This window comes from Mucilaginibacter ginkgonis (genome assembly GCF_009754905.2).
GTDB classification, from domain to species: domain Bacteria; phylum Bacteroidota; class Bacteroidia; order Sphingobacteriales; family Sphingobacteriaceae; genus Mucilaginibacter; species Mucilaginibacter ginkgonis.
Genome location: NZ_CP066775.1, coordinates 749,730 through 807,400, shown reverse-complemented (window position 1 = coordinate 807,400; position 57,671 = coordinate 749,730). Strand labels below are relative to the sequence as shown.

General features: G+C 45.5%; 57 protein-coding genes (1 of these 57 only partly in view). 32 read left to right on the top strand and 25 right to left on the bottom strand.

Going from position 1 to position 57,671, the window contains the following annotated elements:
- The first annotated feature begins 25 nt into the window (after window positions 1-25).
- The 4 genes from GO620_RS03655 to GO620_RS03640 are packed head-to-tail and all read left to right on the top strand — an operon-like array spanning window position 26 to window position 8,233.
- Window positions 26-4,456, top strand: coding sequence for a CusA/CzcA family heavy metal efflux RND transporter (locus GO620_RS03655; RefSeq protein ID WP_317198313.1), 4,431 nt, complete (start codon window positions 26-28; stop codon window positions 4,454-4,456).
- Complete coding sequence (locus GO620_RS03650) at window positions 4,453-5,703, top strand: efflux RND transporter periplasmic adaptor subunit (protein WP_157526436.1); 1,251 nt, start codon at window positions 4,453-4,455, stop codon at window positions 5,701-5,703. The genes GO620_RS03655 and GO620_RS03650 overlap by 4 nt, the downstream gene beginning before the upstream one ends.
- A gap of 48 nt (window positions 5,704-5,751) precedes the next feature.
- The gene (locus GO620_RS03645) at window positions 5,752-6,186 is read left to right on the top strand and encodes an RNA polymerase sigma factor (protein WP_157526434.1); all 435 of its coding nucleotides are present in this window, start codon (window positions 5,752-5,754) and stop codon (window positions 6,184-6,186) included.
- Between the two features lie 10 nt (window positions 6,187-6,196).
- Window positions 6,197-8,233 (top strand): heavy metal translocating P-type ATPase, encoded by a 2,037-nt coding sequence (locus GO620_RS03640; RefSeq protein ID WP_183549007.1) that lies wholly within the window; start codon window positions 6,197-6,199, stop codon window positions 8,231-8,233.
- A 59-nt stretch (window positions 8,234-8,292) separates the two neighbouring features.
- On the opposite strand, the gene GO620_RS03635 is transcribed toward GO620_RS03640, so the two are convergent.
- Window positions 8,293-9,012, bottom strand: a complete 720-nt coding sequence (locus tag GO620_RS03635; RefSeq protein WP_157526432.1) for a TylF/MycF/NovP-related O-methyltransferase — start codon at window positions 9,010-9,012, stop codon at window positions 8,293-8,295.
- Window positions 9,013-9,186: 174 nt separating this feature from the next.
- On the opposite strand from GO620_RS03635, the gene GO620_RS03630 reads away from it, so the two are divergent.
- From GO620_RS03630 to GO620_RS03520, 23 genes are all read left to right on the top strand, one after another.
- Entirely contained in the window at window positions 9,187-11,421 is a 2,235-nt protein-coding gene (locus GO620_RS03630) for a heavy metal translocating P-type ATPase (RefSeq protein WP_157526430.1), read from the top strand.
- A 10-nt stretch (window positions 11,422-11,431) separates the two neighbouring features.
- The gene (locus GO620_RS03625) at window positions 11,432-11,647 is read left to right on the top strand and encodes a heavy-metal-associated domain-containing protein (RefSeq protein WP_157526428.1); all 216 of its coding nucleotides are present in this window, start codon (window positions 11,432-11,434) and stop codon (window positions 11,645-11,647) included.
- 105 nt (window positions 11,648-11,752) lie between these two features.
- Window positions 11,753-12,226, top strand: a complete 474-nt coding sequence (locus GO620_RS03620; RefSeq protein ID WP_157526426.1) for a hypothetical protein — start codon at window positions 11,753-11,755, stop codon at window positions 12,224-12,226.
- 69 nt (window positions 12,227-12,295) lie between these two features.
- Entirely contained in the window at window positions 12,296-12,859 is a 564-nt protein-coding gene (locus GO620_RS03615; RefSeq protein WP_157526424.1) for a helix-turn-helix domain-containing protein, read from the top strand.
- 10 nt (window positions 12,860-12,869) lie between these two features.
- A complete protein-coding gene (locus tag GO620_RS03610; RefSeq protein WP_157526422.1) occupies window positions 12,870-15,617 on the top strand; it encodes a multicopper oxidase domain-containing protein in 2,748 nt (915 codons plus the stop codon).
- A 36-nt stretch (window positions 15,618-15,653) separates the two neighbouring features.
- Window positions 15,654-16,319, top strand: a complete 666-nt coding sequence (locus tag GO620_RS03605) for a DUF305 domain-containing protein (protein ID WP_157526420.1) — start codon at window positions 15,654-15,656, stop codon at window positions 16,317-16,319.
- Between the two features lie 27 nt (window positions 16,320-16,346).
- Window positions 16,347-16,964 (top strand): DUF305 domain-containing protein, encoded by a 618-nt coding sequence (locus GO620_RS03600; RefSeq protein ID WP_157526418.1) that lies wholly within the window; start codon window positions 16,347-16,349, stop codon window positions 16,962-16,964.
- Between the two features lie 32 nt (window positions 16,965-16,996).
- On the top strand, window positions 16,997-17,338 hold the full coding sequence (locus GO620_RS17355; protein ID WP_317198312.1) for a four-helix bundle copper-binding protein: 342 nt from the start codon (window positions 16,997-16,999) through the stop codon (window positions 17,336-17,338).
- A gap of 71 nt (window positions 17,339-17,409) precedes the next feature.
- Window positions 17,410-17,862 (top strand): DUF305 domain-containing protein, encoded by a 453-nt coding sequence (locus tag GO620_RS03590; RefSeq protein ID WP_157526414.1) that lies wholly within the window; start codon window positions 17,410-17,412, stop codon window positions 17,860-17,862.
- Window positions 17,863-18,001: 139 nt separating this feature from the next.
- A complete protein-coding gene (locus tag GO620_RS03585) occupies window positions 18,002-19,252 on the top strand; it encodes a hypothetical protein (protein WP_157526412.1) in 1,251 nt (416 codons plus the stop codon).
- A 72-nt stretch (window positions 19,253-19,324) separates the two neighbouring features.
- Window positions 19,325-19,738, top strand: a complete 414-nt coding sequence (locus GO620_RS03580; RefSeq protein WP_157526410.1) for a hypothetical protein — start codon at window positions 19,325-19,327, stop codon at window positions 19,736-19,738.
- A gap of 72 nt (window positions 19,739-19,810) precedes the next feature.
- Complete coding sequence (locus GO620_RS03575; protein ID WP_157526409.1) at window positions 19,811-20,311, top strand: DUF3347 domain-containing protein; 501 nt, start codon at window positions 19,811-19,813, stop codon at window positions 20,309-20,311.
- Between the two features lie 72 nt (window positions 20,312-20,383).
- Complete coding sequence (locus GO620_RS03570; protein WP_157526407.1) at window positions 20,384-20,965, top strand: DUF3347 domain-containing protein; 582 nt, start codon at window positions 20,384-20,386, stop codon at window positions 20,963-20,965.
- Window positions 20,966-20,971: 6 nt separating this feature from the next.
- Window positions 20,972-21,427 (top strand): heme-binding domain-containing protein, encoded by a 456-nt coding sequence (locus tag GO620_RS03565; RefSeq protein ID WP_166584878.1) that lies wholly within the window; start codon window positions 20,972-20,974, stop codon window positions 21,425-21,427.
- Between the two features lie 10 nt (window positions 21,428-21,437).
- Window positions 21,438-24,191 carry a multicopper oxidase domain-containing protein gene (locus GO620_RS03560; protein WP_157526403.1) on the top strand — a complete coding sequence of 918 codons (2,754 nt, stop codon included), beginning with the start codon at window positions 21,438-21,440 and terminating at the stop codon, window positions 24,189-24,191.
- Window positions 24,192-24,203: 12 nt separating this feature from the next.
- Window positions 24,204-26,303: a heavy metal translocating P-type ATPase gene (locus GO620_RS03555; RefSeq protein ID WP_243749165.1), complete on the top strand. Its 2,100-nt coding sequence runs from the start codon at window positions 24,204-24,206 to the stop codon at window positions 26,301-26,303.
- Between the two features lie 799 nt (window positions 26,304-27,102).
- Window positions 27,103-27,471, top strand: coding sequence for a hypothetical protein (locus tag GO620_RS03550; protein WP_157526399.1), 369 nt, complete (start codon window positions 27,103-27,105; stop codon window positions 27,469-27,471).
- Window positions 27,472-27,592: 121 nt separating this feature from the next.
- On the top strand, window positions 27,593-27,841 hold the full coding sequence (locus tag GO620_RS03545) for a heavy metal-binding domain-containing protein (RefSeq protein ID WP_157526397.1): 249 nt from the start codon (window positions 27,593-27,595) through the stop codon (window positions 27,839-27,841).
- Window positions 27,842-27,890: 49 nt separating this feature from the next.
- The gene (locus tag GO620_RS03540; protein ID WP_157526395.1) at window positions 27,891-29,165 is read left to right on the top strand and encodes an efflux RND transporter permease subunit; all 1,275 of its coding nucleotides are present in this window, start codon (window positions 27,891-27,893) and stop codon (window positions 29,163-29,165) included.
- Window positions 29,162-31,054 carry an efflux RND transporter permease subunit gene (locus tag GO620_RS03535; RefSeq protein WP_157526393.1) on the top strand — a complete coding sequence of 631 codons (1,893 nt, stop codon included), beginning with the start codon at window positions 29,162-29,164 and terminating at the stop codon, window positions 31,052-31,054. Before GO620_RS03540 ends, GO620_RS03535 begins: the two co-directional genes overlap by 4 nt.
- Window positions 31,054-32,277 (top strand): TolC family protein, encoded by a 1,224-nt coding sequence (locus GO620_RS03530; protein ID WP_157526391.1) that lies wholly within the window; start codon window positions 31,054-31,056, stop codon window positions 32,275-32,277. Before GO620_RS03535 ends, GO620_RS03530 begins: the two co-directional genes overlap by 1 nt.
- Window positions 32,264-33,511, top strand: coding sequence for an HlyD family efflux transporter periplasmic adaptor subunit (locus GO620_RS03525; RefSeq protein ID WP_183549011.1), 1,248 nt, complete (start codon window positions 32,264-32,266; stop codon window positions 33,509-33,511). Before GO620_RS03530 ends, GO620_RS03525 begins: the two co-directional genes overlap by 14 nt.
- A complete protein-coding gene (locus GO620_RS03520) occupies window positions 33,504-34,712 on the top strand; it encodes an efflux RND transporter periplasmic adaptor subunit (RefSeq protein WP_157526387.1) in 1,209 nt (402 codons plus the stop codon). The genes GO620_RS03525 and GO620_RS03520 overlap by 8 nt, the downstream gene beginning before the upstream one ends.
- An 8-nt stretch (window positions 34,713-34,720) precedes the next feature.
- Here the strand turns inward: GO620_RS03520 and GO620_RS03515 are convergent, their stop codons facing one another.
- The 8 genes from GO620_RS03515 to GO620_RS03480 form a co-directional block, all read right to left on the bottom strand.
- On the bottom strand, window positions 34,721-35,365 hold the full coding sequence (locus tag GO620_RS03515; RefSeq protein ID WP_157526385.1) for a metallophosphoesterase family protein: 645 nt from the start codon (window positions 35,363-35,365) through the stop codon (window positions 34,721-34,723).
- A 1-nt stretch (window position 35,366) separates the two neighbouring features.
- A complete protein-coding gene (locus GO620_RS03510) occupies window positions 35,367-36,125 on the bottom strand; it encodes a metallophosphoesterase family protein (RefSeq protein WP_157526383.1) in 759 nt (252 codons plus the stop codon).
- A complete protein-coding gene (gene arsB, locus GO620_RS03505) occupies window positions 36,122-37,204 on the bottom strand; it encodes an ACR3 family arsenite efflux transporter (RefSeq protein WP_157526381.1) in 1,083 nt (360 codons plus the stop codon). The genes GO620_RS03510 and arsB overlap by 4 nt, the downstream gene beginning before the upstream one ends.
- Window positions 37,205-37,247: 43 nt before the next feature.
- A complete protein-coding gene (locus GO620_RS03500) occupies window positions 37,248-37,874 on the bottom strand; it encodes a hypothetical protein (protein WP_157526379.1) in 627 nt (208 codons plus the stop codon).
- A gap of 63 nt (window positions 37,875-37,937) precedes the next feature.
- Window positions 37,938-38,360: an arsenate reductase ArsC gene (locus GO620_RS03495; protein ID WP_157526377.1), complete on the bottom strand. Its 423-nt coding sequence runs from the start codon at window positions 38,358-38,360 to the stop codon at window positions 37,938-37,940.
- On the bottom strand, window positions 38,357-38,782 hold the full coding sequence (gene arsN2, locus GO620_RS03490) for an arsenic resistance N-acetyltransferase ArsN2 (protein WP_157526375.1): 426 nt from the start codon (window positions 38,780-38,782) through the stop codon (window positions 38,357-38,359). Before arsN2 ends, GO620_RS03495 begins: the two co-directional genes overlap by 4 nt.
- 10 nt (window positions 38,783-38,792) lie before the next feature.
- Window positions 38,793-39,365 carry a DUF6428 family protein gene (locus GO620_RS03485; protein WP_157526373.1) on the bottom strand — a complete coding sequence of 191 codons (573 nt, stop codon included), beginning with the start codon at window positions 39,363-39,365 and terminating at the stop codon, window positions 38,793-38,795.
- Between the two features lie 53 nt (window positions 39,366-39,418).
- Window positions 39,419-39,748, bottom strand: a complete 330-nt coding sequence (locus tag GO620_RS03480) for an ArsR/SmtB family transcription factor (protein ID WP_157526371.1) — start codon at window positions 39,746-39,748, stop codon at window positions 39,419-39,421.
- An 85-nt stretch (window positions 39,749-39,833) separates the two neighbouring features.
- Here GO620_RS03480 and GO620_RS03475 point away from each other — a divergent pair, with 85 nt between their 5' ends.
- Together GO620_RS03475 and GO620_RS03470 are read left to right on the top strand one after the other, a co-directional pair.
- A complete protein-coding gene (locus GO620_RS03475; RefSeq protein ID WP_157526369.1) occupies window positions 39,834-40,457 on the top strand; it encodes an ankyrin repeat domain-containing protein in 624 nt (207 codons plus the stop codon).
- Between the two features lie 3 nt (window positions 40,458-40,460).
- Window positions 40,461-40,874, top strand: a complete 414-nt coding sequence (locus tag GO620_RS03470; protein ID WP_157526367.1) for a bleomycin resistance protein — start codon at window positions 40,461-40,463, stop codon at window positions 40,872-40,874.
- A gap of 1 nt (window position 40,875) precedes the next feature.
- On the opposite strand, the gene GO620_RS17350 is transcribed toward GO620_RS03470, so the two are convergent.
- From GO620_RS17350 to GO620_RS03460, 3 genes are read right to left on the bottom strand one after another with little or no spacing between them, the layout of a single operon-like run.
- Window positions 40,876-41,091 carry a GDCCVxC domain-containing (seleno)protein gene (locus GO620_RS17350; RefSeq protein ID WP_166584882.1) on the bottom strand — a complete coding sequence of 72 codons (216 nt, stop codon included), beginning with the start codon at window positions 41,089-41,091 and terminating at the stop codon, window positions 40,876-40,878.
- A 2-nt stretch (window positions 41,092-41,093) separates the two neighbouring features.
- On the bottom strand, window positions 41,094-41,696 hold the full coding sequence (gene merTP, locus GO620_RS03465; protein WP_157526365.1) for a mercuric transport protein MerTP: 603 nt from the start codon (window positions 41,694-41,696) through the stop codon (window positions 41,094-41,096).
- Window positions 41,693-42,079 carry an ArsR/SmtB family transcription factor gene (locus tag GO620_RS03460; protein ID WP_394367170.1) on the bottom strand — a complete coding sequence of 129 codons (387 nt, stop codon included), beginning with the start codon at window positions 42,077-42,079 and terminating at the stop codon, window positions 41,693-41,695. The genes merTP and GO620_RS03460 overlap by 4 nt, the downstream gene beginning before the upstream one ends.
- 371 nt (window positions 42,080-42,450) lie before the next feature.
- On the opposite strand from GO620_RS03460, the gene ligD reads away from it, so the two are divergent.
- The gene (gene ligD, locus GO620_RS03455) at window positions 42,451-45,174 is read left to right on the top strand and encodes a DNA ligase D (protein ID WP_157526363.1); all 2,724 of its coding nucleotides are present in this window, start codon (window positions 42,451-42,453) and stop codon (window positions 45,172-45,174) included.
- Between the two features lie 19 nt (window positions 45,175-45,193).
- On the opposite strand, the gene GO620_RS03450 is transcribed toward ligD, so the two are convergent.
- From GO620_RS03450 to GO620_RS03415, 8 genes are all read right to left on the bottom strand, one after another.
- Window positions 45,194-45,850 carry a 3-oxoacid CoA-transferase subunit B gene (locus GO620_RS03450; RefSeq protein ID WP_157526361.1) on the bottom strand — a complete coding sequence of 219 codons (657 nt, stop codon included), beginning with the start codon at window positions 45,848-45,850 and terminating at the stop codon, window positions 45,194-45,196.
- Window positions 45,840-46,550, bottom strand: a complete 711-nt coding sequence (locus GO620_RS03445; RefSeq protein WP_157526359.1) for a CoA transferase subunit A — start codon at window positions 46,548-46,550, stop codon at window positions 45,840-45,842. Before GO620_RS03445 ends, GO620_RS03450 begins: the two co-directional genes overlap by 11 nt.
- Window positions 46,551-46,571: 21 nt before the next feature.
- Entirely contained in the window at window positions 46,572-47,039 is a 468-nt protein-coding gene (locus tag GO620_RS03440) for an Lrp/AsnC family transcriptional regulator (RefSeq protein WP_157526357.1), read from the bottom strand.
- Between the two features lie 84 nt (window positions 47,040-47,123).
- Complete coding sequence (hppD, locus tag GO620_RS03435) at window positions 47,124-48,284, bottom strand: 4-hydroxyphenylpyruvate dioxygenase (protein WP_157526355.1); 1,161 nt, start codon at window positions 48,282-48,284, stop codon at window positions 47,124-47,126.
- A gap of 58 nt (window positions 48,285-48,342) precedes the next feature.
- Window positions 48,343-49,500: a homogentisate 1,2-dioxygenase gene (locus tag GO620_RS03430; RefSeq protein WP_157526353.1), complete on the bottom strand. Its 1,158-nt coding sequence runs from the start codon at window positions 49,498-49,500 to the stop codon at window positions 48,343-48,345.
- 5 nt (window positions 49,501-49,505) lie between these two features.
- Window positions 49,506-50,426, bottom strand: a complete 921-nt coding sequence (locus GO620_RS03425; RefSeq protein WP_157526351.1) for a flavin reductase family protein — start codon at window positions 50,424-50,426, stop codon at window positions 49,506-49,508.
- Window positions 50,423-51,418, bottom strand: coding sequence for a fumarylacetoacetate hydrolase family protein (locus tag GO620_RS03420; protein WP_200230636.1), 996 nt, complete (start codon window positions 51,416-51,418; stop codon window positions 50,423-50,425). The genes GO620_RS03425 and GO620_RS03420 overlap by 4 nt, the downstream gene beginning before the upstream one ends.
- 201 nt (window positions 51,419-51,619) lie before the next feature.
- Window positions 51,620-52,045 (bottom strand): hypothetical protein, encoded by a 426-nt coding sequence (locus GO620_RS03415; RefSeq protein ID WP_157526349.1) that lies wholly within the window; start codon window positions 52,043-52,045, stop codon window positions 51,620-51,622.
- Window positions 52,046-52,221: 176 nt separating this feature from the next.
- On the opposite strand from GO620_RS03415, the gene GO620_RS03410 reads away from it, so the two are divergent.
- Complete coding sequence (locus GO620_RS03410; protein WP_157526347.1) at window positions 52,222-53,127, top strand: VOC family protein; 906 nt, start codon at window positions 52,222-52,224, stop codon at window positions 53,125-53,127.
- Between the two features lie 3 nt (window positions 53,128-53,130).
- Here GO620_RS03410 and GO620_RS03405 read toward each other — a convergent pair whose 3' ends face one another.
- The 5 genes from GO620_RS03405 to GO620_RS03385 all read right to left on the bottom strand — a co-directional run bounded on the left by GO620_RS03405 (window position 53,131) and on the right by GO620_RS03385 (window position 55,991).
- Complete coding sequence (locus GO620_RS03405; RefSeq protein WP_157526345.1) at window positions 53,131-53,709, bottom strand: Maf family protein; 579 nt, start codon at window positions 53,707-53,709, stop codon at window positions 53,131-53,133.
- Window positions 53,710-53,810: 101 nt separating this feature from the next.
- Window positions 53,811-54,323, bottom strand: a complete 513-nt coding sequence (locus GO620_RS03400) for a KdsC family phosphatase (protein WP_157526344.1) — start codon at window positions 54,321-54,323, stop codon at window positions 53,811-53,813.
- 11 nt (window positions 54,324-54,334) lie between these two features.
- Window positions 54,335-54,574 carry a Fe-S cluster assembly protein IscX gene (gene iscX / locus GO620_RS03395; RefSeq protein ID WP_157526342.1) on the bottom strand — a complete coding sequence of 80 codons (240 nt, stop codon included), beginning with the start codon at window positions 54,572-54,574 and terminating at the stop codon, window positions 54,335-54,337.
- A gap of 281 nt (window positions 54,575-54,855) precedes the next feature.
- Entirely contained in the window at window positions 54,856-55,188 is a 333-nt protein-coding gene (locus tag GO620_RS03390) for a 2Fe-2S iron-sulfur cluster-binding protein (RefSeq protein ID WP_157526340.1), read from the bottom strand.
- Window positions 55,189-55,211: 23 nt separating this feature from the next.
- On the bottom strand, window positions 55,212-55,991 hold the full coding sequence (locus GO620_RS03385; protein WP_157526338.1) for a Rossmann-like and DUF2520 domain-containing protein: 780 nt from the start codon (window positions 55,989-55,991) through the stop codon (window positions 55,212-55,214).
- A 511-nt stretch (window positions 55,992-56,502) separates the two neighbouring features.
- Here GO620_RS03385 and GO620_RS03380 point away from each other — a divergent pair.
- Window positions 56,503-57,671 carry the 5' portion of a hypothetical protein gene (locus GO620_RS03380; protein ID WP_157526336.1) on the top strand. It continues 913 nt past the right edge of the window, so only the first 1,169 of its 2,082 coding nucleotides appear in the window; it begins with the start codon at window positions 56,503-56,505; its stop codon lies off the right edge, out of view.

Below are 57,671 nucleotides of genomic sequence, written 5' to 3'. Positions count from 1 at the left end.
TTCGTGATGGGATAGCGTCTGCGCTATGCCACAAGCACGTTTACGTATTAACCATAAATCCATGTTTGATAAGATCATTGCGTTCTCGATCAGCAATAAGCTGGTCGTAGGGGCATTTATAATATTATTAGTAGCGGCCGGTATTTTTTCGCTTACACGCCTGCCAATTGATGCACAGCCTGACATTACCAATAACCAGGTTCAAATTATTACCCAGGCACCTACTTTGGGCGCTCAGGAAGTGGAGCAATATATTACCGCGCCGATAGAACTGGCGATTGCCAACGTGCCTAAAGTAATTGAAAAACGGTCAATTTCCCGTTCCGGACTGTCGGTGATAACGGTAGTATTTGAGGACAATGCAGATATCTATTGGGCGAGGCAGCAGATCAGCGAAGGTTTAAAGGAAGCTGAAAGTCAGATTCCCAAAGACACCGGCGAACCTATGTTGGCACCTATCACGACCGGCCTCGGGGAGATCTACCAGTATGTCATACATACAAAACCCGGCTATGAAAACAAATATTCCGCTACAGACCTGCGTACCATGCAGGATTGGATCGTCCGCAGACAACTGGCCGGAACCCCTGGAATTGCCGAAATCAGCGGTTGGGGCGGCTATGTGAAGCAATACGAGATCGCTATTGACAACGAAAGGCTGAACAGCCTTAATATTACGATCAGCGATATTTATACTGCACTTGAAAAGAATAACCAAAACACAGGTGGATCGTACATTGAACAGCGAAGTAACGCCTATTTTATCAGGGGGCTGGGTCAGGTTAAAACACTGGATGATATTGAACATATCGTGGTTAAGAACCGTGAAGATGCACCTGTGGTTATCGGTGATATTGCCAAGGTGCAATATGGCAGTGCTAACCGCTATGGCGCAGTTACCCGTAACGGACAAGGCGAAGTCGTTGCCGGTGTCGCCCTGATGCTAAAAGGTGAGAATTTCAGTGATGTTATCGAGCGCGTTAAGGAACGCATGGCCCAGGTACAAAAGTCATTGCCCGAGGGTGTGGTCATTGAGCCGTTCATTGACCGTACGGAACTTGTTGGCAGGGCTATGGGTACGGTAGAACGGAACCTTATAGAAGGCGGCCTTATCGTCGTTTTTGTATTGGTCCTGCTGTTGGGTAACTGGCGTGCAGGTTTAGTAGTTGCTTCCGTTATTCCCCTGGCCATGCTGTTCGCCGTAACGCTGATGTATCTCTTTGGGGTATCCGGAAATTTGATGAGCCTGGGTGCAATTGACTTTGGACTGATCGTGGATGGGGCGGTTATTATTGTCGAAGCCATCGTTCACCGGATCACAGAAAGCAACCGCTTCGCAGGCAAAGAAACACTTGATCAATCTGAAATGGATGGCGAAGTTTACGAAGCAGCATCCAAGATCAGGGACAGCGCCGCTTTTGGCGAGATCATCATCCTTATCGTTTATCTGCCGCTTTTCGCACTGGTAGGTATCGAAGGAAAGATGTTCCGGCCAATGGCAGAAACGGTAGCTTTCGCCATCCTGGGTGCTTTTATCCTTTCGCTGACCTATGTGCCTATGGCAAGTGCCTTATTTTTAAGTAAGAAAACCCACCATAAGCGGAATATTTCTGACCGGCTGGTTGATGCCATGCACCGCATTTATACGCCGGCGTTAAACGCCGTGCTGAAGGCTAAAAAGTTTACCGTTTTTTTGTCTGTCGTTTTATTAGCCATCGCCCTGTGGGCTTTTGCTAAAATGGGCGGTGAGTTCATCCCGACTTTAGAAGAAGGTGATCTGACGGTTGAAATTGCCATGATGCAAGGCACCTCACTATCGCAGGTAGTGCAGACCTTTGGAAAAGCAGAGAAGCTCTTAAAGCAGAAGTTCCCGGAGATCAAGCAGGCAGTAACCCGTATAGGAAGCGCGGAAGTGCCTACAGACCCGATGCCGTTCGAGCGTGGTGATATGATGCTATCTATGAAACCGAAAGATGAATGGACTTCTGCCGGTGATCGCGCTGAAATAATGGAGAAGATCGAAGAAACACTAAAAGATATTCCCGGCATTAATGTAGAAGTTACCCAACCTATGCAGATGCGATTCAATGAGCTGATGACAGGTATACGGCAGGATGTTGCCATTAAAATTTTTGGCGATGATCTGGACGTATTGGCTTCCCAGGCGTATCAAACTGCAAAACTGATCAGCGGCGTTAAGGGGGTAAGTGAACCAATGGTAGAAAAGGTAAGCGGCTTGCCCCAGGTAGCGGTTGTTTATGACCGCCATAAGATCGCCCAATATGGTTTGAACATTGAAGATGTCAACACGGCGTTAAGTACCGCTTTTGCCGGTCGGGTGGCTGGTGCGGTGTTCGAGGGTGAGAAACGTTTTGAGATCGTTTTGCGCCTAAGCCGTGAACTGCGTTCCGATATAGTGAACATCGAAAACCTTTATATCCCGCTTCCAAGCGGCAGCAAGGTTCCGTTAAGCCAGGTGGCATCGATCAGAACCGAGGATGCACCCTCACAGATCAGCCGTGAGGATGGTAAACGCCGGATCTACGTTGGCTTTAACGTCCGCGGCCGTGATGTGGAAAGTACGGTTAAGGAGATACAGGAGCTCTTAAATCAAAAATTAAAAATGCCTGCCGGTTATTACACGACCTATGGCGGACAGTTCCAAAATTTGCAGGAAGCCAAAGGCCGTTTAGTTATAGCTGTGCCGGTAGCACTGCTGCTGATCCTCGTGTTGCTGTATTTTACCTTCCGTTCCGTTAGAGAGACCCTCCTGATCTTTTCTGCCGTACCGCTATCAGCAATTGGTGGTGTTGCTGCCTTGTACTTACGAGGAATGCCTTTTAGTATCAGCGCAGGCGTCGGTTTTATCGCCCTTTTTGGTGTTGCCGTTTTGAACGGGATCGTTCTGATCGGTTATTTCAACCAGCTTCAAGCTGAAGGCATTACCGATATCATCGAGCGTGTAAAGAAAGGAACGCAGGTCAGGTTAAGGCCCGTGTTGATGACGGCCTCTGTAGCTTCGTTAGGTTTCCTGCCGATGGCTATATCGTCTACCGCTGGTGCCGAAGTGCAAAGGCCCTTGGCAACGGTTGTGATCGGCGGGCTAATATCAGCGACCTTGCTTACCTTACTGGTTCTTCCGGTGCTTTATATTCTTTTTACCAAAAATCATCCGCCAAAAACAGACAAGACAATGCCATTATCACCCAAGATCGGAGCTATCTTATTGTTTCTTACAGGCAGCTTAATTGCTTCGTCGGTCAACGCGCAGAGTGATAAACCGCTTACCTTATCAGAGAGCATTGAGACCGCAATCCGAAATAATCCGCAATTGCGCAGAGCAACGCTGGAGATCGGTCAGAACCGAACTTTACAAGGTACGGCATTCGACCCCGCCAAAACCGACATCACCCTTACACAAGACCCTACATCCGGTGGGAATATCGATAATAGTTTGGGGATCACCCAAAGCTTTGCTTTTCCGACCGTTTACAGCGCTCAGGCAAAAGTACTCAAAGCACAGACCGCATTGAGCGAACGCTCAAAAGCTATTACCGAAAACGAAGTCGTCAAACAGGTCACAGCAGCCTATTACGAGGTTCAATATGCGCAGAATAAGTTGCGGCAGCTTACCAGCCAGGATAGCTTATATAAACGCTTTTCAGAGCGGGCGGCTTTGCGCTATAAAACAGGTGAAACCTCCTACCTTGAACAGCTTTCGGCTACGAACGCTTACAAAGAGATCAGCGTTTCCAGGCGACAGGCGGAAGCGGATGTACTGATCGGCAGGCAGGAATTACAGCAGTTATTGAGCATTAACTATTTGCCTGCAATAACTGATGGGCCTTTAGAAAAGCTTTCTTTTATTGCTGCCGATAGTATTGTGACCAGCAATCACCCACAAGTAGCTTATTATGAACAACGAAATGCTTTAGCTGATGCACAACTGAAAGCGGAAAAAAGCCGTTATTTCCCTGGCCTGACCATTGGTTATCGCCAACAACTTTTAGTCGGCGCGTTTAATCCTGCCAATATCAGCCGCAACTATTTTCCCGGCACCAGGGTTGGTGGTTTTGAAGTCGGTGTTTCGGTGCCATTATTTTTCGGTGCTCAAAAGAGCAGGGTTAAAGCCGCCCAGGTGGGACAGCAGATCGCTCAGGCTGAACAGCAGAACGCCAGCCTTTTACTCAACAAGCAATATAATCAGGCACTGCAGCAACTCGCTAAATATGAGGCGGCAGTCCGCTATTACGACGAAGGTGGTTTAAAGCAGGCAGCCGAGCAAATACGGATCGCCCAGTTTGCTTATAGCAAGGGTGAGATCGGCTATGTCGAATTTATTCAGAATATGACACAGGCCATGAACATCCGCCTGTCCTATCTTTCAGCACTTCGTGATTACAACCAGGCGGTTATTGAACTTACTTACCTCACTACAACATCGAAATCAAAATGAGACTATTCCGTTTAAAAAAATATAAAACAGCGTTCGCGCTGACACTTGTCGCAACTATCATTTTGGCGTCCTGCACACAGCAACCCAAGACAGAAGAAAAAGAAGCAGCGGAGAAGGAAAAACCTAAAAACAAAACTGTCGGTATAACCATTTCTCGAAGCCAGTTGGATGCCGTTGGTATTCAATTAGGCTATTTGGAGCAAAAGAATTTAAAGTCGGTCGTTAAGGCCAGCGGCCAGTTGGAGGTGCCACCACAGAATAAAGCAGAAGTTACCTTGCTGATGGGCGGCGTTGTCAATCAGGTGTTCGTTCTGGAAGGACAGCATGTCAACAAAGGTCAAAAATTGGCTGCTATAGAAAATAACCAACTGATCCAATTACAGCAGGATTATATGGCTGCACAAAGCAGTCTGATGTATGCTACCAAAGAATATGAACGGCAAAAAGAACTGAATGAGGCAAACGCCGGTACGGGAAAGGTGTATCAGCAATCACAAAGCGCGTTACAGACCGAACAAGCTAAGGTAGCTGCATTAAGCCGTCAGCTTCGGCAGGTAGGCGTAAGTCCTGAGAGTGCATCACATGGCCGTTTTATCACACAGATTCCGGTATACGCGCCGATCAGCGGTACTATCGGGAAGATCGTTATTCAGACCGGCTCTTATGCCGAACCTGCAAGACCGCTGATGAACATCATTGATAACTCAAAAGTGCATTGCGATTTGGTCGTGTATGAAAAAGACCTGTTTAAGGTTAAGGCTGGTCAGCATGTTTATTTCACCTTGACCAACCAGAATAACAGGGAGATCACAGGAAAGATCTACGGGGTGAACCAATCTTTCGAAAATGAAAGCAAGGCGATCATCGCCCATGCAGTGATCGAACAGGCTGCCAAAAGTAATCTTATCCAGGGAATGTATGTCTCCGCCTTAATTGACGTTGGCCAGCAATTGGCGACTGCCGTTCCAACTGAAGCCGTCATAAAAACCGGTGGTAAGGAATATATCTATTACTTAGTCAAGGTAATGGAGAAAGATAAAGACGAAACCGCAAAGGATAAAGACGATAAGCCAAAGCCGGGAAGAAAGTATGTGTTTGAAAAAGCAGAGGTCGTGACGGGCGTAACGGACCTGGGCTATACCGAAGTCAGGCTGGTGACGTCGCTGCCAAAAGATGTGAAGATCGTAACAAAGGGTGCCTTTTATATCCTTTCATCAGAAAGCGCCACAGGGGAAGACGAAGAATAGAATTGAACTTAAAAACGCAGGCAATTAGTCTGCACGAAGGAAAAGATCATGGAAACGATTGTAATTGCAGATGATGTCATATTGAAGGATTTAGTAAACGAGAAAACACGCCGGAAGGCTTTCGGCCAGTTGCTCGCTAAATATCAGCAGCAGATTTACTTCTTTATCCGTCACCAGGGCCTGGATCACGAGGATACTGACGAGGTCACACAGGACGTATTTCTGACGATCTATAGAAACGTTAGTGCATTAAAACTATTGGATGAACTCGACTGGATCATCTACGGGTTCGCAGCGGAAGCCTGTAAGAAGTATTTTAAATTGAAGCCCCTGGAAGAATGGCTCCCAACAATGACCGCTCACCTGAAACAAAAAGGTTTCAGTTTTAAGAACATCGCATTCAGGCTCGAATTACCGCTAAAAGAGGTCAAGTACGCTTATCATACGTTCCTGTCGAAACAAACAGCGGTGCAAAACGCTTAACTACCATATCATGAAAGAAGAACAAGAAAACCAGGTACGGCAAGAACAATTCAAATCGGATGAACATTTAGCCAATACCTCGGGCGCTGAAAAAGAGGCCCATGAGGCTGACCAACATGCCGCGTCTGAACACGATCATGATGACGAAGATGAATCTTTAGATCTTACGAAAGCACCGGCAGAGGAAGAAACCTGGCTGAGCCATTGGCCGCTGCTTACCGCGCTGCTTATTTTGATCGTCATGCTGACGCTCGAATATGGGTTTAAGTACCAACCGCCATTTCCCGTCAATCTGATCATTTTTTTGATTGCATTCGGGTTGGCTGGCTACAATGTTTTGGCTATGGCCTGGCGCAAGGCAAAGCATTTTGATTTTTTCAATGAGTTTTTCTTAATGAGCGTAGCGACCATCGGTGCTTTCAGCATTGGTTCCTACAGTGAGGGCGTTGCCGTAATGGTTTTCTATTCCATAGGCGAATGGTTTCAGGATGCTGCCGTGAATAAAGCAAAGAAAAGCATTAAGGCGTTGTTGGATATCAGGCCGGATAAGGTAACTGTTATGCGTGGCGGTAAGCCAACTGAAACAGACCCGAAAACTGTTAAGGTGGATGAGGTCATTCAAGTGAAAGCAGGTGAAAAAGTTGCGCTGGATGGTGAACTTTATTCAGATGCCGCCAGTTTCAACACCGCAGCCTTGACCGGTGAGAGTAAACCGGATACTAAACGTAAGGGCGAAAAGGTACTTGCGGGTATGATCAATTTGGACAAAGTGAGCGAGGTACAGGTCAAGGCGCTGTTTAAAGACAGTAAGCTCAGCCAGATACTGGAAATGGTGCAGGATGCGACCGCCCGTAAATCTCAAACGCAGCTTTTTATCAGCCGCTTTGCTAAAATTTATACACCGATAGTCTTTGCACTGGCCTTGTTGGTATGCTTTGCACCCTACTTTTTTACAGACCCTTATAACTTTCATCAATGGTTTTATCGGGCATTGGTGTTTTTAGTGATCAGCTGCCCTTGTGCGCTGGTGGTTTCCATCCCATTGGGCTATTTTGGAGGCATTGGGCTGGCTTCAAGAAATGGTATTTTATTCAAAGGCTCGAACTTCCTGGACGTAATGACCAAGATCAACACCGTCATTATGGACAAGACCGGCACACTTACTAAAGGCGTGTTTAAAGTACAGGAAGTTGTTACCGAGAATTTTGATAAGAATGAACTGATCAGAACCGCCGCTGCTATCGAAGCCAATTCTACACACCCTATTGCCAAAGCCGTCGTTGAATATGCAGGTCAGCAGGAAGGTCAATTAAAGGCAGAAAACGTCGAAGAAATATCAGGTCATGGTTTGAAGGGAACAGTTAACGGCAAAACGGTACTTGCCGGGAATGCCAAGCTGCTCAAAAAGTTTAATATAAGTTATCCTGCTGACGTAGATAATTTGGTTGACACCGTTGTGGTACTGGCCGTTGATGATAAATATGCGGGTTATATCACGATTGCTGACGAAATTAAGGAAGATGCAAAAGAGGCAATTGAGCGAATGCATGCTTTAAAATTGCAGACCGTCATGTTATCAGGGGACAAACAGGCGGTAGTAGATAAAGTTGCTAAGGCACTTGGCATCGATAAAGCTTTTGGTGATCTGTTACCAGACGGAAAAGTGGAAAAAGTACAAGGGTTCAAAAATGCGGGCAGTCGTATCGCTTTTGTCGGTGATGGAGTGAATGATGCGCCGGTAGTTGCGCTTGCTGATGCCGGCATTGCGATGGGCGGCTTAGGCAGTGATGCGACGATAGAGACAGCGGATATTGTAATTCAGAACGATCAGCCTTCTAAACTTACCTCCGCGATTGAGATCGGCAGGATTACTAAACGGATCGTATGGCAAAACATAACCATTGCCATGGTGGTAAAGGTCATCGTTTTGGTTCTTGGTGCTGGTGGTGTCGCTAATCTGTGGGAAGCAGTGATCGCAGATGTAGGTGTCGCTTTGCTGGCCATTTTAAATGCGGTGCGGATTCAGCGGATGACGTTGCATGAGTGAATGCAGGCGAACAAAGCAAAGTTTCACAGCGCTATTGGCGTTCGCTTAAAGTTCTTTCTTTAAGCCTTTCGGAAATAGGCATGGTTATATTGGTTACCCCAAAGGCAAACGATCTTTTCCGGCTTGTCCGCAAAAAATTCATCATAGGCCAATTTAACACCGGGATTGATATCAAGGCCTTCAGCACCTGCTTCGGCATCATAATAATCCATCAGGATACAAATAGCATTCTTGCTCATGCGTGGATAAATGCTTTCGAAACAATGGAGCATCACCGCTTTGTGTTCCAACTTGTCGCCACCAAAACCGCAATCAATATGAACAAACGCGATCTCCGCAGGTAACTCGTTCGGTAACGTGGTTTTAAAATCACCCTTATGAACAATGGGCTGCTTCAGTTTGGCCTTTTCAAAATTGGCTTTCAGTTGTTCCTCAACACTTCCTTTAACAGTGAAGGTGGCGAAAAAGCTGTCGTACAAATGAAGCTGTTTTGAAGAAGCGTTTAATTCAATCACTTTTTCAAAAATAAGCGCGCATTGACCTGTGAAGCAACCTAACTCTACAACATCACCCGCAACTCCGTTGAAGATCACGGAATCTAATAAGTGATAATAATTGATGCGCTGTTCAGGCGTATTCATATCTACATTGGTATCCAATTGTTTAACCTGGTAACCGGTACGCATGAACCGCAGTCCTTTGTTAACGAAATCTACCAACGCTGACCGTTTCAATTCATTTACGGCATACGGCTGTTTGACCAGGAAGTAATTGTCCATGAGGTTATAAGTTTACAAGGTGTTTAGACAATAGTTTAAACTATCAACCAATATTCAATAATAGTAAAATTGTGGCAAACGCTGAAACTTAAACGGTATTCTGTAAAATTTCCGCATAATCCTGTAACGCAAATTTTCGGTGGCCCCGTAATTTTGTACCATAAATAAAGAATAATGGCAGCGCAATCGATCACCACAATTACTTTTCCCGTTACCGGCATGACCTGTGCAGGCTGCGCATCAAGCGTTGAATCAATGCTCGGCGCACAAAACGGTGTTGAGCAAGCGGCTGTGAACTTTGCAACGCAAACCGTAAAGGTCGAATTTCACCCTGAAATCGTTGCACCAGAAGTGTTAAAACGTTCATTACAGTCGGTAGGTTACGACCTGCTCATAGATACAGCTAACGGTAAAGAACAGCAGGAACAAATCCGGGAAACTCACTACCGTGCATTAAAGAGAAATATCCTATGGGCTGGTGCCCTTACCTTACCCGTAGTGATCATCGGTATGTTCTATATGGACATGCCTTATGCCAATTACATCATGTTATTGCTGACCGCGCCCGTGCTTTTTGTTGCAGGACGTAACTTTTTTATCGGGGCCTGGAAACAGGCAAAGCATGGACGCGCCAATATGGATACGCTGGTAGCTATGAGTACGGGCATTGCTTTCCTTTTCAGCGTCTTCAATACCGTTTACCCGGATTTCTGGCACAGGCAGGCCTTGCACCCGCATGTATATTACGAGGCGGCCTCGGTTGTCATTGTCTTTATCATGCTGGGAAAATTGCTCGAAGAACGGGCAAAATCCAACACGTCTTCCGCTATCAAAAAGCTAATCGGACTCCAGCCAAAGACTGTTTTACTGATCACTCCGGCAGGTGAAAAGGTTATGCCGGTAGAAGAAGTCAGGGTTGGTGACTTGTTGCTGGTACGCCCTGGTGAAAAGATCCCCGTCGATGGTACGGTACAGGAGGGTCATTCCTATGTCGATGAAAGCATGATCAGTGGCGAACCTGTCGCTGTAGCAAAGCAAAGCGGCGACCCGGTTTTCGCGGGCACGATCAATCAAAAAGGCAGTTTTCAGTTCCGTGCTGAAAAAGTCGGCAGTGAAACGCTCCTCGGACAGATCATTAACCTTGTACAGGAGGCGCAGGGCTCTAAAGCGCCGGTTCAAAAACTGGTCGATAAAATTGCAGGTATATTCGTGCCGGTCGTAATGCTGATCGCGCTGATAACATTAGGTGCCTGGCTGCTATTCGGCGGTCAGCAAGCCTTAACGCAAGGGCTTTTGGCAATGGTGACGGTGCTGGTGATCGCCTGTCCTTGTGCGCTTGGCCTGGCTACGCCCACCGCTGTAATGGTCGGTATTGGCAAGGGCGCTGAAAATGGCATCCTGATCAAAGACGCGGAAGCACTTGAAATCGGTTATCAGGTGAATGCAGTCGTGCTGGATAAGACAGGGACGATCACGGAAGGCAAACCAGTAGTAACAGACCTGATCTGGGCGAATCAGGCGGCTGGTAAAGAAAATCCCTTAGCTGCAATACTGTTATCACTCGAACAGCAATCGGAACATCCACTTGCGACAGCAGTTGTAGCCTACTTAAAGGAGCAAAACACGGGAACTGTAGCGTCGAACTATTTTCACAGTCTCACCGGTCAGGGAATTGAAGGCATGTTCGACGGACAGCCGTTCTATGCCGGTAACCTGAAACTCGTAGATTCCTGTAAAACCAACTTGCCTGATGAACTTCGTGTTGCGGCAGAAGCACTATCTGGTTGGGGTAAAACGGTCATCTATTTCGCTTCACATCTTTCTGTACTGGCGATTGTTGCCCTGCAAGACCGGGTGAAAATTACTTCTGCCCAAGCGATTGCCGAATTACAAGGCAGTGGTATCACGGTCTATATGCTCACCGGTGACCACGCGGTTACTGCTGCACATATCGGTAAAGAGGCCGGTATCACTGAAATTATTGCAGGTGCTTTACCGGCCGACAAAGCGGAGTTTGTGAAGACCTTGCAAAGCCAGGGCAAAATAGTCGCGATGGTAGGTGATGGCATCAATGACAGCCAGGCGCTGGCACAGGCTAACCTTTCTATAGCAATGGGCCATGGTTCGGACATCGCCATGGATGTAGCTAAGATCACGCTCGTCTCTTCCGATCTCTTACAGATACCCAAAGCACTTAAACTGTCCCGGCTCACTGTTCGTACAATTCGGCAAAATCTGTTCTGGGCATTTATCTATAACCTCATCGGCATTCCGCTGGCTGCCGGCATATTGTATCCGTTCAACGGCTTCCTGCTTAATCCCATGATCGCGGGTGCAGCTATGGCCCTTAGTTCTGTATCGGTGGTCAGCAACAGCCTTCGGCTTAAATATTCAAAAATTAACATATAGCATAAAAACAATGGAAACTCTAAAATTCAAGACCACCATCAAATGTGGTGGCTGCATAGCAACGGTAACCCCGGTACTTAATAATTTGGACGGCGTACAAAAATGGGAGGTCGATACGGCTAACCCTGATAAGGTACTGACTGTAGATACAAATAAAGGTTTGAATCCTAATGAAGTGATTAGCGCATTGAAGGCCAAAGGCTTTCAGGCAGAAGTCATCAAATAAACCGATATTTGTAAGAGCCGCACTGAAAGGCAGGAATAGCGCTTTGACTATTAAGAAAAAACGGTAGCTTTTAAACAAATGTAACTTTTTTGTGTATCTAATATAATGAGAAAATTCGGTGCCTTCGGCTTGGCTGCGTTTTACCTGTTGCTGACAACGGGTATGTTCGTATGCCTGGTTCACTGCGGTGCCGAATTTTTATTGGAAAAGTCGGGCCACGAATTAACGGCGCTTGCGCTTGATGACCATATGGGCGATGGCCACGATGAAGAATCTCTTGCCGGACATGATAGCGACCATCATGAGGACAAAGAACATGGACACAAAAAATCTTGTGGTGAAGGTAAAGATTGCAGTTGCTGTAACCAGCACGGCAATTATGTGATCAAAGAAAACTCTTCCGCTTCGCTGGAATTTCAACTGAGCGCATTACAGGTCGCCGTGATTTTTTTACCTTATGATTCAGCAGCGCCTGTTCGGGGCATTTATGAGGCTAAAGTATCCTGGTTAAACGCCACGGGGCCGCCGCGGTCGGCTGTACAGCCTTTATTTCTTAAATACCGTTCTCTTCTGATCTGATTCAAGCATTGCCGCATTTCTGCGGCCTGAAGTAGTATTGCCTTCACTTTCTTTAGCTTGAATTAAAACATGACATTATATATTAAAAATATGGTTTGCGACCGCTGCATTATGGTCGTTAAACAACAACTGGAAAATTTAGGTTTCCGCGTCACTGCAATTGCTCTAGGCAGCGCGGATGTACAGCCTGAGCCGGATGCCGTTCAATTAAGTGCTGTTTCCTCCGCTCTGAAGCTGCTTGGCTTCGAACTGATTGACAATGAAAAAGACCGCGTTGTGCAGCGCATCAAAGACCTGATCATTGAAAAGGTCCATCACAGCGACCTTGCCGACAATCGCCTTAGTTTTTCAGATTACCTGTCCGATCAGGTTCATAAGGATTATACCTACCTCAGCCGGATGTTCTCGGAATCCGAGGATACCACCATAGAAAAATTCATTATTCAGCAAAAGATCGAAAAAGTGAAAGAACTGCTGGAGTACGGTGAACTCAACATGAATGAGATCGCCTGGAAAATGGGCTACAGCAGCAGCGCCCATTTGTCCACACAGTTCAAAACCATAACCGGGTTAACGCCGAGCCAGTATAAATCCTCCGATCAGCTGCCCAGAAAATCATTAGATAAGGTATAAAGCATTTGTTATGAAAAACCTGAAGACAGTACTCCTAATAAGTTATCTCTGCGTGACTTTGGTTGCCCATGCCCAACAACATGAAATGCCCGGTATGAACATGAATTCATCGCAGAAAAATCAGCCTGAAAAATCAAAAATTTCGCAAACAAACCCGAAAACGAAAGCGAGTACGGCGCAAAAGCGATCGAGGAAAAGAACGGCGAACAGGAAAGGTGTGGGTAGCATGATTGGAATGAAAATGAACCATTCCGATAGTGGTATAATGCCCGGAAGAAAAATGCCGGAAAAGTCCGCTGCAAATAGCATGCAAAATATGGACATGTCTGAGCCAGCACATGGAATGAGTATGGGAACAGGCAGCATGCCGGGCATGAAGATGACCGCACAGCCGGCGAATCCAGGCGATACCATTAAAAGTACGTCATCCACACTAAATGATCACCTTATTCATGCAGGCAAACGGGTATATTATGATCTTAATATCGGCGATACCATAGTTAACTACACCGGTAAGCGCGTCAAAGCCCTGGCTATTAACGGCCAGATACCAGGCCCTGTTTTAAGATTTACGGAAGGTGACACGGCTTATATCCGTATCCATAACCACCGAAAAACTACAACATCTATCCACTGGCACGGCTTGCTCGTACCCAATAAATACGATGGCGTACCTTACATCAGTACCGTGCCCATAGAACCAGGCACGACGTTTACGAACGTCATACCCATCCGTCAGACCGGTACCTACTGGTATCATACTCACACCGAGTTAGACGAGCAGGCTGGCCTATACGGCCCTATTGTGATACAGCCGCAGGTTCGCAAAGATAATTACCCGGAACAGGTCTTTATGTTGTCCGATTGGACCGATTACCGGCCAAAAGAGGTTTTAAGAATGCTTAAGCGGGGCAGCGACTGGTTCTCTATCCAGCGGGGCAGCGTACTGAGCTATGGCGGAGCTATAGAAAAGGGTTACCTGAGCGACAAATTGAAGCTGGACTGGATGCGTATGCCAGCGATGGACCTTGTGGATGTAAAATATGACCGTTTTCTGGCCAACGGGCAAGGCAATCAGGATTTTACACGGTTCAAGGCTGGGGAAACCGTGAAGATGCGCATCATTAATGGTTCAGCGTCCAGTTACTTCTGGCTTAATTATGCAGGCGGGTCAATGACCGTGATAGCTGCGGATGGCTTAGCTGTAAAGCCAGTTCAGGTCGATAAAATTTTAATTGGAACAGCTGAGACTTATGACGTGCTCATTAAGATACCTGCCTCCGGTAAATATGAATTCCGGGCCACGGCGCAGGATATTACCGGAAAAGTTTCGGCATGGTTTGGTAGCGGCAAAGAATTTAAAACCACGGACATTCCAAAAGTGCCCTATTACCGGTTTACCCATACTTTCAATCAAATGATGGGCATGATGAATATGCCCATGAACTCCGTTCCGAATTCCAAAGTAAAAAACGACGGTCTCGAGTTTTCAAAAAGTGATGGGATGATGAAGATGGGAAATATGAAGATGAATGGACAAGATCCCAGTCGTCAAAATATGCAGAAAATGAACATGCCCGGAATGAAGATGGATCAAATGTCCGGAATGGCCTCCGATAGTTCAAAGAATGGAAAGCAAGATAAGGAAAAAACGCCGGGTATGGCCATGCAGCCGGGAATGGACGATATGAACATGGGTGGGATGGCTATGAAAATGAAAGATGATGGGAAAGGAACGCCTATGGGGCCCGGCCAATCCATGCTGCTGGGTTTAGGCGGGAAAGGAAAAATTCTAAGCTATGATATGCTGGAGGCTAATTCTACTACAGCCATTGAAGGAAAACACACTGTTCGAACCTATCATTTATATCTTACTGGCAGCATGCTACGTTACACCTGGTTTATCAATAATAAACCGCTATCAGAAGCAGACAGGTTACTAATCAGGAAAGGAGAAATTGTCCGCTTTGTGTTTCATAATACGACGATGATGGAACACCCGATGCACCTGCACGGACATTTTTTTCGTGTACTGAATGCTAAAGGCGATTCCGCACCACTTAAACATACGGTGAGTATTGAACCGATGAAGGTACAAACGATAGAGTATCTGGCCGACGAAGCACACGACTGGTTTTTCCATTGCCACACACTTTATCACATGATGTCAGGTATGGCAAGGGTGGTACGTTATGAAGATTCGCCAAGTAACCCTGATGTAGCGAAATATCAGCCGAACAACCCGGTAATTAATGATGACCGGCAGTTTTACACCTGGGCGCAGCTGTCCTTTCATTCTCAGACCAACACCGGAAGCATCTTTGTCTCCAATACCCGTTATGAGTTCAATGCAAACTACCGTGCGAGCTACGATGGAAGATACGAATTTGAACCGCGCGCGGAACGTTACCTGGATAACCCGCAATACCTTGCGGCTTATATCGGTGGAAGCTTTGAAAAAAACACGAAGGGTGGCCGGTTCACACAGTATAGTGAAAATAGTGCAGTTGTAGGCTTAAGATACTTGTTGCCGCTATTTATACAAACGGATGCACGCGTCAGCTCAAAAGGAAAGTTCCGATTTGCTTTGAGCAGGGAAGACATCCCGCTTTCCAGCAGGCTTTATCTTGGTGCGTCTTATAATACTGACAAGGAATTCCAAATGGATACGCGGTATGTGCTCACCAAATATTTTGCGTTATCACTCAGTTACGATAACCAGTACGGCTTTGGAGGGGGCCTTACTGTCATTTACTAATTCAAACGCATTAAATTTTAATAATCAATAATATCTATGAAAACATCAATTGTAATGATTCCACTTTTTGCGCTAGGCGCAACAGGAATGAACGCCGAAATGGCAATGAACGGCCGATTAATGAGCAGCCACTACTATCCAACGACGGATGTATCAATGTTAGCTCAAATGCAAGGCGACCCGCTTATGGAAGCAATGAATAAAATGATGAAGGAGATGCATGCTCAGCAGATGAAGGGTAATATCGACCTTGATTTTGCAACTATGCTCAGAATTCACCACATGGGCGCAATTGACATGGCCAAGGTGGAAGTGCAGCAGGGTAAAGATGCCGTAATGAAAAGTTTGGCACAAAAAATAGTGGACGCGCAAACTAAGGAGGTTACAGAGCTTGATCAATTAATCCCTACCCTACAAAGCGGAAATAAAAATTATGATCCGGCCAATAAAAATTCAGGTGCGGGTAAGGCTATGAGTGACAATATGATGGCGATGATGAAAACTGGGAACATGTCCATGTCTTCCATAGATCATGAATTTGCAGATATGATGACCAAGCACCACAAAGACGGGTTGATAATGGCGAAAAGCATCTTAGCAAATGCAAAAAATGGCAAGCTCCGATCGATGGCTCAAAAATCCATTCCTGAACAAACCAGTGATATCAGTAAAATGGAACATTGGATGCAATCACATAAATAAATAAGGGGATAACTAAAAACTGAAACCATGAAAAACGTAATAAAATTGACCTGGCTACTGGTTATCGCAGGCTTTTTTGCTGCCTGTACGAAAGACAACAATGAAATCAAAATTCAGAATCACGATCAGGATCAGATGATGAGCATTATGCATCAAATGATGTCGAAAATGGATACCATGAAGATGACGAAAGATCCCGACAACGATTTTGCTATGATGATGCGCATGCACCATCAGGGCGCAATTGATATGGCCAATCTCGAACTGAAAAGTGGCAGCGATGCAACAATGAAACAAATGGCCCAATCTATTATGACCAGCCAACAAGCAGAAATAACGCAGCTTACCGCCTTTCTCGCCTCACATCCACCTCATACCAACGATCCTGATTTTGATACCATGCAGATGGATAACATGAAAAAAGCAGGAAAACAGGCGGATTTGCAGATCATAAACGGGGACATCGACCACGACTTTGCTATTCTAATGATCGGCCACCATCAAAGTGCAATTGAAAACGCTCGTCTCGAACTTCTGCATGGGCAGGAACAGCGTATGAAAACGATGGCTACCAATATTATCGATGCACAAATGAAGGAAATAGATCAGTTCCAGGACTGGCTATTGGCCAGGGGCAATAAATAATGTAATTCACTAAGTTTATAACTATAAAACAAATGATTATGTCACATCAAAAATTTCAGGATTGTATCGATGAGTGTGTTGCCTGTGCAGTGGCTTGCAGCCATTGTGCAACTTCATGCCTTCAGGAAGAGGATATTAAGATGATGTCCCGTTGTATCCAATTGGATTTAGAATGCGCGGCAATATGCCGGGCTGCAGCAGAGGTCATGAGTTTGGGAAGCGGGTTCAGTGCACACTTGTGCAGGGTCTGTGCAGATGTTTGTAAAGCGTGCGGAGATGAATGCGCCAAGCACGATATGGAGCATTGTCAGGCTTGTGCGGAAGCTTGCCGCAAATGCGCCGAAGCTTGTGAGGAGATGGCAACTGCCGCTTAATCAACAAATTCAGCCATTGCCCCGTTTCGGGGCAATGGCTATTTAATTCTTTAATCAAAATTTACCAAAAAATGGAAAAAGGAAATTATAAAAAATTCGTCTTGATGCTGTTGGCATCCTACATCGTCATGTACGCCATCATGTACCTGGACGATGACCAAATTGACCATATTTATCTTAATATGACGCGGTTTTATATGACGCTCATCATGATCAGCGCGATGGCTCTCATCATGCTTGCCATGATGCGGATGATGTACCAGAATAAAAAGCTCAATGCGATCATTGTTATTTCCAGCGTCGCTGTTTTTGGGTTAGCACTGACAGGCGTTCGTACACAGGCCGGTATTGGTGACGTACAATACATGAAAGGGATGATCCCGCACCATTCCATTGCCATTATGACCAGTAAACATGCCAACATCAAAGATCCGGAAGTGAAAAAACTATCCCGTGACATTATTGATGCACAGGAAAAGGAGATTGCTGAAATGAAGCAGATTCTAAGTAGAATGGAAAAATAAATATCCGCAAAGGAAATTATCAATAGGAATATGAGTCGAGTGAAGAAAACATTGGTCTGGCTTTTTAAAGTGCTTTTCGTAAAAAAATGCTGTAGATAACATCTTCTCGCTTTTATAGTATATTAGTTTTTTTTAATACATGAGCGATCACTTATTATCTATAATTCATCAGTATAAAAATGATCAGGAATCAGTTTACAATACCTGGTTTATCAATAATGAAGAACGCTTAAAAGCCTTCCGCTCGATCCGGCGGGGTGTATTGCAAGTGATCGAAGACATCAAAAGCAAGCGTTTCGGGAACGATTTTAAAGGCAGTTCCCTGGAATTTGTGCTGTCCTGCATTACGGAACAAAAGCAGGTTTTCGAGGGCGCTTCGCATCCCTTTTACTGGAAGCCCAAATTGAGAATTCCTGATATCTACGAAAATCAGTCGAATAAGATCGCTTTCGGGCAATTCCTGGAAAATTGCATCCATGCAAAAAATGAAGAGCAGGTGGTTAAAGAGATTGAAAAATTGGATGCGCTTAAGATCAAAGGCCTGGGGCCTGCGGTAGCGAGTATCCTGTATTTCCTGCACCCCACCTGGATACCGCCGTTCAATACCGCGATCATCAATGGGTTCAATTACCTTTTTAAGGACAAAAAAAAATTAGGCAGTTGGGGCGAATACCTGAAGATCAGGGAGGTCATTATGGACATGAACCGCCAACATTGCAATGAATTATCGCTTGACACCGGTGCGTTCTCTGGATTGCTATTTGAGATCGGCACCCAAAAACTGCTTTTAGGAAAAGATGAATACCTTTCAGAGACCGAGCGTAACCGGTTGGAAAAACTCATTGAAAAACGTCATAAAGAAAAGCGTGCGGAAACTGCCGATGAACATCTTCACAATGAAATGCAGTTCCATCTGCTAAAGATCGGGCATGCACTCGGCTACGATGTGATCGCCGCCTCTAACGACCGCTCTAAAGAGTGGAACGGAAATAAGTTCACCTTTATTTCGCTGGCCAACTTCCCCCCGTTAGTTTTGGACAAAGAGGTACTGAACACCGTTAAGTTGATCGACGTTCTTTGGTTCCAAAAAGGCACCCCTAAAGTCATCGCCGCGTTTGAAGTGGAGAAAAGCACAAGTATCTATTCCGGGATACTGCGGCTGACCGATCTGAGTTGCAGCCTGAATAGCAAGGAGGAAGTATTATATCTCGTGGTGCCTGACCAACGCGAAAAAGATGTTGTTATGCAGCTTACCAGGCCATCGATCCGGCAAGGGAATATGGAAATGAAATACATTTGCTTTTCTGACCTTCGGCAGCATTGTGACGCGCTGTGCAAATTTGGCGACGATCATTCCATTATGCAGAAGATTGCAAAGGAAGCAGTGTAATGTTCGTAGCCTATAAAATATTGACGGAATTATATAAATGTTATTGCTAATGGTTTTTTAGTTTTGTATAGGATGAAAAGTAAAGCGCTTTTGTTACTCTTTATATTTATGCTGAATACCGTTGCCGGGTTTAGCTGCGCTTTACATATGTCCCACGATAACCATCACGAAGCTGTCGAAAGTCATGAACACCATCATGCTGCCGTTAAACACACGCATCGTCAACTGCTTCCCGGACAAACTACGATAGGCACTGATGAACCTTGCTGCCAAAGCGCGGTAAATAACTTTATTTCATTGGCCAAGCTTGTCCCGTCGACCGACCACCTGGTCTTAAAAGCGCCACTGTTATATACCAGCGACAACCTCATATTTTCGTTGGTGCCTGATCCTGGCGTTATTATTATACCCCGTATCGTTATTGACGAGCGACAGCGTCCCCCGACAAGAAATATTTATATCATTCATCGCAGCCTGTTGATCTGATTACGATTAAGTTTAAACCGTTACATGGCGTAGCCATGCCCGAATTTTATACTTTATTTTAATTCTCAGATCATGAAAAAGACATTTTTACTGGTTGCCTTCATTGCAACTGCGTTTACACAACAACTTTTTGCCCAGGATGCGAAAACATCATCCCTTTCTTCTTTATTGTCCTCTTATTACGGCGTCAAAGACGCGCTTGTCACCTCAAACAGCCCGGACGCAGCCACTCATGCTACCGAGTTCCTGAAAGCGATCAATGGGGTCGATATGAAGACGCTGGACAAGCCGGAGATGGACACTTTTATGCTTTTACAGGAAAAGCTTGCCTTTGATGCGCGGCATATTTCGGAGAGCAAGGATATCGCCCATCAGCGGGAACACTTTGCCAATTTCTCGTTGAACTTCTTCAAACTGGCAAAAGCAGTAAAATTATCGGATAAGCCGGTTTATTATGCTTATTGCCCGATGAAGAAAAGCTATTGGCTTTCTGCTGAAGCTGCGATCAAGAACCCATACTACGGAAACCAAATGCTCACCTGTGGCAAGGTTACCGAAACCCTTAATAAATAAGTTTATCCATAAAGCTTAACCGGCAAATGTTGATCATTTGCCGGTCATTGCTCATTACAAAATTTAGACATCATGAAAAATTTAATCATAGTTAGCTTAGCCATCACCGCAGTTTCATTCACAGCTTGCAATAACAATAAATCCACATCAACCTCCACGGCTACTGATTCAACCAAAACGGCAAATACGCCAGGACAATCCGCTACTTCTTCAAAGCCTGCTACAGCGGTAAATGGCCTCGTTGGCAGTTATTTGGAATTGAAAAATGCGCTGGCGCAAGACAACAGTAAGGACGCTGCAACGGCTGGTAAAGCCCTCGCTGATGGTTTTGGAAAGTTTGATAAGTCCGCACTTTCAGCCACCCAGAAAAAATCTTTCGAGGACATTGCCGACGACGCGCATGAAATGGCCGAGCACATTGGCGAAAGCGCGGGAAAACTGCCGCATCAGCGTGAACACTTTGATATGCTGAGCAAAGATATGTATGATCTGGTCAAGCTTTTCGGTGCGGGACGGTCATTATTCGTCGATCATTGCCCCATGTATAATGATAAAAAAGGGGCGATCTGGCTAAGTGAAAGTAAAGAGATCAAAAACCCCTATATGGGTTCAGGCATGTCAACCTGCGGAAATGTGAAGGAAGAATTAAAATAAATGACCATGAACAGGACGGTTAAGATCATCGGATCAGGGGCGCTGCTGCTTGCTGCTATGCAATTTTTCCCGCGCGACCATAACCAAGGAAAAGCTCCTGCCGGTAAAACGATGGCAGAGGTTATCCAGGTTCCATCAAACGCTCAGGTCATATTGAAACGGTCATGTTATGATTGTCATAGCGATCATACCAACTATCCCTGGTACGCGCAACTGCAGCCAGTCCGATATATACTGGATGGTCATATCAGGCGCGGCAAAGATGAACTGAATTTTGACGAATTCGGTGATTACGCTGCCAGGCGGCAGCGAAGCCGCATAAGGGCAATCGGCGAAAGCCTGGAGGAAGGCGCTATGCCCTTGGGTTCCTATACAATGATACACCGTGATGCAATACTTACAAAAGAAGATAAGGCAACGTTGCTGAATTGGGCTAAAGAGACCAGCAGCACACTGCCGTAAAAGTTAAAAGATGAAAAATATAACACTTATGGTGCTGATACTTTTATTCGGGCAGATAGCGAAGGCTCAAACCGATATGCAGGGTATGCCGGGAATGCAGAAACAGCAGCAGGTCACTTATACCTGCCCTATGCATCCGGAAATCCATGACGCAAAACCTGGTAATTGCCCCAAATGCGGCATGAAGCTGGTTAAAGAAAAACCAAAGGCAGTTGCCCCAAAGACAGCCGCTAAAAACATGACACTAAAGGGAAAAAACCTGAAGGCGGATAACAAGCCGATGGAAAAAGCGCCTGCGGCAAGTGCTGTCAGTTATACATGCCCGATGCATCCTGATATTCATTCGGCCCAACCAGGCAACTGCCCCAAGTGCGGGATGAAACTGGTCAAAGAGCAACCAAAAGCTATAAATATGTCTGGACTGAACATGCCCGCAACGGACAGTGCGAAAACAGGTGGAAAAATGGAGGGTATGAAGATGGATGGTATGAAAATGAGCAGCGGACCGGCCGATATTCAAGCTGCAAAAGACCATTTAGGGTCTATCAAAACCATTAGCACTAAATATCCGCCCCGTACGGTTCGGTATGACCTTTTTATAGCCGACACTACCGTTACCTATGGTGGAAAACCAAAGCGTGCCATTGCCGTAAACGGCAGTATTCCCATGCCGACATTGACATTTACGGAAGGCGATACTGCGGAAATCTATGTTCACAACAAACTGAAAGAAGAAACCTCGCTGCACTGGCACGGACTGTTTCTACCCAACCGTTACGACGGAGTGCCTAACATGACCCAGATGCCGATCAAGCCGGGTGAAACGCATTTATATAAGTTTCCCATCAAACAACATGGCACCCATTGGTATCACAGTCATACCGGTTTACAGGAACAGATCGGCATGTACGGTGCATTTATCATGAATAAACGCCAGGAATGGGACATTCCGACCATTCCGCTGGTATTAAGTGACTGGACGAATATGAATCCCAAGGAGGTTCAGCGGAGCCTTCATGCCGCTACGGATTGGTTCGCCATCAAAAAGGGAACAACGCAAAGCTACCTCGAAGCGATAAGATCAGGCAACTTCAAAACGAAGGTTGCCAATGAATGGAAGCGTATGACCGCCATGGATGTGAGCGATGTATACTATGATAATTTTCTCATCAATGGAAAAAATCAAAATGAACAACCACAATTCAAAGCCGGTGATAAAGTGAGATTGCGCATCGCCAACGGTGGTGCTTCCTCTTATTTTTGGTTGAAGTATGCAGGTGGTAAAATGACCGTGGTTGCAACGGATGGCAATGACGTAGCGCCTGTTGAAGTCGACCGGCTGATCGTTGCAGTTTCCGAAACCTACGATGTGGTGGTGACCATACCGGAAAATAAAAGCTATGAATTCCTGGTCACCCCCGAAGACCGTACGAAGTCCGCGTCACTTTGGCTGGGCAAAGGCGATAAAGTTTATGCCGGTAAAATGCCAAAGCTGAAATACTTTGCCGGTATGAAAATGATGAATGATATGATGGACATGAATGGTAATATGGTACAGATGGATGGCATGACCATGCAAAACCAGATCATGGATATGAACACCGTCATGTACCCGGAGATTACCGGCGAGGAAAAACCAGCCGCTAAAAAAACAAAAGCTACCATGGCTGGAATGCAAATGGCAAATGACCAAAGCATGTCAGGCATGAATATGGCCGCTGAAAACCCGGACATCGTAACATTGAATTATAACATGCTTCGCGACCCTGGAAAGACCAGCTTGCCTGCGGGGCCGTGGCGGGAGCTAAAGTTTGACCTGACAGGAAATATGAACCGTTATGTCTGGACACTGGATAATAAGACGGTATCCGAGTCTGATAAGATCCTGATCAAAAAAGGCGAGAACCTGCGGATCATCCTCTACAATAATAGCATGATGCGGCACCCGATGCACCTGCACGGACATGACTTCAGGGTGCTCAACGGGCAGGGCGAGAATGCTCCTATGAAGAATGTCCTTGACATTATGCCGATGGAGAGGGACACGATAGAATTTGCGGCCAATGAGCCTGGTGGTGACTGGTTCTTCCACTGCCATATCCTTTACCACATGATGAGCGGCATGGGACGCGTATTCAGCTATGAGAACTCCCCGCCGAATCCTGATGTGCCTGATCCGAAGCTGGCGCAGCGCAAGCTCTTTTGGGACGACCAGATGCCACACCTAATGGGAAAAGTCGGATTGGAAAGCAACGGAACAGACGGACAGGTAATGCTGGGCAGTACACGCTGGAAAGCGATGACCATGTGGCATCTTGGCACGGATGCCATGATGGGTTACGAAAGTGAAACGACGGTGGGCCGTTATATCGGACGGAACCAATGGCTTTTTCCATATGTTGGTTTTGATTATCACTACAAGAAGTTTAACCCAGATGAAAAAAATATTTTTGGCAGCGATTATAAGAACCTGTTCGGTCAGGTGAGCAACAAGGAAAACCGCCACACGGTAGTCGCGGGTGTTGCCTATACCTTGCCCATGTTATTTGTGGCGGACATGCGGATTGACGGGAACGGCAAACTGCGTTTCCAGTTAGGACGTGAAGACATTCCGGTTGCGCAACGGCTGCGTATGTCATTAATGATCAACACGGATAAAGAGTATTCAGCAGGATTTCGGTATATTCTAACTAAATACTTTTCATTATCCACGCACTATGACAGTGATATGGGTCTCGGCGGGGGTTTGACGTTAACTTATTAAAACATTAGAGGAATGGAAAATCAACACGATCATCACGCCATGACAGGGCACCAACAACCTGCCCGTACACAGGCAAATTATAACGCTGAAGCTGGATCAATGGATCATGGTAAAATGCTTAAAGGTCATGGTCCAAATATGGGAATGGCTGGTCATGATCATCATGCGATGATGATCGCTGATTTTAGAAAGCGTTTTTATGTGGTACTGGTATTGACGGTTCCGGTGATGTTACTGTCTATGCAAATTCAGCAATGGCTGCATTTGGATTTTCGGTTCGGCGGCTCAGGCTACCTGCTTTTTGGCTTGTCAAGCATCGTTTTCCTTTACGGCGGCTGGCCATTTTTGAGTGGGTGGTTTAATGAATTAAAGGCTAAAAACCCCGGCATGATGACCCTGATCGGCTTTGCCATAACAGTAGCCTACATTTACAGCGCGGCAACGGTTTTCGGATTGAAAGGAATGGACTTCTTTTGGGAACTTACCACGCTGATCCTGATCATGCTGCTCGGGCACTGGATCGAGATGCGGTCGGTAGCGGGAGCTTCCAGGGAATTGGAGCTTTTAGTGCAACTCATGCCGGCAGAGGCGCACTTAATTAAAGGCAAAGACACGACCGAGATTAAAACAGAAACCTTAAAGACAGGAGACCTGATCCTGATCAAGCCAGGTGAAAAAATTCCCGCCGACGGGATTATCGAGGATGGCGAAAGCTATCTGAATGAATCCATGCTTACCGGTGAGGCTACACCCGTACAGAAAACTAAAGGACAGGACGTGATTGCCGGGTCGGTCAATGGCAACGGCTCTTTAAAGGTTAAAGTCACGCATAGCGGCGCAGATTCATATCTGTCCAAAGTAATAACCCTGGTCAAAAATGCACAGGACGCCAAATCAAACACCCAACTGCTGGCTGATAAGGCCGCCAAATGGCTAACCGTCATCGCCCTTATTGCGGGGCTTAGTACCTTTGCTTTTTGGCTTGCGGATGGCAAAGATCTGGCTTTTGCTATGGAAAGAATGGTAACAGTGATCGTGATCTGTTGTCCACATGCTCTGGGTCTCGCCGTGCCGCTTGTGGTAGCCAAGTCTACTTCGCTTTCTGCCCAGCACGGGTTGTTGATCAAAAACCGTACAGCATTTGAAAACTCCCGCAAGATCAGCACCATTGTTTTTGATAAAACAGGTACGCTGACCGTTGGAAAATTCGAGGTAGCCCGGGTGGTTGTTATAGATCATCAAAGTAATGACAAAAAGCAAAATGAAAACGAACTGTTGCGAACCGTAGCAGCGCTGGAACAAAATTCAGAACACCCGATTGCCACCGGAATCCTCGCCGAAATAAAAAAACGTTCATTAAGCATTCCCGAAGTAAAAGATTTTAAGGCGATCACCGGTCAGGGTATTGAGGCGTTGGTAGAAGGCAAGCAACTCAAAGTCGTCAGCCCCGGCTATTTAAAAGAACACGAATTTTCCGAACCTGAAGACTTTGTCGCTAACGGTAACGAAACAGTTGTCTTTGTCATCATCAATGAGATATTATATGGTTATATCGCATTATCGGATACCATTCGCCCGGAATCAGCTGACGCCATACAGACGCTGCATAACAATGGCATTAAATCATTGCTGTTAACAGGAGATAACCAAATGGTGGCGGAAAGCGTGAGCAACCAGTTAAAAATGGATGGTTTTTTTGCTGAAGTTCTGCCACATCAGAAGCTGGATAAAATCAAAGAATTGCAGCAAAAAGGTGAGTTTGTTGCCATGACGGGCGATGGCGTAAATGACGCCCCCGCGCTGGCGCAGGCAGATATTGGGATAGCCGTAGGCTCCGGCAGTGACATTGCAGCGGAAACTGCAGGTATTGTTTTGGTTAACAGTAATCCAAAGGATATTGTTAGCCTGATATTATTCGGAAAAGCGACTTATCGTAAAATGATTCAAAACCTGGCCTGGGCTACGGGTTATAATGTGGTCGCATTGCCGCTGGCGGCAGGCGTGCTGTATAATCAGGGGATTGTTTTGAGCCCGGCAGTGGGAGCCGTATTAATGACGGTCAGCACGGTTGTTGTGGCTATTAATGCCAGCTTGTTAAAAGTAAAGACTTAGTACAATACGATATAAATTTTTGTCCGAATAGTATAAAATAATAAAAGCGTACTTCCTTACCTTGTCGCAGTAATAACGTGAAATTTATTGCACTATCTTTAAAAAATAAAAGTTTAACACATAATGAAAGCGATCGCTGTTTTCCTCACCGTATGTATCTTGTTGGTATCCCCAATGTCGCGGATGGCAAATACTTTGCATACTCAGGTACATGCGTCCTGCTACAAAAAAAGTGCGTACAAGGCTTGCGGTAAGCATCAAAAGCAGGCTTCAGATAACAGTTGTTCCAAAGGTACCTGTAATGCAATGCTATCTTGCAGTGCCTGCGGGTTTAGGATTATTCAATCTGTTTCCCTTTCACCAGCAATCATTGATTTGCACGATCAGACTACCCGGTTTTTTGCTTTAGGTGAATTATCGGATTACCAGGACAACGACTGGAACCCGCCGAAAGTTTAATAGTTAAATCCGAACCCTGTTAATCTTAGATTGACAAATCGTTTTATTATTAATCTTAAATATTCAAATCATGAAAAAGTTTCTTTTCATCACGATGGTGATGCTATTATCTGTTATATCGATTACTTATGCCAATACTCCTTGCTGCAACAGCAAATTCACCTGTTCTAAATGCGCAAAAGGCTGCGGGCCAAACTGCAAGGATTATTGCAGTAAAACCTGTAAGGATTCCGGGGAATGCAAGACTAAATGTAAAGTGTAACTAAACCAAGAGCCGCCCCTTAGCCGGGCGGCTCTTGTTACCTGCCTTTAATTAAATAAAAAATTGTAATTTCGATTTGTGAAACGTACCGCACTCATATTTTTAACGGCGATTTATCTTTTATCCCTTGTGGGTATCGGAATAAGTCGTTTTTATTGCTGCGGTAAACTTGCTGGCATAACATTGACCCTTGCTTCAGCCGATCATTCAGATAAGGATAACTGCTGCAAACATGAAAGCAAAAGTTTTAAAATAAAGGATAGCCATGTGTCGGTGAACGCCACGGTGCTAAACCCAATCACACCGGCTATATTGCCGGAGCCTGCTTACGGGATTGCAGTTAACATCCTTTCGGAATCAGCCATTCGTACCGGTTACCAGGCGAACGCTCCTCCGGGAGACCCTGATATACCCATCTATACCCTCAACTGCGCCTACAGGATTTGACCTGTACTTTTCATAGCCATACAATCCTGTACCGGCTATAATTCAATTAGAATCCATCTTAATTCATAATTAACGCATTGGCTTTGCCTGTGCTATTTATTCATTTTCAATTTTTTAACACATGAAAAAAGTAATGCTGATGGCTGTTGCCATCCTGTTTTCTGCCACGACCGTTTTTGCTTCCAATGGCACCAATGCTGTTTCAGACACGACTAAAACTAAAAAGGTAAAGCCTGCCCCAAAAGTGCAGTACACCTGCACCATGCACCCGGAAGTGCTGAGTGATAAACCCGGCAAATGCCCGAAATGTGGTATGACCCTGGTTAAAAAGACCGATAAAAAGAAACCGGCAGAAAAAATGAAAATGTAATTCATTCAACCCTCCGCTGTTTGGCGGAGGGTTGATTAAAGCAATTAAGATGATAAACCAATTGATCAGCCTGTCCTTAAAAAACAGGTATATCGTACTGCTGATCGCCATTGCCCTGTTTGCGTGGGGGGCTTATGCGGTCAAACAAAATCCGATTGACGCCATACCCGACCTGTCGGACAACCAGGTGATCGTTTTTACCGAATGGCAAGGGCGCAGCCCGCAGATCATGGAAGACCAGGTAACCTATCCGTTGGTTAGTAACCTGCAAGGTATCCCAAAAGTAAAAGCCATTCGTGCGACCTCTATGTTCGGGATGAGCTTTGTGTACATCGTTTTTGAGGATAAAGCCGATGTGTACTGGGCGCGTAGCCGGGTATTGGAAAGACTAAACTACGCACAGCGTTTATTGCCGGAAGGCATTACACCCACATTGGGGCCGGATGGCACAGGCGTCGGCCATGTGCTTTGGTACACGCTCGACGCCAAAGGCATGGATCTGGGCGAACAGCGCGCCCTACAGGACTGGTATGTGAAATTAGGCCTGCAAACCGTATCCGGTGTAAGCGAAGTGGCCTCTTTTGGCGGCTTTGAAAAGCAATACCAGGTCAGCATCGATCCGCACAAGCTGAATTATTACAACATATCCTTAGCGCAGGTGCTTAAAGCGGTTAAAAGCAATAACAATGATGTGGGCGGGCGTAAGTTTGAAATGAACGGCACCGGCTATATCGTTCGCGGCCTGGGCTATATTAAAAGCTTAGCGGATGTCGAGAACATGCCTATCGGTGTGATCAATGCTATACCAGTTAAGATCAAAGATGTGGCCACCGTTCAAATGGGCGGCGATGAACGTCTGGGTATCTTTGACCGGAATGGCGACGGAGAAGCCGTAGGTGGTATCGTCGTGATGCGCTATGGTGAAAATGCCGACAAAGTTATCCATGCCGTTAAGGATAAGATGGCCGATATTCAAAAAGGCTTGCCTGCGGGTGTAACGTTCAAGATCGCTTATGACCGCAGCGAACTCATTGAAAGCGCGGTTAATTCAGTGAAACATACGCTGATAGAAGAAATGGTCACCGTATCCATTATTGTCATCCTGTTCCTATTTAGCTGGCGAAGCGCTTTAAGTATCATTATTCAGATACCCATTACCATTGCTGCCAGCTTCATTTTGTTAAACTTCTTTGGTATCAGTTCTAATATTATGTCCTTAACAGGTATCGCTTTAGCTATCGGGGTTATCGTGGATAATGGCATCGTCATGGTCGAAAACTCGCACCGGAATTTATCCATCGCCCAACAACAAGAAAAATCATGACCACAGCAGAAAGAATAAAGATCATTGAAGCCTCCTGCAAGCAGGTTGGCCGTGGCGTGTTTTTCTCTACGCTCATCATCGTCGCGTCCTTCCTGCCGGTTTTTTTACTGGAGGGACAGGAAGGCAAATTGTTCGGCCCTTTAGCCTGGACAAAAACATTTATACTGGCCATTGACGCCATACTTGCAGTGACATTAGCGCCTGTTCTCATCTCTTTCTTTCTGAAAGGGAAGTTAAGGACGGACGACCATAACCCGCTGAACCGTGGCCTGGAAAGGGTTTATCGCCCGGTACTGGATTGGTGCGTGACCTGGCGTAAAACAACCATAGGTATCAATATCATTGCTTTAGTAATTAGCATACCCTTATTGCTTTCTTTAGGCAGCGAGTTTATGCCGCCACTGGATGAGGGAACGATCCTCTTTATGCCGGTTACCCAGCCGGACGTCTCCAATGCCCAGGCCAAACAGGTTTTACAGGTACAGGACAAGATCATTAAAAGCGTACCTGAAGTTGCTAACGTTTTGGGCAAAGCCGGGCGGGCGAATACCGCTACCGATAATTCACCGATCAGCATGACAGAAACCATTATCCTGTTGAAACCAAGGGAAGCATGGCGAAAAGGGATTAAGAAGGAAGATATTATTAATGAGCTGAATGCCAAACTGCAAATTCCCGGTGTGGTGAACGGCTGGACACAGCCTATCATCAACCGTATCAATATGTTGTCTACGGGTATCCGCACGGATGTGGGGCTAAAAGTTTACGGCCAGAACCTGGACACCATCAACACACTTGCAAATCAGATGAAGCAGGCTTTGAACGGCTTGAACGGCGTCAAAGACCTCTATGTTGACCCGATAACCGGCGGCAAATACCTGGATATCCAGGTCAATAAAGAAGCAATCGGTCGTTACGGTTTAAGCGCGGATGATGTCAATGAAGTCGTGGAAAGCGCCATAGGCGGCATGAACCTGACCAGGACAATTGAAGGCAGGCAGCGATTTAGCGTCAATGTCCGCTTTGCGCAGGATTACCGCAACAACCTGGATGCTATCAAACGCACGCTCGTACAAACGTCCGGCTATGGCCCCATACCACTATCATCCGTGGCGGATATCAGGATCAGCAATGGCCCGGCCATGATCCAATCGGAAAATGCTTTATTACGGGGCACCGTATTGTTTAACGTACGTGACCGTGACCTGGGCAGTACCGTCAAAGAAGCCCAGGACAGGTTGAATGCGATGGTTAAAACTTTACCAAAGGGCTATTATATCGAATGGAGCGGCCAGTATGAGAATTTGATCCGGGCAGAGCATACCTTGAAGCTGATACTGCCGATTGTCCTCCTTATCATTTTTGCCTGCCTGTACTTTGCTTTCCATTCTATCCGGGAAGCATTTTTTAGCCTGATCTCCATTCCTTTTGCCCTCATTGGCGGGGCTTATATGGTTTACTTCTTCGGCGTGCATTTATCTGTCGCAGTTGCGGTTGGCTTTATCGCCTTGTTTGGCATCGCTGTAGAAACGGGCATCGTGATGGTCATATACCTGAACGATGCCATGCAACAAATGGTCGCCCTGAAGGGCAACAGTAAAGAAACGATCACTAAATCTGATTTAAGGGAATATGTGATGAACGGCGCAGTAAAACGCCTGCGGCCAAAATTGATGACCGTTTGCGTGGCGTTATTTGGTTTAGTACCGGTGCTGTGGGCAACCGGGACAGGCAGCGATGTCATGTTACCCATCGTATTGCCGATGATCGGCGGGGTATTAACTTCTTCCACACATATCTTGCTCGTCACACCGCTTATCTTTTTGATGGTAAAGGAATATGAGTTGAAGAAATATGGCAAACTGGAAGTATTGGAGGTAAAGGAATAATGAAAAAGTATTATATTATATTAACGGCGTTGTTAGGTCTGGCCGGCTTTGCACAAGCACAGCGCTTCCCTTTAGACAGCGTGACCGCCCGTGTAAGCACCAACCCGGCCTTGCAGGCTTATGATGCCAAAGGCAGCGCACAGAATGCTTATGCTACGGGGGCAAGGAGTTTGGATGCCCCTAAGATCAGCGCAGGCCAGTACCAGGTGCCTTACCAGCTGAACCCCAGCGGCGGCTCATTTATGGTACAGGCAGAGCAAATGTTTACCAACCCGGCCAAGCTAAAAGCCAAAGAAGATTATATGAAAGGCCAGTCACAGGTAACGGCAGCCGATAAGGGCTTTCTCAAAAATCAACTCATTTCCCAGGCCAAACAATACTATTATGAACGCGTGGTTTTGGAAAAGAAACTGGCCCTGTTACAGCACACCAAAGAATTACTGGATTATATGCTCAAAGATGCCAATATCCGGCTAACCTATAGCAAGGAGAAGCTGCCGAACATCTATAAGGCCAAGGCAGAGCTTTTTCAACTGGACAACGTCCGTGAGCAGTTGACCAACGATATCAGCCAGAAGAATATCATGCTCAATACCTTGATGAACCGGGATAAACAAGCCGCTTTTTCGGTGGACACTACTATCATTTTAAAAGATTACGAAACCATCATAACGGACACCGCCCGCCTTGCTGCCGGCCGGAGCGATATTAAAGGGATCAACCGCAATATTGACCTGCAACAATTAAATGCAAAAATGGAGTATGCCAAACGCAAACCCGATTTTGGCATTCAGGCGGGACATATGCAAAGTTACGGCGGGTTTGCGAATCAATATATTTTAATGGGTACCGTAACCATTCCAATTGTGCCCTGGGCAGCTAAGGAATACAAAGCGAACCTTAAAGGTATCCGCTATGAGGTGGAGGAACTGCAACAGAAAAAACTGGATATCCTCAACCAGGCACAAGGTCAACTCGCGGCATTAAGAACGGATATGGGCAGCAAAAAAAGGCAGTTGAAAAACTATGAACAGAACATCATACCCGCTTTGCAAAATAGCTATAAAACGGCACTGCTGGCCTATGACCAAAATACAGGCGATCTCCCGTCGGTTTTAGATGGTATCAAAAGCCTGCAAACCGTACGCATGGAGGCTTTAGACCGATTACAGGAATTGTTAACGTTACAGGTAGCTTATGAAAGGGAATATGAAAGCAATTAAAATCCTCCTGATCGCTTTTGTGGCCGTCATGAGCGCCTGCACGAATCCAAAAACGACTGCTGTCGCGAACCAGGCAAAAAGCGAAGTCAAATACACCTGCCCGATGCACCCGCAGGTACTCGAAGATCATCCCGGTAGTTGCCCGATCTGCGGCATGACGCTGGTTAAAAAATCTGGACAGGCCAGTGAAGGTGCCGGCATTAGTTTAAATACCGTGCTTCAACCGGTCAATTCTACGGTCGTTTCTTCGGTTAAGACGATTACACCCGAGCAAAAAGAAGTACCAACCACAATTTCGGCGGACGGTTACCTTGATTTTGATACGCGGACGTTCAATAATATCGCCTCTCGCTTTTCAGGGCGCATTGAAAAGCTTTACATCAAATATGCCTTTCAGGAAATCCACCAAGGTCAGCGCATTTTCGACATTTACAGCCCGGAAATGGTAACGGCTCAACAAGACCTGCTCTACCTCAGCAAAAATTCACCTGCGGAAACAGCCTTGCTGAATGCAGCCAAACAAAAGCTATTGTTACAGGGCATGACCTATGAACAGGTGAAGCAGGTCATAAAAAGCGGTAAGCCGTATTACAGCCTGCCGGTTTACAGTCCTTATGAAGGCCATGTACATGATATGCCGCATGGCCAGATGGGCAGCACGGCAGATACGCGCCCAGTAACGGAGTTTGCTAATAACCTGCCTTTAGCCATCAAGGAGGGCATGTATGTCCAAAAGGGGCAAACCTTGTTCAATGTGGTTAACCCGCATCAGTTATGGGCGATCATCAAAATTGACCCTTCGGATATGGCGGCTTTAAAATTGAACCAGCCGGTTAAGATCACGTTACCCGATCTGCCGGGCAAAAAGATCAGCTGCAAGGTGAACTTCATTGAACCTGTTCTACAGAATGGAGATAAGACGACAAGCATCAGGGTTTACCTCGACAACATGGATCACAATCTAAAAGTAAACAGCCTACTTAAAGCCGAAATCCAAACCGGGCGGACTAACGGCTTGTGGATACCGCGTTCTGCTGTTATTGATCTGGGCCGGACACAGATCGTATGGCTGAAACAAGGAGCAGCATATCAGGCAATTCAGGTAAGCACCGGTGCGATAACTAACAATCAAATACAAGTGACAAAAGGTTTAACTGCTACTGATACCTTGGCAGCAAACGCCCAATATTTAACCGACAGCGAAAGCTTTATTAAAACGGAAAGTCATGACTAAATTGAAAATTTTATTGCTGCTCTTAATTTTAGTAGCGACTGCGTGCAAGCAAAAACCGCAGCAAGTAGTTCAGCAGCAAACCAAAGCTTATTATACCTGTTCCATGCACCCCCAGATACATGAGGATCATCCTGGTAATTGCCCGGTTTGCGGCATGAAACTGATCAAAGTGGAACTTACCGGCTCAGGTAACACCGCATCAGATAAACTCACCCTGACAGCAACGCAGATTGAATTGGCCGGAATCCGAACCGATACCGTGCGCGAACAAAATACAGGTAATGAAAAAACGCTCACTGGCACAGTAACCACTAATGAAAACACAGCTGCCGAATTGAGTGCAAGAATAGCGGGCCGGGTACAGCAGCTATTCGTAAGAACCGTTGGAGAAAAAGTCGACGTCGGGCAACCCGTGTATGCTTTATATAGCGAGGATTTGCAGGAAGCGGAAAAGGAATACCTGTTGGCTAAACAGCAGCAAAAGCTTTTACATAATCCTGATGTAGACTACCTACAACTGATCAGCGCCGCTGAAAATAAACTCAAATTATGGGGTTTAACCGCCGCACAGATCAATAAGCTGGCCGCTTCAAACAAAGTAGCTGCTACAACCACCGTATTAAGTCAAGTCAGTGGAACTGTAAGCGAAATAGCGGTGCACGAGGGAGATTATGTGACTGAGGGGATGATGGTATTGAAAACTCAGGCATTGAACAGCTTATGGGTGGAAGCCCAGTTATACGCCGGTGAGGCCGGGAGCTATAAATTAAATGATCGGGTAAGCGTCTCCTTTCCTGATCTGAATGGACAAGTAATCAATGGCAAGGTAGCGTTCATTAACCCTGAATTATCGGATGCGTCCAAAGTTGATCTGATCCGCGTCAGCATTCCTAATCCACAGGGGCTGATCCGGCCGGGTATGCTGGCTTATATTTCACTTGGTGGTAATGGTGCACGTTCGTTAGCTGTTCCGACATCTGCGGTATTAAGTGACGGCAAAGGCAGTAAGGTATGGGTAAAAAATGCAGAAGGCAGCTTTTCACCAAGGATGATTAAACCTGGCCAAGCCAATCAAAACTATGTGCAAGTGCTATCCGGCTTAGATGCAGGTGCCATTGTCGTTACCAATGGAGCCTATTTATTGAACAGCGAAGCGACCTTCAAGAACGGGAATGATAACATGGCTGGCATGAAAATGTAAGTCGATCTCTAATAAGCTTTTCGTAACCTGTCCGCCAACTCGTCCGGTAAGGGGCTTGCTTCAACAGCGTTAGCGGCTCTTTCTATATCGTACGCAAATCTGATAAATTCAACCTTGATACTGTCTTCTATAGTTAATAGCACGTAACAACCGTCGGGGTTGCCATCTTTGGGTTTGCCGACCGAGCCGATATTAACGACATGTTTTTCGCCAATGATCCGGTGGTATGGTAAGTGCGAATGGCCTACGCAAAGCACATCGGCTTTTGCTTCACTCATCATCCCCAGCACATAGCTTTCATCCAGGTCTTCGAGTACGTATTCATTAATGCTACGAATGCTACCGTGTGCCAGTACAATATTCACGTTTGAATATTCGAGCCTGATATGAGCCGGTAACGTATTTAGGTAAGCGCGGTTATCAGACGACACCAATTCATAGGCATGCCCTTTTATTTTTTGGTCGTGATTGCCTGCTAAAGTAGCGATACCACGATTACGTATTTGCGCAATGACTTCATTCGGCCAGATGTTATAACCAATCATATCGCCTAAGCAATAAACCGCATCAACTTTACGGCTACCCAGGTCGGTCAAAAACGCTTCAAATGCCGGTAGGTTGGCGTGTATATCTGAAAAAAGTGCAATCCTCATCTTAACCGTTCTTTAACATGTCTGCGTACTCGTTAGGTAGGGGGCTATCCTCAACCGCTTTCGCTGCTTTTTCAATATCATAATCAAAGCGGATAAACTCAACCTGGATGCTATCCTTAGTTGTTTTAGAACTATGCTCGTTGATATGCAATAACACATAACCGCCACGCGGGTCTTTATCTTTCGGCTTACCTACGGAACCGATATTGATAGCGTGATAAAACTGGTCATTCGCTGTCAGTATTCGGTGGTATGGCTGATGGGTATGGCCAAAGCATAGCACGTCCGCATCCGCAGTTTCCATAATGCGCAGCATGCTCTTTTCGTCCCGGTCTTCAAACAAGTACTCGTTCACTTTACGGGGACTGCCATGTACGAACATTACATTAAGCTTGTCGCCATTCAGTTGGTATTCTAACCTGATATGTGCTGGCAGTGTACGCAAATAAGCGCGCTGTTCATCTTTTATAACTTCGTTGGTATAAGCGATTGATACTTTACCTAAAGCCTTCTCCTCGTCTGTTTTATAGGCGCAGCCACAATCATCGCTATGTCTGCCGATACCAAAGTCGTAATTACCGGTTATGCACGGAATATTACGCTTACGTATTTCATCGATCACTTCGTTTGGCCAGATATTATAACCTACCAAATCACCGAGGCAATAAATGGCATCAGGTTGTTGTTTTTCTACGTCGGCAAAGAACGCCTCCAGCGCAGGCAGGTTGGCGTGTATATCAGAGAAAAGGGCTATTTTCATTTAGCTACAGATAATGGTTTGTTATAATATTTCTTACGGAAGTAAAAGGCCAGGTTCACTAAAGCGATCAGGGCAGGTACTTCAACGAGCGGGCCGATCACGCCAGCAAAAGCTTCACCTGAATTGATACCGAACACGCCGATGGCTACGGCAATAGCCAGTTCAAAGTTATTGCCGGTTGCCGTAAAGGCGATAGATGTAGAACGCGAGTAATCCGCACCGAACGACTTGCCAATAAAAAAGCTCAGCACGAACATAATCGTAAAGTAGATCACGAGCGGTAATGCTATACGAAGCACATCAAAAGGGATCTGCACGATCAGGTTACCTTTCAAACTGAACATCACAACGATGGTGAACAGCAAAGCAATCAGGGTGATCGGTGAGATAAAAGGCACATATTTGGTTTGGAACCATTCTTCACCTTTTAGTTTGATCAGCGTATAACGGCTGATGACACCCGCAGCGAAAGGGATGCCCAGGTAGATACCGACGCTTTTGGCGATCTCCCCAATTGTAATATTCACAGCCAAACCTTTCAGGCCGAACAATGGCGGTAATACCGTAATAAACAAGTACGCATAAACGCTATACAATAGCACCTGGAAGATACTGTTTAAAGCGATAAGGCCAGCAGCATATTCACGGTTACCTTCGGCTAGTTCATTCCAAACCACCACCATCGCAATACAGCGGGCAAGGCCGATCAGGATCAACCCAACCATATAGGCAGGATGGTCGCGCAGCAAAGTGATAGCCAGAACAAACATAAGAACCGGCCCAATGATCCAGTTGAGGATAAGTGATGCGCTCAATACTTTGGTGTCTTTAAACACTTCGCCCATGTTCTCGTATTTCACTTTTGCCAGTGGCGGATACATCATCAGGATGAGACCAATAGCCAAAGGAATATTGGTCGTTCCGCTGGAAAACGAATTGATGAAAGTGGACGACGAGGGAATGAAATAACCTACGGCTACCCCAATGGCCATGGCCAGGAATATCCAAAGCGTTAGATAGCTATCGAGGAAACTTAGTTTTTTACGTTCGGCCACCGGGGCACAATTGTTTGCTGACATAATTGATTGCGTATATCGGGTTTTAATGTGAATTGAATATTAATTATTTCCAGTTTTCTTTGAATTTAGAAGCGGCAAAAAGCATTTCTGCGGTCACCAATTTAGCCTGTGCCTCGTATTGTTCATCAGTTGCATCCGCAGCCAATGGCGCATATTGTAATTTCACCGCAAACTTATCTTTGCTGGCCAGCAGCGATGCCGAACTTTCCTGCGCCAGTACGTGAATAACTTGCGGATTAGATGCTGTAGTTTCTAATGTTACCGAACCGCCCTGGTCGTTGTATTTGATTTCATTGCCGTTTACTTTAAAGCCAAGTTTTGCCAATGCGGGTGCAACTTTCGCAGAGGTTGCCGAACCTGCCAAGACAATCTTAACATCGTTTATACCGTAAGAAGCCAGTGCTGCTTTTAATACCGCCATCGCTACAGGCGCACTAAAACCGTCATCGCCCAAAAATTCCACGATCACCGGCTGTTTCCGGGCCCTGGTCGTTATTCCCAACTGTTGTATGCCACCAAGTACATCCTGACGATCATAAGTGACAGCGTTACTCTTTTTGAGCAGTTTGAATGACTGTGCCAGTTCTGGAAAAACAGGTTCACCCACAGGGGCGAAAGCGGAACTTACTACCAGTAAAGCCGCTAAAAATACAAAGGAAAATTGTTTCATGATTTAGTTTTTAAGATTAATTGGTTTATTGCTATTTAACGATAGAATTGGTTAAAAAAACAGTTAGTTAACGTGTTCATTTACAAAGTCAGCAGCATAAACTTTGATCATATCCCTCACACGGCGAAACTCATTTATTACTTGTTCGGGTGTGCCGGTTGCTTTGGCCGGATCAGGAAAATTCTCATGGAAACGTTCTACCTTGCCGGGAAAGAACGGACAAGCTTCGTTCGCATTATCACAAACGGTGATCACCTGATCGAATGAGATAGCCTGATACTCATCCACGTGATTAGAGGTATGCCCGGAAATATCGATATGATCCTCAGCCATTACTTGCACAGCTTTGGGATTGACACCATGTGTTTCGATACCCGCACTGTAAACGTTGGCTTTATCGCCTGCAAAGTAACGAAGGTAACCTTCAGCTAACTGACTGCGGCAGCTGTTACCGGTGCAAAGCACTAATATATTTTTCTTGCTCATAATGTTTTTTTCATCACTATTGCCGACACCGGACAAACATGGCTAAATTCAGTTGATTGCTGTATTTCTTGGGGCACTTCGACCCTCGTTATTCGAACAAAGCCTTTCCGTTCAAAGTAATCAGGCGCGGTTTCCGTTAAGAGGTACAAAGCCGATAAGCCTTTAAGTTTACTCACTTTATCCAGCCGTGCCAGCACTTTGGCTGCTATCCCTGTTCCGCGATAGTCTGATTGGGTGGCTAAAGACCGAAGCAAGCCGAACTTCCCGTAAACTTCAACGCCACCAACTCCTACGACTGAACCATCTTGAATGGCTACGATAAAGTTGTCGAGTGTTTTTGGCAGATCTGCTACTGGCAGATTTTCAGCTGCCAGCAGTTCGATCACTTTATCTTTATAGGGTTGGGCCTCGTCGAGTATCATCTTTAATTTATTAGCAGCAGCCGCCACCTGGTGTGCAGCAAGCTTCAGCAGGAGCAGCAGCGAGGTTCACTAATTGTATTTTCGGTTTTTCGGCAACGGCAGGTGCACAGCATTCTTCACCGTTATCGTTCGTACCACAACTGCCACCACGGCTTATTGCTTTGCATTGTACTGCATCTGGGCGCAGGTCAACTGTTAAAGCGTTGCCATCAATGATCATTTCATTAGGAAACATCTGGCGGGTATCAAATTCGGAATTGCCGAATTCAATCTTCACCGTACCGTTCGGATTAAGCGGCAGCATTTTTTCAACAATATCAACGATTGATAAGGCCTTAGCAACTTTCATGGAGCGTAGCTGTTGCTCGCCTTCAGGAACCCATAGCTGGACGATGATCTCTGTCCAGGCATTCATTACACCACCACAGTCAACGGATGTAATCGGCGCTTGCTTAATTTCGGTGATATGGTAGGCCGCATCAACTAATTTGCCTTCTGCGTATTGAAATTGCAGGTCAAGATCAGGATGCTGTAATAAGGTATCTTTAAAGGTTTTCCAGTTAATCGCTTCTGCTTTATTCATGGCTTTCTATTTATTTAATATTGTAATATTACGATGGATGTATTCAAATTTTTTTAACAGCAGGTCGCTTTCACATCAAAGGCGGAAAAAAAACTGCCCATCTGTTCTTTTAGCTCGTTCCAAACCGGTGGATTAATACAGTAACAAACGCTAACGCCTTCAATGGTGCCTTGTATCAAACCGGCGTTCTTCAGTTCTTTTAAATGCTGTGAAATGGTCGGCTGCGCTAAACCCAGTTCATCCACCAGGTCGCCGCAGATACAGGTATTCGATTTAATGATCTCCTGTAAAATAGCGATACGTGCAGGATGCGCAATGGCTTTCAGCATCACAGCTAACCTGTTTTGTTCGTCGGTGAATATTTCTGTTTTTGTTAAGCCCATTGTTTATATTGCAATATTACGATTAATATTCAATAGCAAGAAACAAATTATCAAAATTTAATTAGCTTTGGGATAATGATATAAAATGCAAGCCAGCGAATTATATAAATTAGTTAACCAGGTGGATCTTGTGTCGTTGAGAACGGTACTTGAGGGCGACCCAAGCCTGGCTAATGGGGGTATTCCGTGCAGCGATGCTCAGCCGGAGATGAAAGGCCATCCTTTGCATCGGCTATGTGATTTGGTTTTTGCTAAGATCATTACTGAAGAAAAAGCTATTGAAATAGCAAAAATCTTACTTGAGTTTAATGCTGACATTAATGGTTATCAATCAAAAGGCGATAACAACACCCCATTGCTCGCGGCAGCAAGCCTCCACGCGGAGAAATTAGGAATATTCTACATTGAGCAGGGTGCGGATTTTTCTTACACCGATCATGACGGGGCCACGGCCTTGCATTGGGCGGCTTTTTGCGGAAGGGATCAATTAGTTGAAGTATTAATTGCAAAAGGAGCAAATATTGATCAACCCGATATCACCTTCAACTCCACACCGATAGGCTGGGCAGTACACACATTAACTTCCGGTGACAATGGTAACCAGTACCATCAGATCAATTGCATTCAACTGCTGTTGAAAGCGGGTGCGGATAAAACAAAACTGGATGCGGATACAATAGCTTATGTTAATACTTTAGCGGCGGTTTAAACGATGACAAAATTAAAAGGAAGCATCCCGGCTTTACCTGTGGTAAACATTCCCGAAGCTGTAGCTTTCTATGAAGGTAAAATGGGTTTTAAAGCGCGGCATCAAGAAGATCGCTTTGCTATTTTAACGCGTGATGGTTTAGATATACACCTTTGGGCGGCTTGCGACCACGATTGGCGATATAAGTTCTGGCTCGTTTTACGGCCCGTCAGTACCGGTGCGGAAAGTTTTTTGGCAGGCACTGCTAGTTGCCGAATAGAAGTAACCGGGATCGATGAACTTTACGAGGAGATGAAAGCCAGTGGCGTAATCTATAACGCCGAAACAGTAGTAGAAGATCAGCCCTGGGGCAACCGTGATTTTCCCACACTTGACCTGCATGGTAACCTGATCACTTTTTTTGAGATCGTAAACTAACTTAGCCGCAGCAGGAAGTACCTTGCTGTATAGGCGGGCATTTTACGGTTCCATAGCTGCAAAAAACACAGCAATCACCAGCCAGCGGCTTTAGTCGGGCTTTACAGCTTTCACATTCGTAAAAATACTGACAGGCATCTGTCGGCATTTCTTCTTCTTTTTGAAAGCCACAGTTAGGACACATAATTACCGAATTGAGTTGGATGGTAGCAGCCATATTTAATTGTTTTTGATGAGCGTTGGCTGATAGCCTATTGCTTTGATTTTATGATCGATACTATCTGCATTGGTTTTGGCCGGATCGTATCGCACAATAGTTTGCGCTTTTTCAAACGATGTATTCGATGACGTCACACCGTATAGGCCCATTAATGAACCGTCAATATGTTTAGTGCAATCCGCGCAACCCATACCTTTAATATCTATACGAATGGACTTTAAGTTACCTTGCAAATCAACAAATTTTGTCTTCGGGGTCACTTTATAGATCATTGGGAAATAATAAGGGAAGGCCGTCAGTACCGCTGCGAACAGGGTAACGATCAACAGGAACTTTTTAGATTGCCAAAAGGAACGGTTGGCTGGTGTGCAGCAGTCTTTTTCTTTTATAGGCGTAAACACCAATTGCTCGTACCAGGCAAAAGCGAATACCAGTATCGTTATACCGATCAGATAAGGCCGGTAAGGTGCTATCCAATTAAAATAAGTAGCGGCGCTGCTTAAGCCGCCAAAGATGGATAACAAAGGCGCGATACAGCAAAGCGATCCGGCAATTGCAGCAAGCAAGCCACCTATCCAGCCTTTATGATCTGTTTTTTTCACGCTCTGACTTCGATTAAGGGTTCTTGTATAATCTGGAAGAATGGTTGGAGTAAGGTAATCTGCGAAGGGTCGACTGAATAGAAAACGGTTTGTCCCGACTTGCGTGATCGGATAACGCCACCATCCTTCAATTTGCGGAGGTGCTGCGACACTGCCGGGATCGTCATGTCAAGTATGTCGCTCAGATCGCAGGGGCATAATTCCTTCTCTTGTGTCAACAGGAATAAGATCTTCAAACGAACTTCATTACCTGCTAACGCCACCACTTGTGAAAGATCCGTAAAAGCCTGCTGATGTTCTTTTACCACATTACGGCAGATATTGATCTGCCTGCTGTCTGCAAATATCCGGGTGCAATTATCCATTGGGTCAAAGATAAGCATTTAAGCAACTGCTTAAATATATTTGACGTAATTTAATGGTTTTTTGTATATTTGTTTAGTCAATAGGGCGTGTTACCTATGTAACTACCTTAAACAACAAGAATAAAGGCAAATCATTGAAATACAGTGATTTAAGGAAATAGGTTCGAGCCCAGGTGGGCGCACAAAGCCCCTCAGTTTATGCTGAGGGGCTTTTTTTATTCACAAACGCCCCGTTTGTTGCTCTTAAGTTCCCGGTATGCGTAAATCGAAATAGTTTGTTTGTTAAATAGCGACTTTAAACGGAAGCGGGAAACTTCACTCTGAACAAAACTTACAGCTATTATCTATGGTTAAGTAGATTGACCACCGTCGGACCATTTATACATGCCATGGAAAAGCTAAAAGAGTACAATAAGAAAAGGGATTTTAATAAAACTGCAGAGCCAAAAGCCGGCAAAAGCAAGGACAAAGATCATTTGATCTTTGTTGTGCAAAAGCATGATGCGTCGCGCCTGCATTACGATTTCAGGCTGGAAATGGACGGCGTTCTAAAAAGCTGGGCTGTGCCGAAAGGGCCATCCCTCGACCCAAAGATCAAACACCTGGCCATGATGGTCGAAGACCATCCGTTTGACTACCTCAATTTTGAAGGCATCATTCCTAAAGGCGAGTATGGCGGTGGAACGGTCATTGTATGGGATGAGGGCACATATGAGCCTATCGAGCCAATCAAGGGTAAAAAGGCGCAGGAAAAACACTTGTTAAAGCAGTTAGCAGCAGGATCGTTAAAAATAAAATTACACGGCGAAAAATTGAATGGTGAGTTCGCCCTGGTTAAAACTCATGGCATGGGCGAGAACGGATGGCTGATGATCAAACATAAAGACGACTACGCAACCAGCAAAGATATCACCAAGGCAGACCGGTCTGTTTTAAGCGGAAAGACCATAGACGAAATGGCCAAAACCAGTGAGAAAGTTTGGCAAAACGGGCACGAGGAAGATGTGGTGCCCGATGAAGCATTAGCAGAAGAAATGGATGATGACGCACAGGAACCGAACGAAACTGATGAAACAGATGTGAAAGCGTTGTTTAAAAAAGCGCCAAAATCTAAAATGCCTGCCAACATTAAGCCCATGAAGGCCACCCTTGTGGACGAACCGTTTGATGAGCCGGGATGGGTGTTTGAGGTGAAATGGGACGGTTACCGGGCAACGGCTTTGCTGGATAAGAAGAACGGCGTGCAACTAATTTCACGTAACAATCTGCCTTTCGAAAAATATTATCCTATTAATGAGGGTCTGCAGGAGTGGAAGATGGATGCCGTGCTCGACGGCGAATTGCTGGTATTGAATGACAAGGGCGTATCAGACTTTGGCGCCATGCAAAACTGGCGAAGCGAAGCCGATGGTAATTTGGTCTACTACATCTTTGATATACTATGGTATGAGGGTAAAAACCTGATGGGTTTATCATTGTCTGATCGACAGGCGATCTTAAAATCCATATTACCAACAGATAACGAACACATTCGCCAAAGCACCGTATTTAAGGCAAACGGCAAAGACTTTTTTGCGGCTGCCGAGAAAATGGGGCTCGAAGGTATCATTGCAAAAAAGGCCGACAGCACTTACACCTCCGATCTGCGTTCGAAAGAATGGCTGAAGATAAAAGTTCAGCGCAGGCAAGAAGTGGTGATAGCCGGCTTCACCAAAAACGAGGGCACTGCTAAAGCTTTCAGCGCGTTGCTGCTTGGGGTCTATAAAGGCAAAGAGTTGGTATTTGCAGGCAAAGTTGGTACCGGCTTCTCTGACAAGCTACAAAAAGAGATGATGGGACAGTTTAAGCCGCTCATTACAGACAAGAGTCCGTTCGATGTAGAAATTGACGTAGACAAGCCGTCGCGATTCAGGCCGCAGCGACTTGGTGCTAAACCTACCTGGTTAAAACCCGAATTGGTTTGCGAGGTCGCCTTTGCCGAAGTCACTAGCGACGGCGTATTCAGGCAAGCATCATTCAAGGGTATGCGTACCGATAAGGAAGCGAAGGATGTTGTTCTTGAAACTCCTGTTGATGCAGAAGCTACCGTTGCGGAAACTGAAGAAAAACCCGTTAAGAGGTCGGCTGAAAAGAATAAAAAAGCCGACTTGAAACTGGCGCCAATAAAAAATACAGACCGCAAAACACTGCTCAACCCTACCGAAGATACCCAAGTAAAAAAAGTGTGCGGACACGAGCTTAAATTTAACCATGTAACCAAACTCTACTGGCCCGAAGACAAGATCACCAAGGGCCAGATGCTTAATTATTACTACAAGGTTGGCGAATACATGATCTCCTATTTAAAAGACAGGCCGATGTCGCTTAACCGTTTTCCGGGCGGTATTCATGGCCAAAGCTTTTACCAGAAAAATGTGTCTGATAAAGCACCAGACTGGGCCAAAACATTCGCTCACGATACCGACGAAGGTAAACATTCTAAATACCTGGTGGGTACTGATGAGGCCAGCCTGCTTTGGATGGCGTCTTTAGGATGTATCGAGATCAATCCGTGGTTTAGCCGGGTGCAATCGCCTGACAACCCAGATTATTGCGTGATAGACCTTGACCCTGATAAGCATACTTATGACCAGGTTGTAGAAGCCGCACGTATTGTAAAAGACATTTTAGATGCTATAGACGTACCATCATACCCTAAAACTTCGGGCTCTACAGGTATGCACATTTATATCCCGCTTGAGGCAAAGTACACCTACAAAGAATCGCAGCTGTTCGCCAACATCATTGTAAAACTGGTGCACAAACAAATACCTGACTATACCAGCATAGAACGAAGTATTGCGGCGCGTGGTGGCAAAATGTACCTCGACTTTTTACAAAACCGCCCCGGAGCAACCATTGCCGGTCCCTACTCGCTGCGACCAAAACCCGGCGCGACAGTTTCCATGCCGCTGGCCTGGGACGAGGTTAAAAAAGGTTTAACAATAAAGCACTTCAATATCAATAACGCTATTGACCGCCTCAAAGAAACAGGTGATCTGTTTCACGGTGTATTAGGAAAAGGCATCGATCTGAGGAAAACTATCGAAAAATCGCAGAGTGTGTTTGGCTAAACCATTATTGAAAATGTAACTAAAAAGCCATTTCGGGCACGTCCCCGTCGATGATCAATTTACCGGCTGTTGCTTTTTGAATATCCTCGGTATTTACACCAGGTGCACGTTCTAACAATTTAAATCCGCCGTTTGGCAGCACATCCAAAACGGCAAGCTCGGTTACGATCTTTTTGACGCACCGTACCCCTGTAAGCGGCAACGTGCATTGAGGTAATAATTTAGACTCGCCAGCCTTGTTAACGTGTTGCATAGCTACAATGATGTTTTCTGCAGAGGCAACCAGGTCCATGGCGCCGCCCATACCTTTTACCATTTTACCGGGAATCTTCCAATTGGCTATATCACCACGTTCGGAAACCTCCATTGCGCCTAAAATAGTAAGGTGAACCTTTTTAGCGCGTATCATCCCAAAACTCATTGCCGAATCGAATATCGCCGAACCAGGCAACGTGGTAATGGTTTGCTTACCCGCGTTTATAGTATCAGCATCCTCTTCTCCTTCATGTGGAAACGGCCCCATGCCCAATAACCCGTTCTCTGATTGCAGTACCACATCCATATCTGCGGGAATGTAATTGGCTACCAGTGTAGGAATGCCAATGCCAAGGTTAACATAGTAACCGTCCTTAATTTCCCGTGCTATCCGTTGCGCGATTTGTTCTTTACTTAACATCAGTCATCCCTTTCCGCACAGTACGCTGTTCTATTCGCTTTTCATAATCCCTACCCTGAAAAATGCGATGCACATAAATTCCGGGTGTATGGATGTGATCCGGGTCCAACTCACCGGGTTGTACCAACTCTTCTACTTCGGCAATAGTGACCTTGCCAGCCATGGCCATGACCGGATTAAAGTTGCGGGCGGTTGAGCGGTAAACCAGGTTGCCCATGGTGTCGCCCTTCCAGGCTTTGACAATTGCAAAATCTGCGTCAAACGCCATCTCCATTAAATATTCTTTGCCATTAAAAATCCGCGTTTCCTTATCTTTCGCGACTTCGGTACCTACCCCGGCAGGCGTAAAAATTGCAGGCATCCCGTAACCTGCTGCCATGCATCGTGTAGCCAATGTACCCTGTGGTATCAGCTCAACGTCGAGTTCGCCGCTCAACAATTGACGTTCAAACTCGGCATTTTCTCCCACGTAGGATGCGATCATCTTTTTTACCTGGCGTTGTTTGAGCATTAGCCCGATACCAAAATCGTCGACACCGGCATTGTTGGATATACAGGTTAGATCCTTTACCCCGCTTTTTACCAATGCTGCAATAGTATTTTCGGGAAGGCCGCATAAGCCAAAGCCGCCCAGCATAAGCGTCATGCCATCCTGGATGCCTTTAATAGCCTCATCGGCGTCAGCAACTACTTTATTCATGGATGAATAGCATTTGTTTAATTACATGTCAAGGTTAAAAGCCGTATCCATCTTAGCTTCGCGCATTACGAAGGTGCTTTCCAGATGGCCTATTACCGCGGTTGTAAACAACTTATTGATCAAAAAATCGTGATATGCACTAAGGTCGCTTACAGATATCTTCAAAATAAAATCATAACTGCCCGACATGTGGTAACATTCCATCACCTCGTCATACGCAACCACTGTCTTTTCAAAATCGAACAAAACCTGCTTGCTATGATCTTTAAGCTGGATATGCGTAAAAGCGTTTAATTGTCTGTTCAGCTGGTTGGGGTCTAGGATAGCAACGTAACGTTTGATCACACCCTGGTCTTCCATCCGCTTTATACGCTCATACACCGCGGTAATAGATTTGTGAACCCTTAACCCTATTTCTTTATTGGTAAGCCGGGCATCTTTTTGCAGCAGGTCCAGAATTTTAAGGTCAAGGGCGTCGAGCTTAGTCATGGTTAAAGTTTATCTGATTGCCTTGTTTGACAATTGATGCAATTAAATAAACTTTAACCGTATTGACCAAATCGACAGCATAGTTTACAGGTTGCCCCTTAGCTCCTGCTCCCGCTCGATTGCCTCAAATAAAGCTTTGAAATTACCCGCGCCGAAAGATTTAGCCCCCTTACGCTGGATGATCTCAAAGAACACAGTCGGTCTGTCTTCAACCGGTTTGGTGAAAATCTGCAGCAGATAGCCTTCATCATCACGGTCTACCAGTATGCCCAATTGCTTCAACGGTTCCAGGTCTTCATCTATGTGTCCCACCCTGTCTAACAAATCGTCATAATAGGTATTGGGCACTGTCAGGAACTCAACGCCGCGACTTTTGAGATCGGTAACAGTTTTAACGATATCATGGGTAGCCAGTGCCATATGTTGCACGCCCTCACCTTCGTAAAACTCAAGGTATTCTTCTATCTGGCTTTTCTTTTTGCCTTCTGCAGGTTCATTGATAGGGAATTTTACGAAGCCGTTACCGTTACTCATCACCTTACTCATCAGGGCAGAATACTCGGTCGAGATCATCTTGTCATCAAACGTAAGAATGTTCCTGAAGCCCATAATGTCTTCATAAAAATTCACCCAGTCGTTCATTTTGTTCCAGCCTACGTTGCCTACGCAATGATCTACATAAAGCAACCCAGTGGGGCCGGGATTATATTCCGACTTCCATTCCTGGTAACCAGGCATGAAAACGCCGCTATAGTTTTTACGTTCGATAAACATGTGTACCGTTTCGCCATACAGTTTAATGCCGCTGATACGCACTTCGCCATGCTCATCTGTTATGGTCTGTGGCTCTAAGTACGGTTCGGCACCGCGTTTGATGGTCTGCTTAAAAGCATCGTACGCGTCATCAACCCAAAGTGAGATAGACTTTACACCATCGCCATGTTTTTTGATGTGTTCGCTGATAGGGTGATCTGAATGTAAAGGCGTGGTCAGCACCAAACGGATTTTTTCTTGCTGTAATACATATGAAGCACGGTCGCGCACGCCAGTCTCCGGTCCGGCATATGCCAGGTCCTGAAAACCGAAAGCAGTTTTATAAAAATGAGCTGCTTGCTTGGCATTGCCCACATAAAATTCAATGTGGTCTGTACCGTTTAGTGGAAGGAAGTCTGTGGCTGCCTCACCCCCGCCCTCCCCAAAGGAAAGGGAGTTGTCTTTCTCGATATCTTTAGTTAGTGTTTCCATAATTTATATTTAATTGGTTTTTTAAAGCCCTCTCCTTCGGGGAGGGTTGGGTGAGGCGTTACTCCGCCCAGCTTTTATAGTAATCAGGGTCTTCAATTGCTAAAGCGTTTTCAGTAAGCATCAACGGGCGAAAAGGGTCTATCATTACGGCCAGCTCTTCTGTCGCTTCTTTGCCGATAGATTTTTCGACCGATCCCGGGTGCGGGCCATGCGGGATGCCGCCCGGATGCAGGGTGATCTGTCCCTTCACCACGTTTTTGCGGCTCATAAAGTCGCCGTCAACGTAATATAAAACCTCGTCGCTGTCTACATTGCTGTGATTATAGGGTGCCGGTATAGACTGCGGGTGATAGTCGAACTTGCGCGGCACAAATGAGCAGATCACAAAGTTATGCCCTTCAAACGTTTGGTGCACCGGTGGTGGTTGGTGCAAGCGCCCTGTTATCGGTTCAAAATCATGAATAGAAAATGCCCAGGGGTAATGGTACCCGTCCCACCCTACAAAATCGAAAGGATGAGTTCCGTAGGTGTAGGGATAAATTAATCCTTGTTTTTTGATCAGCACTTTAAAGTCGCCCTTTTCATCATGCGTTTCTAAATCCTGTGGGCGTTTAATGTCACGTTCACAATAAGGCGAATGCTCCATCAACTGGCCAAATTGGTTGCGGTACCTTTTAGGTGTGCGGATGGGGCTAAAGCTTTCTACAATGAACAGGCGGTTATCTTCCGTATCAAATTGCAGCTGGTATATAGTGCCACGCGGAATGACCAGGTAATCGCCATATTCAAATTTGATTTTGCCGAAGCCTGTCTTGAGAGTCCCTGTTCCTTTGTGGATGAAAACCACCTCATCTGCCTGGCTGTTCTTGTAAAAGTAATCAGTCATTGATTGGCGCGGCGCAGCCAAAGAAATGTGCAAGTCGCTATTCACCAATACAGGTTTTCGGCTTTTCAGATAGTCGTCTTCGGGCTGAATATTGAAGCCAACAAGACTGGTATGTTTTAGATGTTTCTCAAGCGCAATCTTCGGTTCCACGCTGTATGGCTCGCCTAATGCTTTAACAATCGTTGGCGGATAAGCATGGTAGATAAGCGAATACATGTTAGAGAACCCTTCTGTAGATACCAATTCTTCGGCATACAGGTTGCCATCCGGTTTGCGGAATATGGTGTGCCTTTTGTGCGGGATCTTTCCCAGCGTGTGGTAAAATGGCATAACAACTATATTTTAGAAACAGTTAAACATTCCTGACAGGACAACAGCAAAGCCCATGTTTTATTAATCTCGTCTTTTCTTATTAATTTTTGCACCTCAGCCCAAAAGCGTGCCTCAACACCGGAGTCCAAATCAGCATTACTAAAACCAGCGATCAAGCTTTGATATTCTACTTTTAATTTTTCGATGATATCCGCATCCGGGATCACCTCGATATTAGCCAATCTGGCTAAGTCATTCTTTGACAAATAATCCGATTGGATTATAAATTCAGGCAGTTTATCCACACCGATGCCCAACGCCACGTTCGGCTTAGGTACTTTAAACAAGTTTTCAGGCCTAATTTCGCAATACCAGTCACCACCAAGCCTTGCGGCCAGTTGTATTTTGGTTTGGTCGATACCGTTGCCCTCGGAGCTTAGAACAGCTTCGCTCACATGGATCTTCTTTATTTCTGCCAGCACCAGGTTGCCCGCGCCGGGGCCATCCCCCGTTTCAATGATCTGTGTTACCATACATTCCAATTGCACGGGCGACTCTGCCACACGCGGCGGCTTCACCAATTCTGACGGTAAAGCAGTAAAGCCCGCTTTTACAAATTCATTTTGAGCTTTGTCGTACTCACAGCTCGACAATGAGGTTTGATGCAGCATATCCGGAGTAACAACCTGGATCACACACTGGGGTACCTCTCTTAGGTTGTCAAGCGTATGCTTGGTGGTATTATCCCTCACCCGCCTAGACGGTGAAAACACACACAGTGGGGGATTTACGCTAAACAGGTTGAAGAAACTAAACGGACTAAGGTTTACGTTCCCATGGCTATCAACTGTAGAAACCAGCGCGATAGGCCGCGGCGCAATGGCATACTGCAAATAATTTTGCAGCTGCAAGGGGCTTAGCTCATTCGCGTTTATGGTTTTCATTTTTTTAGTTTTAAGATGCTCCATACGGTATCTGCTTTTTTGATCACGTTGGTCAACGTGCCCAGGCCGGTCACCTGCATTTCGACAAGATCTCCAGGCTGCAGCCATTGAGGTTTGTAAGAGGCATCATTTAATAAGCCGGTACCGTTAAGTTCTAAAAAGCACCCGGTGCCTACAGTACCACTACCTATTACGTCGCCCGGCAGCACATCGCAGCCATAAGAGCAGCGTTCAATGATCTCTGCAAAGGTCCAGTCCATATCGGCCATGTTACCTGCAGACACCCGCTGATTGTTAACGCTGCAAATCATTTTCAAATCATAAGCGTTGCCAACATGCCCCGGCTTGCATGGCACTTTGTATTGTTCTAACTCGTCGGGTGTAACCAGCCATGGACCAATTACCGTCGAAAAATCTTTACCCTTTGCAGGGCCAAGGTTTAGCAGCATTTCTTCCATTTGCAGAGTACGCGCGCTCATATCATTCATGATCATGTAGCCTGCTATGTAGCTATCGGCATCAGCTGCTTTAATGTTCCTGCCTTTTTTGTTGAGCACCACAGCCACTTCCAATTCAAAATCAAGCTTTTCAAAATGGTCGGGCATGCATTCTATTTCCCCAGGGCCTTGTATGGCGTTGTGGTTTGTAAAATAGAAGATTGGATACTGGTCAAACTCGGCTATCATATCCACCTTGCGGTTGCGGCGGGCAGCGGCAACATGCTGTCTGAACGCATACCCATCACGGCAAGAGGTTGGGTATGGCACCGGTGCAATCAGCTCAAAAAACAATTCTTCTTTGGCTTTAATACTACCGTTACGCAGACTTGCATCAACTTTACGCGCGTGTTCCATCAACTCCTCACCCTCCCATAAAAAAGCTTTCATGGTATTGGGAATCAGTTTGTCTACAGAGTGCAGATTGTAGATGTTCCCATTTACAAAAATGCCCAGATGTTCAAGGTTATTACTGATGTATGATACTAGTTTCACGGCTAAAATTGGTATTATAAAATTGATGAATAAAAAACTTTTAATCTACAAAAAATACAATTAAAGGAAATAAAATCCATATAAATTTCTATAATAGATTTTAATTCTATAAAAGATTCAATTACGCATGGCTTACAGATTTTCTTTCCAAAGCGGGCGGTTTATAAATGGCAATGTAATATCTGTAACTAATGTTATCGCTTAAGGGTTTTTGTAGTGAATAAGATTATTGTAAAAGCCGTCGCGGTTTTGGTCGTACAAAAGATCTGCAATAATCTGCTTTTTATCATCGAATAAAAGTGGGGATATATTAAGGGTGCACCTGTTGCCGGCGTTATCTTGCAGTAAGAAACCATACTGCACCAATCCTTCATTCTTTTTAACAGAAACATGCAGCACTTTAAAAACCGAAGTGGCCAAAGCTTTAATGGTTACCGTTGATCTGTTAATAATAAAAGTAGTTACTGTATTGCTGGTATGTACGCCGGGTACAAAATCACCTTTGGCGGCAGAATATTTCGAATAGATGGCATCTGTACAGGTAAATCTGCCGTAAGGCGATTGGGCATGCACATTTACGCTGATACATAGTAATAAAGTAAGCCAAAATATTTTCGGGCGTTTCATCAACAAGCAAATATCCTGATTATAAACTACACTACCGAAACCGCAAAATGTTAAAATTCGCGATTGTCGGTATAAGCCCCCTTATTGTCACGTCTGCCCCTTTTTAATTTGCACCCCGCGATTAAATTTGATTCATACAATACCTGTTATAATAGACCACACTAAATTAAAGACCTATGCATCCTATCAAACCGCATTTATGGTTCAACAACCAGGCAAAAGAAGCCGCTGAGTTTTATGTTAGTTTATTACCAAACTCTGCTATCAGTTTTGTAAGTAAGATAGCTAACACGCCGAATGGCGACTGCGATATTGTAGAATTTACGCTGGCAGGTCAGCCGCTGATGGCTATCAGCGCCGGACCGCATTTCAAATTTACCCCGGCAATATCGCTTATGGTAAATTTTGATCCGTCGCGCGAAGCCGGCTCCTCCGCGCAGATAGATGAGATGTGGAATAAATTACTGGACGGCGGCTCTGTTTTAATGCCGCTCGACAGCTACCCTTTTAGCGAACGTTATGGCTGGATTGCAGATAAGTATGGCCTTAACTGGCAACTGATCTTGTCTCGGCCGGAAGGCGAACCGCGCCCGGTGATCGTTCCATCGCTGCTGTTTACCGGCGATGTGGCAGGCAAGGCATTGGAAGCGATCGATTTTTATTGTTCAATATTTAAAGGTGGCCATCGTGGCAACATTGCACCCCGCCCGGAAGATGTTGGCCCGGACAAAGCGGGAACCCTAATGTATGGCGACTTCAATATAAACGATACCTGGATAGCCGCTATGGACAGCGCCCACCCGCATGGATTTGTTTTCAACGAAGCCTTGTCTTTCTTGGTTGAATGTGACACGCAGGAAGAGATAGACTATTATTTTAACGCCCTTTCTAATGATCCTAAAGCAGAGCAATGCGGCTGGCTGAAGGACAAATACGGCGTTTCATGGCAGATCACCGCGAGCATGATGACAGACGTTTTCAAAAACGGTACGCAAGAACAAATAGACCGGGTAACAAAAGCGTTTATGCCGATGAAGAAGATCGACGCAGCAACTTTAGAAAAGGCATATCGGGGTAAGTAGAGTTTAAACCAGCCTTGCCAACTGCTGATACAACTTTTCTGTAGGCAAGCCTACCACATTGGTGTAAGAGCCGTTGATGCGTTCTATGCCGGTAAGGCCGATCCATTCCTGTATGCCATAAGCCCCGGCCTTGTCAAGGGGCTTGCATTGGTGTACATAAAATTCAATTTCGCTATGGGTCAACTTGCGGAAAAATACTTCAGACACGTCGAAGAATTTATTGAGCTCGCCTTTGTACAATATGCAAACGCCGGTTACCACACGGTGCACCCTGCCGGATAGTTTTTGCAGCATCTCGATGGCGTGCTGCTCATCCTCGGGCTTGCCTAAAATTTCGTTGTCAATGCAAACTATTGTATCCGCGGTAAGAACAACGCGCCCGTGGGCGGTTCCATCATAAGCTTTTGCTTTTTTTTCGGCAATGTAAACCGCTACTTTTTCCGGTGTTAGATTGTCCGGGTATGACTCATCAACCTCTTTCAGCACTACTTCGAAGTCAATGTCCATCAACCTTAGTAGTTCATGCCTGCGTGGCGACTTCGATGCTAAGATAAAAGGCGGAAGATTGTGGATGGATTTCATAGGATAGTAAATGGTTCATTGATCATGGTTCATAGCAAAATGTTATCAGGCATTCAAAGACCATTAGTACCATGAACTATCATCTATGAACCATGAACAGTCTACCAAGAGTATGCCTGTTCGCCCATCCATTTTTGCTGGATCTTTAGCGTTTTTTCAATCACGTCGCGAACACAGCCTTTACCGCCGTTCAGCGGCGAAATATAAGCACTAATTGCTTTGATCTCTTCGGCAGCATCCGCAGGGCAAACCGGCAGGCCTACCAGCTTCATCACTTCCAGATCAGGAATGTCGTCGCCCATATACATTACCTTTTGCGGATTAATACCGCGTTCTTCGATAAAGTTTTTGAAGTTAAGCGTCTTGGTATGGGCACCTATGTACACATCCTTCACACCAAGACTATTTAATCGATAAAGTGCAATTTTAGACCTGCTGCCGGATATAGCTGCAACGTTAAAACCACATTTTACCGCGAGCTGAATGGCATAACCGTCTTTTATGTTAAACTGGCGCGTTTGCTCACCACTTTCGGTAACAAACACACCGCCGTCGGTCAGCACGCCATCTACGTCAAAAATAAACGTATCAATATCTTTAAGCTTATCTAACATGCGCAGGCTTGTTATTGATTATCGCGCCATTCATAAACCCAGGCGCTCTGTATCTGCTCCAGGTGGCCTTCAGTACTTTCTTCGCGTGTACCAGCAAAATTCGGGATGGTTAAAACCCATTCCAGCAGGTCTGTAAACCTTATGCGGTATATCTTCGATTCATTAAAATCATCGCCAAATTTCTCATAAAGTCCCATGGCTATGTCTTCATGGTCGTTCCAGTGAATCGGCAGGGCAAATTTATCTTGCATATCTTTTATGTTTAACGTAGTACGTTATAAGTAATACGTTTTGATGTTTATTATTGATTTTGAGCGGAACTTAATTTTTTTTGAGTTGATGTTAGATTTTGATGTATAACAAGTCTTCTTTCCCGCATTACAATTAACTTTGGCGTTGCCCTGATTCATCATGGCCGGGCTATACGCTGCAAGTCCTTATTTCGCTTCGCTTCATTCTCGGCTTTCCGCTGCTATCCCTAACGCAACCAACTCTTTAACTTCCTCTCCTTTAGAGAGTGTTGGGATGAGGCCTAGTGCCCCATAAAGCCCGACTGATCTGGCAGCGTCACTTCAATATCACCGTCTATGACCACACACTGGCAACCCAGGCGCGAAGTAATTCGCGGGTTCACAGCCCGGTCTATAAAATCTTCTTCCTTATCAGATATCTCCTGGATGTTGTCCATCCCTTTGTTCACATAAATATGGCAGGTACTGCACCCGCAAACCCCGCCGCAATTATGCTGCAGCTCAATACCATTCTCCAGGCAAACATCCAGTACCGATTCGCCTTCTGCTATTGGCAGGGTTATCGTATCGTGGTCTTTCTCCTCAAAGTTTATGGTAACATTATAAACATTCATTGCCGCAAAAGTAAGAAAATTACTCAGGCGGTTTTTCCGTTTTTTGCCATATTCATTATGCCTTCACTCAGTAAGCGGTAAACGTTTTGTAAATAAGCATTGTCGCCCAGCATCTGTAAATGCGCTTGCATGGTTTGGCCATCCTTACGCACTGCGGGCCCTGTTTGCACGGCCGATGGCAGCTGCCCTTGTACCTTGTCAGCAGTTTCTTTGATCAGTGGTCTTAGCAAGTTAAAATCAATATTATTGTCTGCCAGTAATTGCTGTGCGATATGATACAGGTAATTTGGAAAGTTGCAGGCAAATACCGCGGCCAGGTGCAGCGTTTTACGTTGAAGGCTGTCGATCTCATATACCTTGTTGCTGATGGTCTGGCCGAGCTGTTTTAAAGTAAAGGTGATATCATCATCTGCGCCCTCTATACATAGTGGTACTTCCCAAAAATTCACCTCCTTTTGCTTGCTAAATGTTTGCAAAGGGTAAAGCACGCCGGCATAACCAGTGATGAGCATCAATTCACCAATGTCCGTAGCCCCGGACGTATGCACCATCAGCTTTCTATGCCCGGCCAGTTGGGCAGCAACATCAATGATTGCATCATCTTTTACAGAAATGATGAACAGATCGGTGTCGGCGGTAATTGCGTCAAAATCATTTACGGGTTCTGCCCCGACATGATAAGCCAGCAATGAAGCGTTTTGCATACCGCGGCTGTAAACCTGCACAATATTATGCCCTGCATTTTTTAGCGCCGCGCTTAAATGTGTCGCCACATTCCCCGACCCGATCATGGTAATACGCATGGGGTAAAGATAATTGACGAAAATGCCAATAGCATATTATTCTCTGAAAGATTATCAAATGGAATCATCTTGCTTTCATTTCGTTCATTCGTCGCTGTTTTCGACACTTTTGTCTTAGCCACAAAAGTGTCCAAAAAGGCCAAGTCAGCGCAAGGCTTCTTTTGCCGCACAGGCTTTTGCCCTGCAAAATATTTTGCAAGCCCTCATCACACCAGGCCTCAGTAGCGCAAAATATTTATCACCGAAGCTGTGCGCTGAGAAAACACAATACAGAAATGTTGGCACTACCACAACAACACCTAAAAATGCGGCATCAGCGTGTGCGGTAGTTACAGACTTTGAAGGTTTCAAAAATATTGTAGCTCACGGTGCAGCCGCGAGTTTCTTTGGTTACTTTCTTTGACGGTCAAAGAAAGTAACATTGAAAGTTAAAACCAGTTATGAGGCAATGGTTCGATTTTAACTTAACCTGACCTTTCGCAAATTCGCCTAACCTTTTACCTTTACCACAATGCATTTTCTGTTCGCGATTAGTTGGGGAAGCGTTTCGGGCTGGTGGGTATTACTTTGTTTGCTGGCCGGCGCGCTTTACGCCTGGTTGATGTACCGCCTACCGGTCGTCTTTAACAATAGATTGCGTTATGCGCTTACCGCCTTTAGATTTCTCGCGGTGACGCTTATTGCATTATTGCTTTTATCGCCTATCATAAAATCGACAAATTATCAGCCGCAAAAGCCGCTGGTGTTGGTTGCAGTTGATAATTCAGCATCTATTCAGAAATTCAATCCGCCGTCAGTTAATCTAAAACAAGTGGTTAACGACATGGGCCAATTGAAACAGGCTTTAGGCGACAAATATGATGTGCGTGAGTTTCATTTCGGAAAAGACTTACAACCTGGCTTGCCTGCGAATTTTACCGCTAAGCAAACTGATATTGCAGGCGCCTTGCATCAACTTAATGACGGCTTCGCCAACCAAAATATTGGCGCCATTGTGCTTGCAACTGACGGCCTTTACAATGAAGGTACCGACCCTGCTTATGAAGCCAAAAATATAAAATCGGGCATTTACACTATTGGTTTGGGCGATACCACAACCCGCCGCGACCTGTTTATCACCAATGTCAACTATAATAAAACCGCGCTATTAGAAAACGACTTTGAGGTGGAAGTTTCTGTGGGCGCGTACCTCGGCAAAGGCGAAACCATGCACTTAACTGTTGCCGAGGATGGTAAACCGGTTTTAAGTAAAGAAATACTTGTCAACAATAATAACTTTCAAAAAACCGTATCGCTTAAGTTGCATGCCGACGAAAAAGGCCTGCATAAATTTACTTTCAGTATCGCCCCGGCTAAGAATGAGGCGTCCCTGCAAAATAACACCGAAACAATTTATGTAGAAGTGATTGACGCCCGCCAAAAGGTACTGCTGGTGTATAACGGCCCCCACCCCGATATCGGCACACTCACACACGCTATCGAAGCTAACCGCAACTTCGAGGTAAAGTCCGTTAAGTTAGCGGACCTGGTCGCTGCAAAAACTGCTAACTATAATCTGGTCATCCTTTACCAGATCACCGACTTTAATCAAACACTGCAGGCGCTTACCGCCGGTACATCCACATGGGTAATAGGCGGCGCACAAACAGATCCCGGCGCATTTAACCGCGAGCAAAGGTT

Excerpts from the sequence above, each read along its gene's own strand:
- GO620_RS03390 (WP_157526340.1), bottom strand. The coding sequence starts at position 55,188 with ATGAATGTTTATAATGTTACCATAAACTTTGAGGAGAAAGACCACGAT.
- GO620_RS03540 (WP_157526395.1), top strand. The coding sequence starts at position 27,891 with ATGATAAACCAATTGATCAGCCTGTCCTTAAAAAACAGGTATATCGTA.
- GO620_RS03580 (WP_157526410.1), top strand. The coding sequence starts at position 19,325 with ATGAAAAGTAAAGCGCTTTTGTTACTCTTTATATTTATGCTGAATACC.
- GO620_RS03560 (WP_157526403.1), top strand. The coding sequence starts at position 21,438 with ATGAAAAATATAACACTTATGGTGCTGATACTTTTATTCGGGCAGATA.
- GO620_RS03450 (WP_157526361.1), bottom strand. The coding sequence starts at position 45,850 with ATGTTAAGTAAAGAACAAATCGCGCAACGGATAGCACGGGAAATTAAG.
- GO620_RS03585 (WP_157526412.1), top strand. The coding sequence starts at position 18,002 with ATGAGCGATCACTTATTATCTATAATTCATCAGTATAAAAATGATCAG.
- GO620_RS03440 (WP_157526357.1), bottom strand. The coding sequence starts at position 47,039 with ATGACTAAGCTCGACGCCCTTGACCTTAAAATTCTGGACCTGCTGCAA.
- GO620_RS03475 (WP_157526369.1), top strand. The coding sequence starts at position 39,834 with ATGCAAGCCAGCGAATTATATAAATTAGTTAACCAGGTGGATCTTGTG.
- GO620_RS03545 (WP_157526397.1), top strand. The coding sequence starts at position 27,593 with ATGAAAAAAGTAATGCTGATGGCTGTTGCCATCCTGTTTTCTGCCACG.
- arsN2 (WP_157526375.1), bottom strand. The coding sequence starts at position 38,782 with ATGATACTCGACGAGGCCCAACCCTATAAAGATAAAGTGATCGAACTG.
- GO620_RS03590 (WP_157526414.1), top strand. The coding sequence starts at position 17,410 with ATGGAAAAAGGAAATTATAAAAAATTCGTCTTGATGCTGTTGGCATCC.
- GO620_RS03630 (WP_157526430.1), top strand. The coding sequence starts at position 9,187 with ATGGCAGCGCAATCGATCACCACAATTACTTTTCCCGTTACCGGCATG.
- GO620_RS03530 (WP_157526391.1), top strand. The coding sequence starts at position 31,054 with ATGAAAAAGTATTATATTATATTAACGGCGTTGTTAGGTCTGGCCGGC.
- GO620_RS03460 (WP_394367170.1), bottom strand. The coding sequence starts at position 42,079 with ATGCTTATCTTTGACCCAATGGATAATTGCACCCGGATATTTGCAGAC.
- GO620_RS03525 (WP_183549011.1), top strand. The coding sequence starts at position 32,264 with ATGAAAGCAATTAAAATCCTCCTGATCGCTTTTGTGGCCGTCATGAGC.
- GO620_RS03610 (WP_157526422.1), top strand. The coding sequence starts at position 12,870 with ATGAAAAACCTGAAGACAGTACTCCTAATAAGTTATCTCTGCGTGACT.
- hppD (WP_157526355.1), bottom strand. The coding sequence starts at position 48,284 with ATGGAAACACTAACTAAAGATATCGAGAAAGACAACTCCCTTTCCTTT.
- GO620_RS03555 (WP_243749165.1), top strand. The coding sequence starts at position 24,204 with ATGGAAAATCAACACGATCATCACGCCATGACAGGGCACCAACAACCT.
- GO620_RS03635 (WP_157526432.1), bottom strand. The coding sequence starts at position 9,012 with ATGGACAATTACTTCCTGGTCAAACAGCCGTATGCCGTAAATGAATTG.
- GO620_RS03480 (WP_157526371.1), bottom strand. The coding sequence starts at position 39,748 with ATGGGCTTAACAAAAACAGAAATATTCACCGACGAACAAAACAGGTTA.
- GO620_RS03640 (WP_183549007.1), top strand. The coding sequence starts at position 6,197 with ATGAAAGAAGAACAAGAAAACCAGGTACGGCAAGAACAATTCAAATCG.
- GO620_RS03620 (WP_157526426.1), top strand. The coding sequence starts at position 11,753 with ATGAGAAAATTCGGTGCCTTCGGCTTGGCTGCGTTTTACCTGTTGCTG.
- GO620_RS03600 (WP_157526418.1), top strand. The coding sequence starts at position 16,347 with ATGAAAAACGTAATAAAATTGACCTGGCTACTGGTTATCGCAGGCTTT.
- GO620_RS03515 (WP_157526385.1), bottom strand. The coding sequence starts at position 35,365 with ATGAGGATTGCACTTTTTTCAGATATACACGCCAACCTACCGGCATTT.
- GO620_RS03485 (WP_157526373.1), bottom strand. The coding sequence starts at position 39,365 with ATGAATAAAGCAGAAGCGATTAACTGGAAAACCTTTAAAGATACCTTA.
- GO620_RS03575 (WP_157526409.1), top strand. The coding sequence starts at position 19,811 with ATGAAAAAGACATTTTTACTGGTTGCCTTCATTGCAACTGCGTTTACA.
- GO620_RS17350 (WP_166584882.1), bottom strand. The coding sequence starts at position 41,091 with ATGGCTGCTACCATCCAACTCAATTCGGTAATTATGTGTCCTAACTGT.
- GO620_RS03520 (WP_157526387.1), top strand. The coding sequence starts at position 33,504 with ATGACTAAATTGAAAATTTTATTGCTGCTCTTAATTTTAGTAGCGACT.
- GO620_RS03385 (WP_157526338.1), bottom strand. The coding sequence starts at position 55,991 with ATGCGTATTACCATGATCGGGTCGGGGAATGTGGCGACACATTTAAGC.
- GO620_RS03565 (WP_166584878.1), top strand. The coding sequence starts at position 20,972 with ATGAACAGGACGGTTAAGATCATCGGATCAGGGGCGCTGCTGCTTGCT.
- GO620_RS03415 (WP_157526349.1), bottom strand. The coding sequence starts at position 52,045 with ATGAAACGCCCGAAAATATTTTGGCTTACTTTATTACTATGTATCAGC.
- GO620_RS03655 (WP_317198313.1), top strand. The coding sequence starts at position 26 with ATGCCACAAGCACGTTTACGTATTAACCATAAATCCATGTTTGATAAG.
- GO620_RS03470 (WP_157526367.1), top strand. The coding sequence starts at position 40,461 with ATGACAAAATTAAAAGGAAGCATCCCGGCTTTACCTGTGGTAAACATT.
- GO620_RS03405 (WP_157526345.1), bottom strand. The coding sequence starts at position 53,709 with ATGAAATCCATCCACAATCTTCCGCCTTTTATCTTAGCATCGAAGTCG.
- arsB (WP_157526381.1), bottom strand. The coding sequence starts at position 37,204 with ATGTCAGCAAACAATTGTGCCCCGGTGGCCGAACGTAAAAAACTAAGT.
- GO620_RS17355 (WP_317198312.1), top strand. The coding sequence starts at position 16,997 with ATGATTATGTCACATCAAAAATTTCAGGATTGTATCGATGAGTGTGTT.
- iscX (WP_157526342.1), bottom strand. The coding sequence starts at position 54,574 with ATGCAAGATAAATTTGCCCTGCCGATTCACTGGAACGACCATGAAGAC.
- GO620_RS03500 (WP_157526379.1), bottom strand. The coding sequence starts at position 37,874 with ATGAAACAATTTTCCTTTGTATTTTTAGCGGCTTTACTGGTAGTAAGT.
- GO620_RS03535 (WP_157526393.1), top strand. The coding sequence starts at position 29,162 with ATGACCACAGCAGAAAGAATAAAGATCATTGAAGCCTCCTGCAAGCAG.
- GO620_RS03605 (WP_157526420.1), top strand. The coding sequence starts at position 15,654 with ATGAAAACATCAATTGTAATGATTCCACTTTTTGCGCTAGGCGCAACA.
- GO620_RS03410 (WP_157526347.1), top strand. The coding sequence starts at position 52,222 with ATGCATCCTATCAAACCGCATTTATGGTTCAACAACCAGGCAAAAGAA.
- GO620_RS03570 (WP_157526407.1), top strand. The coding sequence starts at position 20,384 with ATGAAAAATTTAATCATAGTTAGCTTAGCCATCACCGCAGTTTCATTC.
- GO620_RS03495 (WP_157526377.1), bottom strand. The coding sequence starts at position 38,360 with ATGAGCAAGAAAAATATATTAGTGCTTTGCACCGGTAACAGCTGCCGC.
- GO620_RS03625 (WP_157526428.1), top strand. The coding sequence starts at position 11,432 with ATGGAAACTCTAAAATTCAAGACCACCATCAAATGTGGTGGCTGCATA.
- ligD (WP_157526363.1), top strand. The coding sequence starts at position 42,451 with ATGGAAAAGCTAAAAGAGTACAATAAGAAAAGGGATTTTAATAAAACT.
- GO620_RS03400 (WP_157526344.1), bottom strand. The coding sequence starts at position 54,323 with ATGTTAGATAAGCTTAAAGATATTGATACGTTTATTTTTGACGTAGAT.
- GO620_RS03650 (WP_157526436.1), top strand. The coding sequence starts at position 4,453 with ATGAGACTATTCCGTTTAAAAAAATATAAAACAGCGTTCGCGCTGACA.
- GO620_RS03510 (WP_157526383.1), bottom strand. The coding sequence starts at position 36,125 with ATGAAAATAGCCCTTTTCTCTGATATACACGCCAACCTGCCTGCGCTG.
- GO620_RS03615 (WP_157526424.1), top strand. The coding sequence starts at position 12,296 with ATGACATTATATATTAAAAATATGGTTTGCGACCGCTGCATTATGGTC.
- GO620_RS03430 (WP_157526353.1), bottom strand. The coding sequence starts at position 49,500 with ATGCCATTTTACCACACGCTGGGAAAGATCCCGCACAAAAGGCACACC.
- GO620_RS03425 (WP_157526351.1), bottom strand. The coding sequence starts at position 50,426 with ATGAAAACCATAAACGCGAATGAGCTAAGCCCCTTGCAGCTGCAAAAT.
- GO620_RS03445 (WP_157526359.1), bottom strand. The coding sequence starts at position 46,550 with ATGAATAAAGTAGTTGCTGACGCCGATGAGGCTATTAAAGGCATCCAG.
- GO620_RS03645 (WP_157526434.1), top strand. The coding sequence starts at position 5,752 with ATGGAAACGATTGTAATTGCAGATGATGTCATATTGAAGGATTTAGTA.